The sequence below is a fragment of the Mesorhizobium sp. WSM4976 genome, from assembly GCF_029625685.1.
Lineage (GTDB): Bacteria > Pseudomonadota > Alphaproteobacteria > Rhizobiales > Rhizobiaceae > Mesorhizobium.
Map to the genome: position 1 here is coordinate 1 of NZ_JARTVT010000032.1, position 56467 is coordinate 56467.

At 63.4% G+C, this 56467-nt stretch carries 54 protein-coding genes and 1 pseudogene (1 of these 55 cut by a window edge); 38 read left to right on the forward strand and 17 right to left on the reverse strand.

What is annotated here, in order from left to right:
- Positions 1-307: 307 nt before the first annotated feature.
- The 3 genes from P9272_RS29965 to P9272_RS29975 all read left to right on the forward strand — a co-directional run bounded on the left by P9272_RS29965 (position 308) and on the right by P9272_RS29975 (position 2770).
- Positions 308-1219: a DUF535 family protein gene (locus tag P9272_RS29965; RefSeq protein WP_278163440.1), complete on the forward strand. Its 912-nt coding sequence runs from the start codon at positions 308-310 to the stop codon at positions 1217-1219.
- A 30-nt stretch (positions 1220-1249) separates the two neighbouring features.
- Positions 1250-1534, forward strand: coding sequence for a hypothetical protein (locus P9272_RS29970; RefSeq protein ID WP_278163442.1), 285 nt, complete (start codon positions 1250-1252; stop codon positions 1532-1534).
- Between the two features lie 93 nt (positions 1535-1627).
- Positions 1628-2770: a hypothetical protein gene (locus P9272_RS29975; RefSeq protein ID WP_278163444.1), complete on the forward strand. Its 1143-nt coding sequence runs from the start codon at positions 1628-1630 to the stop codon at positions 2768-2770.
- A gap of 31 nt (positions 2771-2801) precedes the next feature.
- Here P9272_RS29975 and dprA read toward each other — a convergent pair whose 3' ends face one another.
- From dprA to P9272_RS29995, 4 genes are all read right to left on the reverse strand, one after another.
- Positions 2802-3929 (reverse strand): DNA-processing protein DprA, encoded by a 1128-nt coding sequence (dprA, locus tag P9272_RS29980; RefSeq protein ID WP_278163446.1) that lies wholly within the window; start codon positions 3927-3929, stop codon positions 2802-2804.
- Entirely contained in the window at positions 3926-4507 is a 582-nt protein-coding gene (gene plsY, locus P9272_RS29985) for a glycerol-3-phosphate 1-O-acyltransferase PlsY (RefSeq protein WP_278163449.1), read from the reverse strand. The genes dprA and plsY overlap by 4 nt, the downstream gene beginning before the upstream one ends.
- Before the next feature lie 183 nt (positions 4508-4690).
- A complete protein-coding gene (locus P9272_RS29990) occupies positions 4691-5977 on the reverse strand; it encodes a dihydroorotase (RefSeq protein ID WP_278163451.1) in 1287 nt (428 codons plus the stop codon).
- The gene (locus P9272_RS29995) at positions 5974-6939 is read right to left on the reverse strand and encodes an aspartate carbamoyltransferase catalytic subunit (protein ID WP_278163453.1); all 966 of its coding nucleotides are present in this window, start codon (positions 6937-6939) and stop codon (positions 5974-5976) included. The genes P9272_RS29990 and P9272_RS29995 overlap by 4 nt, the downstream gene beginning before the upstream one ends.
- 162 nt (positions 6940-7101) lie before the next feature.
- Between P9272_RS29995 and P9272_RS30000 the strand changes: the two genes are divergently transcribed.
- The 3 genes from P9272_RS30000 to P9272_RS30010 all read left to right on the forward strand — a co-directional run bounded on the left by P9272_RS30000 (position 7102) and on the right by P9272_RS30010 (position 9791).
- Positions 7102-8730: a DNA alkylation response protein gene (locus tag P9272_RS30000; RefSeq protein ID WP_278163455.1), complete on the forward strand. Its 1629-nt coding sequence runs from the start codon at positions 7102-7104 to the stop codon at positions 8728-8730.
- Between the two features lie 159 nt (positions 8731-8889).
- Positions 8890-9441, forward strand: a complete 552-nt coding sequence (locus P9272_RS30005; RefSeq protein WP_347404081.1) for a hypothetical protein — start codon at positions 8890-8892, stop codon at positions 9439-9441.
- On the forward strand, positions 9441-9791 hold the full coding sequence (locus tag P9272_RS30010) for a DUF6105 family protein (protein ID WP_128259133.1): 351 nt from the start codon (positions 9441-9443) through the stop codon (positions 9789-9791). The genes P9272_RS30005 and P9272_RS30010 overlap by 1 nt, the downstream gene beginning before the upstream one ends.
- On the opposite strand, the gene ruvX is transcribed toward P9272_RS30010, so the two are convergent.
- The gene (ruvX, locus tag P9272_RS30015; protein ID WP_278163457.1) at positions 9733-10215 is read right to left on the reverse strand and encodes a Holliday junction resolvase RuvX; all 483 of its coding nucleotides are present in this window, start codon (positions 10213-10215) and stop codon (positions 9733-9735) included. The genes P9272_RS30010 and ruvX overlap by 59 nt on opposite strands.
- Before the next feature lie 116 nt (positions 10216-10331).
- Between ruvX and P9272_RS30020 the strand changes: the two genes are divergently transcribed.
- From P9272_RS30020 to P9272_RS30040, 5 genes are all read left to right on the forward strand, one after another.
- Positions 10332-11039, forward strand: coding sequence for a metal-dependent hydrolase (locus P9272_RS30020; RefSeq protein ID WP_128259131.1), 708 nt, complete (start codon positions 10332-10334; stop codon positions 11037-11039).
- 121 nt (positions 11040-11160) lie between these two features.
- Positions 11161-11448, forward strand: coding sequence for an Asp-tRNA(Asn)/Glu-tRNA(Gln) amidotransferase subunit GatC (gene gatC / locus P9272_RS30025; RefSeq protein ID WP_040987223.1), 288 nt, complete (start codon positions 11161-11163; stop codon positions 11446-11448).
- A gap of 4 nt (positions 11449-11452) precedes the next feature.
- On the forward strand, positions 11453-11911 hold the full coding sequence (locus P9272_RS30030; RefSeq protein WP_278163460.1) for a GNAT family N-acetyltransferase: 459 nt from the start codon (positions 11453-11455) through the stop codon (positions 11909-11911).
- Positions 11911-13476 carry an amidase family protein gene (locus P9272_RS30035; protein WP_278163462.1) on the forward strand — a complete coding sequence of 522 codons (1566 nt, stop codon included), beginning with the start codon at positions 11911-11913 and terminating at the stop codon, positions 13474-13476. The genes P9272_RS30030 and P9272_RS30035 overlap by 1 nt, the downstream gene beginning before the upstream one ends.
- A 28-nt stretch (positions 13477-13504) precedes the next feature.
- Entirely contained in the window at positions 13505-14302 is a 798-nt protein-coding gene (locus tag P9272_RS30040; RefSeq protein WP_278163464.1) for a YdcF family protein, read from the forward strand.
- Here the strand turns inward: P9272_RS30040 and P9272_RS30045 are convergent.
- Positions 14275-14994: a DUF599 domain-containing protein gene (locus P9272_RS30045; RefSeq protein WP_278163466.1), complete on the reverse strand. Its 720-nt coding sequence runs from the start codon at positions 14992-14994 to the stop codon at positions 14275-14277. The genes P9272_RS30040 and P9272_RS30045 overlap by 28 nt on opposite strands.
- A gap of 179 nt (positions 14995-15173) precedes the next feature.
- On the opposite strand from P9272_RS30045, the gene P9272_RS30050 reads away from it, so the two are divergent.
- From P9272_RS30050 to P9272_RS30060, 3 genes are all read left to right on the forward strand, one after another.
- A complete protein-coding gene (locus P9272_RS30050) occupies positions 15174-16577 on the forward strand; it encodes an L-serine ammonia-lyase (RefSeq protein ID WP_278163468.1) in 1404 nt (467 codons plus the stop codon).
- Between the two features lie 84 nt (positions 16578-16661).
- On the forward strand, positions 16662-17099 hold the full coding sequence (locus P9272_RS30055) for a DUF1489 family protein (RefSeq protein ID WP_278163470.1): 438 nt from the start codon (positions 16662-16664) through the stop codon (positions 17097-17099).
- A gap of 123 nt (positions 17100-17222) precedes the next feature.
- Complete coding sequence (locus P9272_RS30060) at positions 17223-17921, forward strand: molecular chaperone DnaJ (protein ID WP_128259124.1); 699 nt, start codon at positions 17223-17225, stop codon at positions 17919-17921.
- Positions 17922-17966: 45 nt separating this feature from the next.
- Here P9272_RS30060 and P9272_RS30065 read toward each other — a convergent pair whose 3' ends face one another.
- A complete protein-coding gene (locus P9272_RS30065) occupies positions 17967-19391 on the reverse strand; it encodes a D-alanyl-D-alanine carboxypeptidase family protein (protein ID WP_278163472.1) in 1425 nt (474 codons plus the stop codon).
- A gap of 288 nt (positions 19392-19679) precedes the next feature.
- On the opposite strand from P9272_RS30065, the gene P9272_RS30070 reads away from it, so the two are divergent.
- The 3 genes from P9272_RS30070 to clpA all read left to right on the forward strand — a co-directional run bounded on the left by P9272_RS30070 (position 19680) and on the right by clpA (position 23085).
- Complete coding sequence (locus tag P9272_RS30070; protein WP_126100429.1) at positions 19680-20009, forward strand: phasin family protein; 330 nt, start codon at positions 19680-19682, stop codon at positions 20007-20009.
- 277 nt (positions 20010-20286) lie between these two features.
- Positions 20287-20613, forward strand: a complete 327-nt coding sequence (gene clpS, locus P9272_RS30075) for an ATP-dependent Clp protease adapter ClpS (RefSeq protein WP_040972327.1) — start codon at positions 20287-20289, stop codon at positions 20611-20613.
- A gap of 6 nt (positions 20614-20619) precedes the next feature.
- The gene (gene clpA, locus P9272_RS30080) at positions 20620-23085 is read left to right on the forward strand and encodes an ATP-dependent Clp protease ATP-binding subunit ClpA (protein ID WP_128259122.1); all 2466 of its coding nucleotides are present in this window, start codon (positions 20620-20622) and stop codon (positions 23083-23085) included.
- A gap of 241 nt (positions 23086-23326) precedes the next feature.
- On the opposite strand, the gene P9272_RS30085 is transcribed toward clpA, so the two are convergent.
- The 4 genes from P9272_RS30085 to P9272_RS30100 all read right to left on the reverse strand — a co-directional run bounded on the left by P9272_RS30085 (position 23327) and on the right by P9272_RS30100 (position 26371).
- The gene (locus P9272_RS30085; protein WP_278163476.1) at positions 23327-23755 is read right to left on the reverse strand and encodes an HIT domain-containing protein; all 429 of its coding nucleotides are present in this window, start codon (positions 23753-23755) and stop codon (positions 23327-23329) included.
- Positions 23756-23900: 145 nt separating this feature from the next.
- Positions 23901-25115 carry a GNAT family N-acetyltransferase gene (locus tag P9272_RS30090; protein ID WP_278163478.1) on the reverse strand — a complete coding sequence of 405 codons (1215 nt, stop codon included), beginning with the start codon at positions 25113-25115 and terminating at the stop codon, positions 23901-23903.
- A 54-nt stretch (positions 25116-25169) separates the two neighbouring features.
- Positions 25170-25898: a glycerophosphodiester phosphodiesterase gene (locus P9272_RS30095; RefSeq protein WP_278163540.1), complete on the reverse strand. Its 729-nt coding sequence runs from the start codon at positions 25896-25898 to the stop codon at positions 25170-25172.
- A gap of 8 nt (positions 25899-25906) precedes the next feature.
- Positions 25907-26371 carry a RidA family protein gene (locus tag P9272_RS30100; RefSeq protein WP_112129300.1) on the reverse strand — a complete coding sequence of 155 codons (465 nt, stop codon included), beginning with the start codon at positions 26369-26371 and terminating at the stop codon, positions 25907-25909.
- Positions 26372-26510: 139 nt separating this feature from the next.
- Between P9272_RS30100 and P9272_RS30105 the strand changes: the two genes are divergently transcribed.
- From P9272_RS30105 to tsf, 5 genes are all read left to right on the forward strand, one after another.
- Positions 26511-27341, forward strand: coding sequence for a cell envelope integrity EipB family protein (locus tag P9272_RS30105; RefSeq protein WP_278163482.1), 831 nt, complete (start codon positions 26511-26513; stop codon positions 27339-27341).
- 269 nt (positions 27342-27610) lie between these two features.
- Entirely contained in the window at positions 27611-28399 is a 789-nt protein-coding gene (locus P9272_RS30110; RefSeq protein ID WP_278163484.1) for an alpha/beta hydrolase, read from the forward strand.
- 158 nt (positions 28400-28557) lie between these two features.
- The gene (locus P9272_RS30115) at positions 28558-28836 is read left to right on the forward strand and encodes a DUF4031 domain-containing protein (protein ID WP_128259115.1); all 279 of its coding nucleotides are present in this window, start codon (positions 28558-28560) and stop codon (positions 28834-28836) included.
- A gap of 201 nt (positions 28837-29037) precedes the next feature.
- Complete coding sequence (gene rpsB, locus P9272_RS30120; RefSeq protein WP_128259114.1) at positions 29038-29817, forward strand: 30S ribosomal protein S2; 780 nt, start codon at positions 29038-29040, stop codon at positions 29815-29817.
- Positions 29818-29938: 121 nt separating this feature from the next.
- Positions 29939-30859, forward strand: a complete 921-nt coding sequence (gene tsf / locus P9272_RS30125; RefSeq protein WP_127880023.1) for a translation elongation factor Ts — start codon at positions 29939-29941, stop codon at positions 30857-30859.
- Positions 30860-30912: 53 nt separating this feature from the next.
- Here the strand turns inward: tsf and P9272_RS30130 are convergent, their stop codons facing one another.
- On the reverse strand, positions 30913-31839 hold the full coding sequence (locus tag P9272_RS30130) for a LysR family transcriptional regulator (RefSeq protein WP_278163488.1): 927 nt from the start codon (positions 31837-31839) through the stop codon (positions 30913-30915).
- Positions 31840-31951: 112 nt separating this feature from the next.
- Between P9272_RS30130 and P9272_RS30135 the strand changes: the two genes are divergently transcribed.
- The 13 genes from P9272_RS30135 (at position 31952) to lpxB (ending at position 45102) form a co-directional block, all read left to right on the forward strand.
- On the forward strand, positions 31952-32479 hold the full coding sequence (locus P9272_RS30135) for a nuclear transport factor 2 family protein (RefSeq protein WP_128259112.1): 528 nt from the start codon (positions 31952-31954) through the stop codon (positions 32477-32479).
- A 35-nt stretch (positions 32480-32514) separates the two neighbouring features.
- A complete protein-coding gene (locus P9272_RS30140) occupies positions 32515-33642 on the forward strand; it encodes an aldo/keto reductase (protein WP_278163491.1) in 1128 nt (375 codons plus the stop codon).
- A 166-nt stretch (positions 33643-33808) separates the two neighbouring features.
- On the forward strand, positions 33809-34531 hold the full coding sequence (gene pyrH, locus P9272_RS30145; protein WP_042642552.1) for a UMP kinase: 723 nt from the start codon (positions 33809-33811) through the stop codon (positions 34529-34531).
- Between the two features lie 90 nt (positions 34532-34621).
- Positions 34622-35176, forward strand: coding sequence for a ribosome recycling factor (gene frr, locus P9272_RS30150; RefSeq protein WP_082037291.1), 555 nt, complete (start codon positions 34622-34624; stop codon positions 35174-35176).
- A gap of 30 nt (positions 35177-35206) precedes the next feature.
- A complete protein-coding gene (locus P9272_RS30155) occupies positions 35207-35926 on the forward strand; it encodes an isoprenyl transferase (RefSeq protein ID WP_128259110.1) in 720 nt (239 codons plus the stop codon).
- Between the two features lie 12 nt (positions 35927-35938).
- Positions 35939-36754, forward strand: a complete 816-nt coding sequence (locus tag P9272_RS30160) for a phosphatidate cytidylyltransferase (protein ID WP_278163494.1) — start codon at positions 35939-35941, stop codon at positions 36752-36754.
- A gap of 105 nt (positions 36755-36859) precedes the next feature.
- Entirely contained in the window at positions 36860-38002 is a 1143-nt protein-coding gene (gene rseP / locus P9272_RS30165; RefSeq protein WP_128259108.1) for an RIP metalloprotease RseP, read from the forward strand.
- Positions 38003-38220: 218 nt separating this feature from the next.
- Positions 38221-40584, forward strand: a complete 2364-nt coding sequence (gene bamA / locus P9272_RS30170) for an outer membrane protein assembly factor BamA (RefSeq protein ID WP_278163496.1) — start codon at positions 38221-38223, stop codon at positions 40582-40584.
- A gap of 77 nt (positions 40585-40661) precedes the next feature.
- Entirely contained in the window at positions 40662-41717 is a 1056-nt protein-coding gene (gene lpxD, locus P9272_RS30175) for a UDP-3-O-(3-hydroxymyristoyl)glucosamine N-acyltransferase (protein WP_278163498.1), read from the forward strand.
- Positions 41710-42171, forward strand: coding sequence for a 3-hydroxyacyl-ACP dehydratase FabZ (fabZ, locus tag P9272_RS30180; RefSeq protein WP_278163500.1), 462 nt, complete (start codon positions 41710-41712; stop codon positions 42169-42171). Before lpxD ends, fabZ begins: the two co-directional genes overlap by 8 nt.
- Positions 42172-42186: 15 nt before the next feature.
- Positions 42187-43026, forward strand: a complete 840-nt coding sequence (gene lpxA / locus P9272_RS30185; RefSeq protein ID WP_128259104.1) for an acyl-ACP--UDP-N-acetylglucosamine O-acyltransferase — start codon at positions 42187-42189, stop codon at positions 43024-43026.
- Positions 43013-43921, forward strand: a complete 909-nt coding sequence (gene lpxI, locus P9272_RS30190; protein WP_278163503.1) for a UDP-2,3-diacylglucosamine diphosphatase LpxI — start codon at positions 43013-43015, stop codon at positions 43919-43921. The genes lpxA and lpxI overlap by 14 nt, the downstream gene beginning before the upstream one ends.
- Entirely contained in the window at positions 43921-45102 is a 1182-nt protein-coding gene (gene lpxB / locus P9272_RS30195; protein WP_278163505.1) for a lipid-A-disaccharide synthase, read from the forward strand. Before lpxI ends, lpxB begins: the two co-directional genes overlap by 1 nt.
- Positions 45103-45167: 65 nt before the next feature.
- Here the strand turns inward: lpxB and gltA are convergent, their stop codons facing one another.
- The gene (gene gltA / locus P9272_RS30200; protein ID WP_128259101.1) at positions 45168-46496 is read right to left on the reverse strand and encodes a citrate synthase; all 1329 of its coding nucleotides are present in this window, start codon (positions 46494-46496) and stop codon (positions 45168-45170) included.
- A 181-nt stretch (positions 46497-46677) separates the two neighbouring features.
- Positions 46678-48102, reverse strand: a complete 1425-nt coding sequence (gene gltX, locus P9272_RS30205; RefSeq protein WP_278163508.1) for a glutamate--tRNA ligase — start codon at positions 48100-48102, stop codon at positions 46678-46680.
- A gap of 102 nt (positions 48103-48204) precedes the next feature.
- On the opposite strand from gltX, the pseudogene P9272_RS30210 reads away from it, so the two are divergent.
- Positions 48205-50672, forward strand: a pseudogene (locus P9272_RS30210) (ComEC/Rec2 family competence protein).
- On the opposite strand, the gene lexA reads toward P9272_RS30210, so the two are convergent.
- Positions 50666-51400, reverse strand: coding sequence for a transcriptional repressor LexA (lexA, locus tag P9272_RS30215; protein ID WP_128259098.1), 735 nt, complete (start codon positions 51398-51400; stop codon positions 50666-50668). The pseudogene P9272_RS30210 and the gene lexA overlap by 7 nt on opposite strands.
- Positions 51401-51854: 454 nt before the next feature.
- Here lexA and kynU point away from each other — a divergent pair, with 454 nt between their 5' ends.
- Positions 51855-53102 (forward strand): kynureninase, encoded by a 1248-nt coding sequence (kynU, locus tag P9272_RS30220; RefSeq protein WP_278163510.1) that lies wholly within the window; start codon positions 51855-51857, stop codon positions 53100-53102.
- 9 nt (positions 53103-53111) lie between these two features.
- On the opposite strand, the gene P9272_RS30225 is transcribed toward kynU, so the two are convergent.
- On the reverse strand, positions 53112-54737 hold the full coding sequence (locus tag P9272_RS30225) for an AMP-binding protein (RefSeq protein WP_278163513.1): 1626 nt from the start codon (positions 54735-54737) through the stop codon (positions 53112-53114).
- Positions 54738-54984: 247 nt separating this feature from the next.
- Between P9272_RS30225 and P9272_RS30230 the strand changes: the two genes are divergently transcribed.
- Entirely contained in the window at positions 54985-55815 is an 831-nt protein-coding gene (locus tag P9272_RS30230; RefSeq protein WP_278163515.1) for an alpha/beta hydrolase, read from the forward strand.
- A 68-nt stretch (positions 55816-55883) separates the two neighbouring features.
- Here P9272_RS30230 and glp read toward each other — a convergent pair whose 3' ends face one another.
- Positions 55884-56467, reverse strand: the 3' portion of a protein-coding gene (glp, locus tag P9272_RS30235) for a gephyrin-like molybdotransferase Glp (protein WP_278163517.1). Its footprint extends 622 nt past the window's final position; the window shows 584 of its 1206 coding nt (coding positions 623-1206); the start codon falls outside the window, past its right edge; it ends in the stop codon at positions 55884-55886.

The following is a 56467-nucleotide window of genomic DNA, read 5'->3' on the forward strand; positions in this document are numbered from 1 at the left end:
TTGCTCTCCTTGCAAAGGGCCAAAAGTGTAACCCATCTATCCGGAATGAACTGTCACCCATCTCTCGGGAAGGGCAAAGTGTCCGACTCACATTTGTCGCTACGCTTTCCGCCTGTTCTTTACATTTTTGTAAATTGCCTGGGGATGCGGTTCGCGATAGGGCGGGCTCGCGGCTTGGTTCGAGCATGCGATTGAGCAGCAGAACTGGTTCCGATGAACGGATCTAGCCGTCCTTGAAGTCTTGCCATCGGCGATCACCACAGAAGTATTATCTTGGTGTCGCGCCGAATAGAATTATGGGGCAGTGGTGTCGTCACGTCGGGGCAGGCGAGCGCCTTCCGCTTTCCGCCGCAGGCTTAACGAGCGGGTTCATGCGGTCAAATGGGCCGCCCTCCGGTGGCTCTATCGTGGAGATATCGCCGACGTCGGGTTGAGGCTTGGTGCCGAGCCCTTCGCCCCAATCCTCCACCGTTATCCAGATATCCCACTCAAGGTTGTCCGTCCCTATCTGACAGTGGGATTGAAGCGCGGCGATCGCGCAACGGCCTTGCTGGGCCACTACAACGCAGCGGTTCGCCTGCTCGGCGACGCCGCATTGGTCGAGAGCCACACTGACGGCCTGAAACTAGCTGCCGTCGCGACACCCGCGGGGAGAGTCGCAGTCGATCTGACCGGCCAGGCGGGCCTCCACAGGGAAGCGGAGTGGCGCCTTATCCTTTGTCTGGATCACCGGCCGATCATTGAGATGGGATTGGCAATCGTGGACCGGTCGCTGTTGCGCATCGAAGGAGCGGGGGAGGTCCTTTTGATAGGCGCCCTCAAGAGCGTTTCGGCCGGCGCGCAGAGCCTGGAAGACGCCCGTGTCTTGACGAACGCCATGGAGGGCATGCGGCCGAAAACGGTGCTCCTTTTCGTGGCGCAGGTTCTTAGCCGGTCCTTGGGGTTGTCCGGCCTCTTTGCCGTTTCGAATGCGGGACATGTTTTTGCAACCGATTACAGTTTGCGCCGCCGCATCTCCGCCGACTATGACGGTTTCTGGATGGAGTCCGGGGGACTCCGGACGGAACCCTCGATGTTCGCCATGCCCATCGCCAAGGCGCAGCGCGAGATTACCGAGTACAAGCCCAACAAACGGGCCCGGGTTCGCAGGCGATGGCGCCTTGAGGATGACCTCACAGAGCAGGTGAGGGATTCAGTTCGGCCTCTGCTTAGGAAATAGCCGCGCTTTGCGTCATTACTGGCCAGCTTGATGCCCTTGGCGCTCGGAACAATAATTATTCGCGCCCGTTCAATCCCGGAAGGGACCGCAATTTGGGATGCGGATACAGTGGATGTACTGAACTTGGAACTGGCCAGGGCCAGACAGCGCGTCAAGCGCGCAGAGATTTCGCTCAATCATGCAAAGAAACTGCTGGACGAGGAATGCGGCGTCGGGATCAATCTTGCGCTGTGCGACCGCATAAGGTCGGAACAGCAGCGGGTCGCGGAGGCCAGAAAGCGGCTGATGAAGATCGCTTCGACCGCCTCACCCTGACGGGGAACTTCCCCAGACAAAATGATCCTGCCGCGTCGCCTTGTTCCTGGACAGGGTCCTGGTTAAGCTCGGGCCTCCGAGGGAGGCTCCACGATGGCACTTGACCTTTCGGTAGAGACGACGGCCAGCAAACCGGCAACGTCGCGCGGCAAATATCTCTTCGGGCCGGTCGCCGATTTCCTCATGCTCGGCGGCAGCGCTTTTCTGATCCTGCCGCTGCTGTTTTTCGTGCCGCGCGACTATGAAGGTCCGCTAGCCGCGACGATGGTCGTCGTTGCCTATCTGGTGAACTATCCGCATTTCGCCCATTCCTACCAGATCTTCTATCGCAATTTCGGCCGCAAGGTGCGCGGCGAAGGATACGACAGAAGCCTGCAGCTTCGCTACATTTTCGCCGGCGTCATCGTTCCGGTGATGATGACCCTGTTCTTCGCTTATGGCGCGGCAATGTCGAACGTGCGCCTGCTTGGCTTCGCGGCCAACGCAATGTTCTTCTTCGTCGGCTGGCACTACGTCAAGCAAGGCTACGGCATGCTGATGGTAGACGCTGTGCTGAAGCGCAAATTCTTCGATGACCGTGACAAGAAGGTGCTGCTCGTCAACAGCTACGCGGTGTGGATCCTGGCCTGGCTGCAGACCAACACGGCGGTGACCGCGGGACAGTATTATGGGCTCCAGTATTACACTTTCGCCGCGCCTTCATGGATCACCGACATTGCGGTGCTGGCGGCCGTCGGATCGACGGCGGCTACGCTCCTGATGCTGGCCAGGCATTGGCGAAAAAATGGTGGCCTACCGTATAACGGCATCGTTGCCTATGTCGCCTCGCTCTATCTATGGATCCTGATTGCGAGGATAAACCCGCTCTGGCTGCTGGTGGTGCCGGCGCTCCACTCGCTGCAATATCTGGCCGTTGTCTGGCGCTACCAAACCAATGTCGAGCGCGACGTCTCGGATGCCGTGAGCGATCCGGAACCCAAAATACTATCCGTTCTCGGACCCCGCTACAGGTGGCGGGTGCTGGGATTCATCATCGGGGGCGGCGCGCTCGGCTATCTCGGCTTCTGGCTGATCCCGTTCGTGCTGACCGCGCTGGTCCCTTACGACAAACAGGTGCTCGGTTCCTCCCTGTTCTTCTTCATCGTGCTGATCTTCATCAACGTGCACCACTATTTCCTCGACAATGTGATGTGGCGCCGCGGCAATCCCGAAGTGTCGAAATATTTGTTCCGGTAGGGAAATCAGCCTTGCGGGCGCACGTGCCAGATCACGTGACCAGCGACACATTCCCGCCGGCGTGACGCTCGATCCGGCCGGCGAGGTCGAGTTCAAGCAGCACCATCGCAATCTGCGCGGCGCTCAATCCGGTGTGGCGGATGATCTCATCTATGCCTGTCGGCGTGGGCCCCAGCGCTTCCAGCACATGGGCGCGGTCGTTTTCGCCGGGCGGCGGCATGGCTAACATGTCGGGGGCTTCGGCGAGTGGGGCGATTCTCGAAGGCAGGGTGCCGGCAAGCGGCGCCAGCGCGCCGAGCACGTCGGCAGCTTCGGTCACCAGCGTGACTCCATCCTTGAGCAGGGCGTTGCAGCCGGCCGCGCGCGGATCGAGCGGCGAGCCCGGCACGGCAAAGACCAGCCGGCCCATTTCATTGGCGAGGCGGGCGCTGATCAGCGAGCCGGAACGTTGCGCGGCCTCGACCACCACCAGGCCGAGCGCCATGCCGGCGACAAGGCGGTTGCGGCGCGGGAAATCCTGGGCGCGCGGCTGCCAGGCGAAAGGCATTTCCGAAACGATGGCGCCGCCGCGATCGGCAATGTCGTCGCACAGGCCGGCATTCTCGGGCGGGTAGGGGACATCGAGCCCGCCGGCCAGCACGCCGATGGTTCCGGTCGAAACGCTGCCCTTGTGCGCGGCCGTATCGATGCCGCGCGCCAGGCCCGAAACGATGGCGTAGCCTTCGCGGCCGAGGTCGGCCGCCAGCATACGCGCCATCTTGATCCCGGCCAGCGAGGCGTTGCGGGCGCCGACAATCGCCACCGCCGGCATGCGGAAGACCGCGCCTTCGCCTTTCACCGCCAGCAGCGGCGGCGGATTGTCCAAGGTCTTCAGCAAGGGCGGATAATCGGCCTCGCCAATGCCGACGAAGCGGGCGCCGGCGCGCCGGGCGGCGTCTAGCTCGGCTTCTGCCTCGGCGATGGAGGGAATGCGGACGATGCGATTGGCGCCGCCGGAGATCATCAATTCGGGCAGCATTTCGAGCGCTGCTTCGGCGGAGCCGAAGCGGTTGATCAGTCCGCGAAACGAAGCCGGACCGACATTGGGCGTGCGGATCAGCCGAAGCCAGGCGAGCCGCTGCCGGTCGCTGAGGCGCGGGCCGGCGGCTGGAGCACTCATCCCTTCGCCCCGATCCTACCTTCGGTGCCGGCCAGCAGCCGCGAGATGTTGGCATGGTGCCTGATGATGACGATCAGGCTCATCACAGCGAACAGGCTGGCGATCTGCGGCGTGGTAATTAAATAGAGCACGATCGGCACGATGACTGCCGCCGCCAATGCGGCCAGTGAGGAGTATCGAAACAGGAAGGCCATCGCGAGCCAGACGACGGCGAAGACGAGCATGCCTTGCCATGCAAGGCCGAGCAGCACGCCGAGATAGGTTGCGACGCCCTTGCCGCCTTTGAAGCCGAGCCAGACCGGAAACAGATGTCCGAGGAAGGCGCCGAAGCCGGCGAGGAGCCCGAAGTCCGGCAAAAAATGCCCAGCAATCAGTACCGCGGCAGTGCCTTTCAGCGCATCGAGCAGCAGCGTTGCGGCGGCGAGACCTTTATTGCCCGTCCTCAGCACATTGGTCGCGCCGATATTGCCGGAGCCGATGTTGCGGACATCGCCGAGCCCGGCCGCGCGGGTGATCAGGAGCCCGAACGGGATCGAGCCAAGCAGGTAGCCGAAGACGAGCGCGATCGCGTAACCCATTATTTCCCCCATACTCCTGTCGCCCCAGATACTCGCCCTAAGATTGATTCAATGTGTGTTGCGCAACCAGGATTTGCAAGAGCTGGCACCGCTCAAGCACAGTTGGGCATAATGGTAGAGTCGTGAGGGTTCGCCAAGCAACTCTGTGCCTGGCAGATTTGATAGCGCAGTGCGTCGGACGGTCTATGTGGAAAACACCGTGCGGCCCGCGACCACGGTCTGCAGGACCTTGCCCTGAAGACGCGCACCTTCGAAACAGGTGTTCTTCGAGCGCGAGTGCAGACCGCTTTCGCTGACGATCCACGGCTCGTCGAGATCGACGACAGCGAGATCGGCCGGCGCGCCGGGCTGGAGTGTGCCGCCTGGCAGGCCGAACAGTCTTGCCGGCGCCGTGGACAATGTCTCGATCAGCCTGAGCAGCGGCACGTCGCCATTGTGGTAGAGCCGAAGCGCCGCGCCAAGCAGCGTCTCCAGCCCGATGGCGCCGGCAGCGGCATCGGCGAAGGGCAGGCGCTTGGTGTCGACGTCCTGGGGGTCGTGCGAGGAGACGATGATGTCGATCGTGCCGTCCTTGATCGCCTCGATCATCGCCAGCCGGTCATCCTCGGCCCGCAGGGGCGGGGTCAGCCGGAAGAAGGTGCGGTATTCTCCGACATCGTTCTCGTTGAGCGAAAGATTGTGGATGGCGACCCCAGCCGTGACATTGGCGCCGTCCGTCTTTGCCCGGTTTACCGCGCCCGCCGCCATCGCCGACGAGATCTTTGCCGCGTGATAGACGCCGCCGGTCAGCCGCGCCAATGCCAGGTCGCGCTCGAGCGGGATGAGTTCGGCCTCGCGCGGAATGCCCGGCAGGCCGAGCCAGCTCGCATAGAGGCCTTCGTTCATCACGCCGGACGCCGCGAGATTGGCGTCCTGCGTTTCATGCGCGATCACGCCGCCGAAATCGCGGGCGTAAGTCAGCGCCCGGCGCATCACCAGCGCGTTGGCGATCGTGTGGCGGCCGTCGGTGTAGGCGACGGCGCCGGCCTCGCGCAGCAGGCCGAATTCGGTCATCTCGCGGCCGTCGAGGCCCTTGGTGATCGCGGCCGCCGGGAAGATGTTGACGCTTGCGGTGTCGCGTGCCGTGCGCAGCACGAATTCGACCAGCGCCACATTGTCGATCACAGGATCGGTGTCGGGCATCATGACGATGGAGGTGACGCCCCCGGCCGCCGCAGCCACGCTTGCCGAGGCGATGGTTTCGCGATGCTCGCCGCCGGGTTCGCCGATGAAAACGCGCGCGTCGACAAGGCCTGGAATGATCGTCTTGCCGGCGCAGTCGACGACGGTGGCGCCTTCGGGCGACCCCTGGTTCAATGCGGCCTTTCCGGCCGCGACGATCTTGCGGCCGTCGACGATGACGCTGCCGATCTCATCCACGCCGCGCGACGGGTCGACGATATGCGCCTTGCTGAAGACGGTCACGCTCATGCGCCGCGCCCCTCATGGTTGCGGCGCGGATCAAGCAGCGCCTCCATGACCGCCATGCGTACGGCGACCCCCATCTCCACCTGTTCCTGGATGACGCTTTGCGGTCCGTCGGCGATCTCGGAGGCGATCTCGACGCCACGGTTCATCGGCCCGGGATGCATGACGAGCGCGTCGTCCTTGGCAGCCTTCAGCTTTTCGGCATCCAGGCCGAAATAGCGGAAATATTCGCGGATCGACGGCACGAAGGCGCCTTCCATGCGCTCGCGCTGCAGGCGTAGCATCATCACGACGTCGGCGTCCTTCAGGCCCTCGGCCATCGAGCGCGCGACGATCACGCCCATCCTGTCGATGCCGGAGGGCAGCAGCGTCGAGGGCGCCACGACGCGCACCTGCGCGCCGAGCGCATTCAACAGCACGATGTTGGAGCGGGCGACGCGCGAATGCAGGATGTCGCCGCAGATCGCCACGATCAGCTTCGACAGCGGCCCCTTGGCGCGGCGGATGGTCAGCGCGTCGAGCAGCGCCTGCGTCGGGTGCTCATGCGCGCCGTCGCCGGCATTGACCACCGAGCACCCCACCTTCTGGGCGAGCAGGGCGGCGGCACCCGCCGACTGATGGCGGATGATAAGAATGTCGGGCCGCATGGCGTTCAGCGTCATTGCCGTGTCGATAAGCGTCTCGCCCTTCTTCACCGAGGAGCTCGCCACCGACATGTTCATGACATCGGCGCCAAGACGCTTGCCGGCGAGCTCGAAGGAAGACTGCGTGCGGGTCGATGCCTCGTAGAACAGGTTGATCTGCGTACGGCCGCGCAGCGTCGAGGTCTTCTTTTCAGGCTGGCGCGAGATCGACACGGCCCGGTCGGCGCGATCGAGCAACATCTCGATATCGGTGGGGGAAAGATCGCGGATGCCCAGAAGATGGCGGTGGGGAAAGAGCGGGAGGGACGAAGCGTCGGTCATCTCAAGGCGCTGCTATAGGGTGCGGTCCGGCCTGCCGCAAGCGCCAGCTTTGGATTGCGGGCGTTCTCCCCGGTATTTTCGTCGCGCGTGCCGTAACGCTTGGGCTATAAGGCCGGATGGCCTCGGATTCGTGATCGCGGCCTGGGAATGTAAGGAAGACGCGTGACCGACGAGGTGATCAACCAGTCGCCGCCGCTGACGGGCGGCAACGCATGGCGGGGCGATCCGTTGCTCATCCAGCTTGCCGAGCGTTTTTCCGACCCCGTGCGCAAGGATCTCGACGGGCTAGGCCGGTTCGTGATGACGCAGGAGGCGCAGGAGCTTGCCCGCCTCGCCAACACCGACACGCCGAAATTGCGGACGCATGACCGCCAGGGCCGGCGCCTCGACCTGGTCGAATATCATCCGGCCTATCACGCCTTGATGCGCCGCTCGATAGCCGGTGGCCTGCATTCTTCCGTCTGGGAAAACGGCGATGCTGAGATCGGCCGCCGCCATCAGGTGAGGGCGGCGCGCTTCTATCTGACCGCCGAGCTCGAGACCGGGCACCTGTGCCCGATCACCATGACCAGCGCGTCGCTGGCGGCGTTGATGGCGAGCCCGAAACTCTTCCGCGAATGGGCGCCCCGCGTGACGACACGCAAATACGACCAGACGCAGAAGCCGCCGGTGCAGAAGGCCGGGCTGACACTCGGCATGGGCATGACCGAGAAGCAGGGCGGCACCGACGTGCGCGCCAATACCACCAGAGCGGAGCGCACGGGAAGCGGGTTCTACCGGTTGACCGGCCACAAATGGTTCATGTCGGCGCCGATGTCGGATGCCTTCCTGGTGCTCGGTCAGGCGCCGGAGGGGCTGTCCTGCTTCCTTGTCCCGCGCATCCTGGGCGACGGCTCCGGCAACGGTTTCCGCTTCCAGCGGCTGAAGGACAAGCTCGGCAACCGCTCGAACGCCTCGTCGGAGGTGGAGTTCGTCAACGCGATCGGCGAGATGGTCGGTGATCCCGGCGCGGGCGTGAAGACCATAATGGACATGGTGACGCTGACCAGGCTCGACTGCGCGGTCGCTTCTTCGGCGCTGATGCGGGCAGGGCTCGCCGAGGCCGTTCACCACACGCGCCACCGCCAGGTGTTCGGCTCGAACCTGATTGACCAGCCGCTGATGCAGCGGGTTCTGGCCGATATGGCGCTCGACGTCGCCGCGGCCACGGCGCTGTCGTTCCGGCTGGCGCGCTCCTTCGACGAGGCGGCAAGCGATCGCGGCGAGGCGGCCTTTGCCCGCGCCATGACGCCGGTCGTCAAATACTGGGTCTGCAAGATCGCGCCGGGGCTGCTTTATGAGGCAATGGAATGCCTCGGCGGCAATGGGTATGTCGAGGACGCGCCGCTTGCCCGCTATTACCGGGAGGCGCCAGTCAACGCGATCTGGGAGGGCTCGGGCAATGTCATGGCGCTCGACGTGCTGCGCGTGCTTGGCCGCGCGCCAGGTCTGTTCGAGGAAGTGCTGGCCGGCATCGACCGCGACCTCGGCGCGGGCGGCCGCGGGACCATCGGCGTGCTGAAGGCCGCCATGCAGGTCGCCGCGACCGACCAAGGGTCGGCGCGCCTTTTGACGGAACAGCTCGCGCTTTCGGCCGCCGCGGCCGAGCTTCGCAGGCTGGGAGCAGGGCGGATTGCCGACGCTTTCGTCGAAACGCGGCTCGGCGGGCAGTGGCGCACTACTTACGGCATGCTCGATTCGCGCCACGACGCGCGCATGATCATAGACACGCTCTATCCGCCGGTGACCTGATCCGGCTTCCAAAGCTAATTGCCGTCCTGTGGATAGTCGTTAACCTTAACAAATGGTTTCCATTGCGGCGGACCTTCGCAAAGCCCAATCTCCGCTTGCTGGAGTAGGGAACGGTTAACCATAACCCGGGCTCCGCGAAGCAGGATGCGTATGCGGCACGTGTTGAGCTCAGTTCTGGCCTTGCATTGGGCAGTGGTTTTCGCCCTGCTTGCCTATGTGTGCATGGATGGCAGCCGGGGCATAGCAGCGGCGCTTGGCGTGCTCGGCCTCTCGATCCAGGGCGGCAGGTTTCCGCAGCTTGAAAATGTCGCCTTGGTCGCGCCGCTTTCGGTCGCGCTCCTGACCGTCGCGGTGTTGTTCTGCTGGACCTTTGTCGAGACCCTGCTCAACGGCGCGGCAAGGCTGGATGCGGGTGAGAGCGTCGCGCGGGTCGCCTTCATCTTCGCATCATCCCTGCTTTCGCTGATCCTCATCGGCGGCGTGGTGCAAGGCATCGACGGCCTGTTCGTGATCGTCGGAATTCAGATGACGGCACTGCTTGCCTCCTATGTCGCGGTGACAGCCGAACGCCGCTCCGCCTTTGCCGCTGCAATGAAAATGCCTGAGGGCGATGTTGGTGCCGCCTCGCGCATGGCGATGGGGGCCGCGCACAGCTCGCTGCTTTCCCGCATATCCGGCCGCCCGGAGAACAAGCCTGGAGGCAGGCGCTGATGCGCACGATATTCACACTCTGGGCCGCTCCGATGGCCATCTTCTGGGGATGGTTCTTCCTGTCGGCCAACGACATGAATTTCGGCTACGCGATGCTGAGCCGGCAAGTTCACGATTTCGCCTTCCAGCTTTATGGCCAGATGCTAGGCGTCGATCCGGCCATCATACCGGGCATGGTGGCGCGGACCTGCGTTTTCGACTTTGTCCTGCTCATGGGCCTTTGGGCGTTCCGGCGCCGGCGCAACATCGCCGAATGGATCAGGCAGCGCCGGCAGGGCAATATCGGCAACATCAACGAGGATGGCCTTGCCGGAGCGACTGAAGCCGGTCCAACGCTCCCTGCAGAATAAAGGCGGCGGCCGCCGAATCGATCTTGCCGGCGCGCTTCTTGCGCGAGAAATCCATCTCGATCAGCGTCCGCTCAGCCGCCACCGTTGACAGCCGTTCGTCCCACAGCACGAAGGGCAGGTCCGAAAGCGGCGCCATGTTGCGGACAAAGGCGCGCGATTTTTGCGCGCGGGGCCCTTCGGAGCCGTCCATGTTGACTGGCAACCCAAGCACGATGGCGCCGACATTGTCCTTTTCAAGTTGAGCGAGCAGTCGGGCGGCATCGAGCGAAAATTTCTTGCGCAGGATCACCGGGCGCGGATGGGCGAAGGACAACCCGCGGTCGGAGACCGCGACACCGATCGTCTTGTCGCCGAGATCGAGCCCGGCGAGCGTCTTGCCGTCGGCAAGCTGCTCCGGCAGTTCCTCGATTGAAATAATCCCCAACAGCTTCCCCTGACATCCAGGCGTCACATCCCGTTGACGTTTAGGGGTGGGGCGCCACTTTAAATTTGCCGCCAGCGTTCTATCCTTTGGCAACGGGAAAATCGAGGAAAGCATTCATGAAACTGACCTGGTACGGGCATTCGGCATTCCGCATCGAGACCACGGACGCCACCATTCTCATCGATCCCTATCTGGTCGGCAATCCGTCCTGGACCGGCGGCTGGGAAGGGCCGGCGGAAGGTGTGACTCACGTTCTCCTGACCCACGGCCACAGCGATCATGTCAGCGGCGCGGCCGAGGTGCTGAAGAAAAGCGGCGCCATGCTGGTCGCCAATTTCGAGATCTGCATGTACCTAGTCGGCCAGGGCGTCAGCGGCGACAAGATCAATCCGGGCAATATCGGCGGCACCGTCGATTGCGGACCGTTCACCACGACGTTTGTCCAGGCGCTGCATTCGTCTTCCTTCGGCGGCGAAGGCGGCACGAACACCTATCTCGGCAATCCGGGTGGGCTCGTCCTGCATTTTCCCGAGGATAAGACGCTATACCACATGGGCGACACCGACATCTTCTCTGACATGGGCCTGATAAACGAACTGCACGAGCCGAAGATCGGCATCGTGCCGATCGGCGACCGCTTCACCATGGGCGGCGCGGTGGCGGCTCTTGCCTGCCGCCGCTTCTTCGGCTTCGACACCGTCGTTCCCTGCCATTTCGGCACCTTTCCGATGATCGACCAGACCGCCGACAAGTTCGTCGCCGGCATGGAAGGCTCGGGCGTCACGGTGGCGCTGCCGGAGATTGGGAAAGCAATCACGATCTAGGCAGTTCGTCGTTTCGCGGGACGTGCCGGCGGCACGGTTTGACCAGGCCACCATCATCCGTGTTGCGCGCTGAGCGTAGCGCCGCTATAGCCCGCACTGATTTTCCCGAGGCGAAAAGAACATGTCCGTTGATCTTCAGACCGTGAAGCGCGTCGCGCGCCTTGCCCGTATCGCGGTGAGCGAGGAGGACGCCGAGCGCATGACCGGCGAATTGAACGCCATCCTCGGCTTCGTCGAACAGTTGAACGAGGTCGATGTTTCGGGCGTCGAGCCGATGACCTCGGTCACGCCGATGGAGATGAAGAAGCGCCAGGATGTCGTCACCGACGGCAACAAGCCTGCCGACATCGTCGCCAATGCGCCGGCGACCGAAGAGAACTTCTTCCTCGTTCCGAAGGTGGTGGAGTAGGACCGTGGCTGTCGAGATTGCCGTCGAGACGCCTCTGCAGGACGACGTGCGCGCGCTGGTCGCCGAACTCAATGCCGCGCTGCTCGAACTGACGCCCCCCGAGCACTGCTATCACCTCACCGTCGAGCAGATGGCGGACAAGGATACGACGGTGTTCATCGCGCGCGACAACGGCTTTGCCGTCGGTTGCGGCGCGCTCAAGCGCCACGACGAGGCGACCGGCGAGGTCAAGCGCATGTATACGCGGCCTTCGCACCGCGGACGCAAGATCGGCGCCGAGATCGTCGGACGGGTCGAGGCGCTGGCCAGGCATGAAGGTCTGAAGCGGCTGGTTCTCGAAACCGGCGATCGGCATCCCGCCGCCTGGACCGTCTATGAGCGCGCCGGATTCACGCGATGCGGACCGGTGCTGGATTATCCCGACTCCGAATGGTCGGTGTTTTACGAAAAGAGCCTTGCCTGATGAGCGATCTCACACATCTCACCATTTCCGAGGCCCGCGCCAAGCTGCGCGGCAAGGAGATCACCGCGGCCGAAATCACCGAAGCCTATCTCGCGGCGATCGAGCGCGCCAATCCGGTGCTGAACGCCTATGTGACTGTCACCGCCGACAAGGCGCGCGACATGGCCAAGAACTCGGATGCCAGGCTCGCCAAGGGCGAGGGCGGCGCGCTGGAAGGCATTCCGCTCGGCATCAAGGACCTTTTCGCCACCGAAGGCATCCACACCCAGGCCTGCAGCCATGTGCTGGACGGTTTTAGGCCGCGCTATGAGTCCACCGTAACGTCCAATCTGTGGGCCGACGGAGCGGTGATGCTCGGCAAGCTCAACATGGACGAGTTCGCCATGGGTTCGTCCAACGAAACCTCCTATTACGGTCCGGTGATCAATCCGTGGCGGCGTTCGCGGCTTGACACGGTGGTCATGCCGACGACGCATCAGGGCGATGGCGGCTTCGTCTCCGCCGGCGGCACCAAGACCCAGCGCACGCTGGACAACGCCCAGCTGGTGCCGGGCGGCTCGTCCGGCGGCTCGGCGTCGTCCGTAGCCGCCTTTCTCTGCGCCGGCGCCACAGCCACCGACACCGGCGGCTCGATCCGCCAGCCAGCCGCCTTCACCGGTACGGTCGGCATCAAGCCGACCTACGGGCGCTGCTCGCGCTGGGGCATCGTTGCTTTCGCCTCGTCACTCGACCAGGCCGGGCCGATCGCGCGCGACGTGCGCGACGCCGCGATCCTGTTGAAGTCGATGGCCTCGGTCGACCCGAAGGACACGACCTCGGTCGACCGCCCGGTGCCGGACTATGAGGCGGCGATCGGCAAGCCGATCAAGGGGATGAAGGTCGGCATTCCGAAGGAGTATCGCGTCGACGGCATGCCGGAAGACATCGAGGCTCTCTGGCAAAAAGGCATTGCCTGGCTGAAGGATGCAGGCGCCGAGATCGTCGACATCTCGCTGCCGCACACCAAATATGCCTTGCCGGCATATTATATCGTGGCGCCGGCCGAGGCTTCGTCGAACCTCGCGCGTTACGACGGCGTGCGCTACGGCCTGCGCGTGCCCGGCAAGGACATCATCGACATGTATGAGAAAACGCGCGCCGCGGGTTTCGGCCGCGAGGTCAAGCGCCGCATCATGATCGGCACCTATGTGCTGTCGGCCGGCTATTACGACGCCTACTATCTGCAGGCGCAGAAGGTGCGCACGCTGATCAAGCGCGACTTCGAGAACGTCTTTGCCGCCGGCGTCGACGTCATCCTGACTCCCGCGACCCCGTCGGCCGCCTTCGGCATCGCCGACGAGGACATGACCTCCGATCCGGTTAAGATGTATCTCAACGACATCTTCACGGTGACTGTGAACATGGCGGGCCTTCCCGGCATTTCCGTCCCGGCCGGCCTCGACGGGAAGGGCCTACCGCTCGGCCTGCAGCTCATCGGCCGTCCATTCGACGAGGAAACGCTGTTCCAGACGGCCAACGTCATCGAGCAGGCGGCGGGCAAATTTCAGCCGGAAAAGTGGTGGTAGCGTCATCCCCTCCAACAAGAGGGTAGGGATGTTCTACTTACTATCGAAAATCTTCTGGTTCTTCGGCCAGCCAATCAACCTGGCGATCTTCCTGCTGCTTGCCGGCCTGTTGGCAGCGCTGTTCAGGCGCCGCCGGCTGGCGGCCACAGTCAGCGTGCTGGGCATCGCGATTCTGGTTCTTTCGGCCTGGACGTCGGTCGGTGCGATGATGCTCAACCCGCTGGAAGAACGCTTTCCGAAGCCGCCATTGCCTGAGAAGGTCGACGGCATCGTCGTGCTTGGCGGCGGCTTCGAGGGCGCCATAAATCTGGTGCGCGGCGGTTATGAGTTGAACAGCAGCGGCGATCGTATGGTCGAAACGGCGATCCTCGCCAGGCGCTTTCCCCAGGCGAAGATCGTCGTGTCCGGCGGCAATGGCTCGCTTTTCCTCGACGGCGAGGGCGACGCCGACACGGCGCCGCGCTTGCTCGGGGCGCTCGGCGTTTCGGCCGATCGCCTGATCCTCGAGGACCAATCGCGCAACACCTACGAGAATGCTGTCTTCTCGCGAAAGCTTGTCGAGCCGAAGCCGGACGAGACCTGGCTTCTGGTTACCTCGGCGTTCCACATGCCGCGCGCCAAGGCGCTGTTCGACAAGGCGGGCTTTGCGACCATTCCATGGCCGGTCGATTATCGCACCTCGGGCAAGGAAGGCGTCGGCTTCTATCGAGACAATCCGGTGGACTCGGTGCAGGCGACCACCACGGCGGTGCGCGAATGGATCGGGCTTTTCGCCTACCGGCTTTCCGGCAAGATCGATCAGTTCTTTCCCGGACCGGGCGGCTGACCAAGCACCGCTTGCCGCGCCGCCGAGAAGAACTGGCGGCGCACCAGCACCGCCAGAAGCACCAGGGTAGATATCACAAAGACGACCGGGTCGACGAACCAGCCGAGATAGCCGATCGAGAAGAAGACGGCGCGCAGCCCGGCGTTGAAATGCTTGCCGGCAAGCACGTTCATGCGCGTCGCCCGCCACACCGCGGTCTCGCTGACCGGATTGCGCGAAGCCGGGCCATGCGGGGTCGGCACCGCGCCGATCAGGATCGAGCAATAGTTGAATAGCCGGTAGGCCCAGCCAAATTTGAAGAAGGCGAAGGCGAGAATGAGCAACAGGCCGAACACCTTGGTCTGGAAGCTTTCGCGCGACGCCGTCGCGCCGAAGGGCAGGTCGGCCAGCACCTGCAGCACGCGGTCTGAGGCGCCGAGCAGGGCGAAGCAGCCGCCGAGCGCGATCAGTGAGCTTGAGGCAAAGAAGGCCGTGCCTTGCTGCAGGCCGCCCATGATGGCGGTGTCGACGATGCGGATCTCGCGCTCGGCCATGTTGCGCATCCAGGCCTCGCGCTGAGCGTTCATCGCGGTCGTCAGCGAGACGCGGCTGACCAGCTTGCCGTCGGAGGCGAGCGTGTGCAGGACCCAGACGATCAGGAAGAAGGTCAAAGACGCCAGATCTGCCGGTGAAAGGTGGAGTGAGTCGCCCATACGCTCTTTTAACACAGGCGAAGCCGGCGCTTCGACCGGGCAGGAGGCATAGGCAGGGTGATGTCGCTGGCGGAGCAAACAAGGTCGGCAGCCGCCGAGCCGCGACATGCAAAACAGCGGAAACATTGCGGGAATTCCTATATGTAAGCCTTGATCGGCCTCGAGGAGACAACGGCCCCGTGTTCCTTTCGGTTTTCGACCTGTTCAAGATCGGCATCGGGCCGTCGAGTTCGCACACGATGGGCCCGATGACTGCCGCGCGCCGTTTCCTCGACGAAATCCTGGCCGGCGACTGGCCACGCCCGGCGGGTGTGAAAGTCGATCGCATCGGCGCCAGCCTGCATGGCTCGCTGGCCTATACCGGCATCGGCCACGGCTCGGACCGAGCCGTCATCCTTGGCCTGGCCGGCCAGACGCCGCAGACGGTCGATCCGGACGAGGCTGATGGCATCGTCGCCCGCATCGGCGCGGAGAAGCGAATTTCACCGCCTGGGCATCCCGGATACCGTTTCGATCCCGCCAAGGACCTCGTGCTTGACCGCAAGACGCCGCTGACCGGTCATGCCAACGGCATGGCCTTCTATGCCTATGACGCATCCGACCGGCTGCTGCTCAAGCGCATCTATTATTCGATCGGTGGCGGCTTCGTCGTTTCGGAGGAAGAACTGCAGCGCATGAAGGCCAAGGGCTCGGTGACGACCGAGGGCAAGAAGGTGCCGTATCCCTTCAAGAATGCCGTCGAGATGCTGGCGATGGCTGCAAAGAGCGGGCTTTCGATCGCCGAGATGAAGCGCGCCAACGAGGAAAAGCATATGTCGCGCGAGGAGCTCGATGCGGGCCTCGACGCGATCTGGGGCGCCATGAAAGGCTGCATCGACCGCGGCCTTTCGCAGGACGGCATCATGCCGGGCGGGCTGAAGGTGCGTCGCCGCGCGCGGCAACTGCACGACAAGCTGCAGGAACAGTGGCAGCAGAACCGGCCCAACCCCTTGCTCGCCAATGACTGGCTGTCGATCTACGCCATGGCGGTCAACGAGGAGAACGCCGCCGGCGGCCGCGTCGTCACGGCGCCGACCAATGGCGCCGCCGGCACGCTGCCGGCGGTGCTGCGCTATTGGCTGCATTTCCATCCCGAAGCCGATCAGCCGAGCATCCGCGACTTCCTGCTGACAGCCGCCGCCGTCGGCGGCATCATCAAGTCCAACGCCTCGATCTCAGGGGCCGAAGTCGGTTGCCAGGGCGAGGTGGGCTCGGCTTCGGCCATGGCCGCCGCCGGCCTGTGCGCCGTGATGGGTGGCAGCCCTGAGCAGGTGGAGAATGCCGCCGAGATCGCGCTCGAGCATCATCTCGGCATGACCTGCGATCCGGTCGGCGGCCTGGTGCAGGTGCCCTGCATCGAGCGCAACGCGCTGGGCGCGGTCAAAGCCGTAACCGCTGCCTCCTTGGCCGTCAAGGGCGACGGTACGCATTTCGTGCCGCTCGACGCCGCGATCGAGACCATGCGCCAGACCGGCCTCGACATGAACGAGAAGTACAAGGAAACCAGCCTCGGTGGGCTCGCGGTGAACGTGGTGGAGTGCTGAGGAATTGTCGAGACCCCGGGCAGGCCTTGTGGAGAAGTCTCTCCAGGCGTTGACGCGCCAACCCTTGCGGCTAAATCTTCGGACATGTCACTCAATCTTCTAAAACTGTGTGTCGGCTGCGACAGCGTCGAGGACCTCGAAGAGTGGATCGCCTTCCGCCTAGATGAACGGCGCCGCGCCGGCGAGCCGGCCGAGCATTGGCACACGACCCGCATGGTGCCGACGCGGGGCAGGGAGATCACGGATGGCGGCTCGCTCTATTGGGTGATCAAGGGCAGCGTGCAGTGCCGGCAGCTGATCACCGAGATCAGGCCCTTCACCGACGCTGAAGGTATCGGCCGCTGTCATCTGGTGCTCGATTCCGAGGTCGTGCGCACCGACTGGCAGCCGCGCCGCGCTTTCCAGGGATGGCGTTACCTCAAGCCCGCCGATGCGCCGGCCGATCTCGGCAAGGGCAGGGCGGCGCTGGCCGAAATACCGCCGAAGCTGAGGCTGGAACTCGCCGAACTCGGTTTGCTCTGACGCAGCTCGCGTATCGTCGTCCCAGCGCTGGCCCTTCGGCTCGCCTAGCGTGGGGCTTGCAAGCGCCGGACCTAGGTCCCATCCTATTTCCATGCTCAGTCATCCGTATGGCGGCGCAAACCGATGGGCGTGATCCTCGCATTGGCGGCAATCCTCGTGGTGCTTTTCGGCGCCGCGTTGCTCTTTGTGCGCGCGGATGCGGCAAGGATGGCTGATAGCCTCAGGTCGCTTGGGCCGGCTTTCCTGGGGCTGGTCGGCGCGCCTATGCTGATCTTCGGCCGCAGTCTTATCGGCGGGCTGCTTCTGCTTGCGGCCCTCGCCTGGGTCGGCTGGATACGCACAAGGCGTCCGCCGGCTCGGGCCGCCGCTTCCAAACACTCGACGGTGCGTACGGCCGCGCTTGAGATGGACCTCGACCATGACAGCGGCAGGCTCGAGGGGCTTGTTCTGGCCGGGCGCTATGAAGGCAAGATGCTTGGCGCGATGGGGCTGACGGATCTGCGCCATCTTCATGGCGAACTCAGCCCGGATCCGGAGAGCCGTCAGCTCCTAGAGACGTATCTTGACGGCCGTTTTCCCGTCTGGCGCAAGGACGCGCAGCCGCACAGTGGCGAAGGGCTGGGTGTTGCGCCAGGTGCGGGCGCCATGACTAAGGAGGAGGCCTACAAGGTCCTTGGTCTTGAAGCGGGGGCCGCCGCGGCGGATATCCGCAAGGCGCACCGCCGCCTGATGCAGCGCCTGAACGCCGATGTCGGCGGCACGTCTGTCCTGGCGGCGCGAATCAATGAAGCCAAGGACGTCCTGCTCTCCAATCACGATTAGTCTCTCCTTCGACGCCGGTACCTTCCGGGAGATTTGAACAGCCGCCTATTGCTCGACGGCGTAGCACGAGATTTTCTTGCGCTTCAGCGCATCGCAGGCCTTCCAGGCGGCATTCTTCGAGCCGAAGCCGCCGAAGCGGGCGCGGTAGTAGGTGGTGCCATCCTTGTCGAAGGCGACCGTGAAGCCGGAAGCATCGGCCAGGACCTTCGGTGCCTGCTTGGCGGTCTGATCGAGAAGGCTCTCCGCTCCGGATTTCGTGGGCGAGGAAGCAATCTGAACCACCCAGCCGGACGGCACCGACGACGTCTTCACCGGATCGATCGCCGTCGCGGCGGGCGCCGGCTCGGCATAGGCCGTGACCGCCTGCGATGTGGTCTCCTGCGGCTTGGCAGCCGGCGTCATGGCAGCCACGGCAACCGTCTTCACCTTCTTGACCTGGATCACTGGCTTCGTCTCTTCGGCGACCTGCTGGGTGTCGTCCCGGACGTCATCGGCCGAGGCAACTACAGTATCGTCCGTCGCCGGCTTTTCATCCGGAGTCGGTGCGTCATGCTTGGGCAAAAAGACCTTCGCCAGCGTCTTGATCGGGGTGTCGTTGCCCTTGGCGATGAGGTCGCCGCCGCCGCGCGTCGAGGCGCGCGGCAGATAGGTGGTGATCAGCGCAGCCATCTGGTTGTCGCGGCTGCGGCCGGAAGCGCCGCCCATCACCACCGCGACGAGGCGGCGGTCGCCGTCGGCGACGGAGGAGACGAGATTGTAGCCCGAGGCGCGGGTGTAGCCGGTCTTGATGCCGTCGACGCCTTTGATGCGGCCAAGCAGGCGGTTGTGGCCGTTGATGCGCTGGCGACCATACAGGAACGAGCGCTGCGAGAAATAGCTGTAATATTGCGGGAAGTGCTCGCGCAGTGCGATGCCCAGCATCGCCATGTCATGCGCCGTGGTGAACTGACCCGGGTCAGGCAGACCGTTGGCGTTGCGGAAGACGGTGCCGTTCATGCCGAGCTGGCGCGCCTTGGCGGTCATCATGCGGGCGAAATTCTCTTCGCTGCCGCCGAGCATCTCGCCGAGCGCGGTTGCCGAGTCGTTGGCCGATTTCGTCACGATCGAGAGAATAGCGGTCTCGACCGGCACCGAACCGCCTGGGCGCACGCCAAGCTTGGTCGGCGCCTCGGCGGAGGCATGCGCGGAAAACGGAACCGGCGTGTTCTTGCTGATCCGGCCCTTCGCCAATGCCTCGAAGGTGAGGTAGAGCGTCATCATCTTGGTGAGCGAAGCGGGGTAGCGCCGGCCATTGGCGTCAGCCGAATAAAGCACCTTGCCGGTCTTGGCATCCACGACAATAGCTGCGGACTTTGCGGCAAGGGCCGACGCGACATCGGCGGCGATGATCGTCATCGCCAGCGCGGCGACCATGACTGCCTTGAAGGAGAATGAGGATTTGGAGACCAGCCCCGACAACGCCTGACGCACCGTTACTTACCCTGAAATTTTCGTTGCCCCGGAGGCGGCTACGGGAGTGCCTGCCTCGCTTCCAGCCAAGTTAGCGCGGTCAGCGTTACCAATCCGTTTATGGTAACCGCCGCGTTCACCATTTTTCGGCAAATCGAGCTTCTCTTTAATCGAATTTTACTGGCCGGCGGCGCTGGAGCGCCTGCGCAACAAGGGATTCTTGACTTTTGTGCATCGCACAATATACTAAGGTGCATTGCACAAGGGCGCCCGGGGCAAAAAGGGCGTTTCAACCAAGGGAAGCATGAAATGACCCAGACCTATGAGGACTTCACGAAATACGGCAAGGAGTTTGCCGACACCGGGCTGAAGAGCTTTGCCTCGCTCACCAAGGGCGCGCAGGCGATCGCCACCGAAGCCGGCGAATACACCAAGAAGAGCTTCGAGGCCGGCAGCGCCGCCGTCGAGAAGCTGTTCGCGGCCAAGTCGATCGAGAAGGCCATCGAGATTCAGACTGATTACGCCAAGCAGAGCTATGAGAGCTTCGTGGCCGAGGCCAGCAAGATCGGCAATCTCTATGCCGAACTCGCCAAGGAAGCTTACAAGCCGTTCGAATCGGTGGTCGCCAAGGCGAAGTAATTTCGCCGGATCATACCCGACACGGGCAGCCGGCCTGTGAAAAGGACCCGGTCGCGGAAGCGCGGCCGGGTTTTTTCGTGGCCGATCGCAACCGGATGCACATTGCCGCATTCACGATTGAGAAAATCGCTGAGGTTTGCCCACCTAGCCATATTGTCAGCTAAACAGAAGGGCTTAAAATCGGCCATCGAGAACCTACATGTTGAACTCGCATGAGGATTCAAAAAGGCTGGACTACGTGACGATCGGTTTGACTGCCACGGCAGGCGTGGTGCGAATGCAAAGTGACGGGGACCGCAACGATCCCGGTCGCGGTACCGCTGTCATCACGCGCACCAAGACCAAAACCAAGAAGCCCAGTCTCTACCGGGTCCTCATTCTGAACGACGACTACACTCCAATGGAGTTCGTCGTTCACGTCCTGGAGCGTTTTTTCCAAAAGGACCGCGAGGCCGCCACGCGCATCATGCTTCATGTTCACAATCATGGAGTGGGCGAGTGCGGTGTCTACACATTCGAGGTGGCCGAGACCAAAGTGTCCCAGGTCATGGATTTCGCCCGACAGAATCAGCATCCGCTGCAATGCGTGATGGAGAAGAAGTGAGGTAACATGCCGGCTTTCTCCCAAGGCCTGGAAAAGGCGCTACATCAGGCGCTGACATTCGCCAACGAGCGGCATCACGAGTATGCGACGCTCGAACATCTGCTGCTCGCCCTGATCGACGACACAGAGGCGGCCGCCGTCATGCGTGCCTGCAATGTCGATCTCGATGAGCTCAAGCACACCGTTCTCACCTATATCGACACCGAGCTCGACAATCTCGTCACCGGTTACGATGAGGATTCGAAGCCGACCGCCGGCTTCCAGCGCGTCATCCAGCGCGCCGTGATCCATGTGCAGTCGTCCGGCCGCGAGGAGGTGTCGGGCGCCAACGTGCTGGTCGCCATCTTCGCCGAGCGCGAGAGCCACGCCGCCTATTTCCTGCAGGAACAGCAGATGACCCGCTACGACGCGGTCAACTACATCTCGCACGGCATCGCCAAGCGCCCGGGCGCTTCGGAATCGCGCACGCCGCGCGGCGCTGAGGACGAGCAGGGCGGCCAGAACGGCGCCGAGCCGCAGGAGGAAAACGGCAAGAAGAAGCAGCAGGACGCGCTGACGGCCTACTGCGTCAACCTCAACAACAAGGCGCGCGCCGGCAAGATCGACCCGCTGATCGGTCGCGACAGCGAGATCAATCGCACCATCCAGGTGCTGTGCCGCCGCTCAAAGAACAACCCGCTCTATGTCGGCGATCCCGGCGTCGGCAAGACCGCGATCGCCGAGGGCCTTGCCAAGCGCATCGTCGAGGGCGATGTGCCGGAAGTGCTGCAGGATGCCACTATCTTCGCGCTCGACATGGGCACGCTGTTGGCCGGCACCCGCTATCGCGGCGACTTCGAGGAGCGGCTGAAGCAGGTCGTGAAGGAACTCGAGGACTATCCGGGCGCGGTGTTGTTCATCGATGAGATCCACACCGTGATCGGGGCGGGGGCAACCTCTGGCGGCGCCATGGACGCGTCGAACCTCCTGAAGCCGGCGCTATCGTCTGGCGCTATCCGCTGCATTGGCTCGACCACCTACAAGGAGTTCCGCCAGTTCTTCGAAAAGGACCGCGCTTTGGTGCGGCGCTTCCAGAAGATCGACGTCAACGAGCCGACGATCGAGGACGCCATCGAGATCATGAAGGGCCTGAAGCCCTATTTCGAGGAGTTCCATAAGGTCCGCTACACGACGGAGGCGATCAAGGCCTCGGTCGAGCTATCGGCCCGCTACATCAACGACCGCAAGCTGCCGGACAAGGCGATCGACGTGATTGACGAGACCGGCGCCTCGCAGATGCTGGTGCCTGAGGCCAAGCGCAAGAAGACGATCGGCATCAAGGAGATCGAGGCGACGATCGCCACCATGGCGCGCATCCCGCCGAAGACGGTCTCGGCGGATGACGAGAAGGTGCTGCAGGGGCTCGATGTCGAGCTGAAGCGCGTCGTCTATGGCCAGGATACCGCCATCACCGCGCTGACCTCGGCGATCAAGCTGGCGCGTGCCGGCCTGCGCGAACCGGAGAAGCCGATCGGTTCCTACCTGTTCTCGGGTCCGACCGGCGTCGGCAAGACGGAAGTCGCCAAGCAGCTTGCCGCCTCGCTCGGCGTCGAGCTGATCCGCTTCGACATGTCGGAATATATGGAACGCCACACCGTCTCGCGGCTGATTGGCGCGCCTCCCGGCTATGTTGGTTTCGACCAGGGCGGTCTTCTGACCGATGGCGTGGACCAGCATCCGCACTGCGTGCTGCTGCTCGACGAGGTCGAGAAGGCGCATCCGGACCTGTTCAACATCCTGTTGCAGGTCATGGACCACGGCAAGCTGACCGACCATAACGGCAAGCAGATCGACTTCCGCAACGTGATCCTGATCATGACCACCAATGCGGGCGCGTCCGATGCGCAACGCGCGGCGATCGGCTTCGGCTCGACCAAGCGCGAGGGCGATGATGTCGAGGCGATAAACCGGCTGTTCACGCCGGAGTTCCGCAATCGTCTCGACGCGATCATCCCGTTCGGCTCGCTGCCAGTGCCTGTGATCCATCAGGTGGTGCAGAAGTTCGTCATGCAACTCGAGGCCCAGCTTTCCGAGCGTGGCGTCACCTTCGACCTGTCGCCGGACGCGATCGCCTGGCTGGCCGACAAGGGCTACGACGAGCGCATGGGCGCGCGTCCGCTCGGCCGCGTCATCCAGGAGCACATCAAGAAGCCGTTGGCCGATGAAGTGCTGTTCGGCAAGCTCAAGAAGGGCGGCACGGTGCGCGTCACCGTCGAGAAGAAGGAAACCGGCGAGTCCGGCCTGAAGCTCGAATCGCTCGCCGACGAGTCGCCGGTGCAGCCGAAGAAAGAAGAGCCGGAAGACGCGCCGAAGCCGAAGAAGGCGGTGGCCAAGAAGCCTGCGACCAAGAAGGCCGTGGCGCAGAAGCCGGAGCCGAAGGGCAAGGACGGGAACAAGCGCAGCCTTGTGCCGCAACTGCCGCGCAAGGGCTGATCGGCCCTTCATACGAATACAAAGAGCCCCGGTGACGGGGCTCAGATTTTACAAATCCCTCGATTTTTGGCAGCAGTCAAAATCGAGGGGTTTTGATTCCGATCTGTTCACGGTCTGAATCTGTGACGTTCCGTGAATCTGAGGCTATTTTGCCCGCTGGAGGTTTGGCAGCGGCCTGGGCCCGTGACGGAGCTCTCTTCTTTTGAACGGGTCGGGCGCAGGAACCGGGCCGAAGGCTGGCTCAGCTTCCCAGCGCCGTCCGGATCTTGCCGGCGTTCTCGGCCAGCACCTCCGGCTTCTCCATCTGGCCGGAATGCGGCTTCAAGGGGACGCCCTCGAAGCGCGGGATGACGTGGACATGCAGATGGTAGACGGTTTGGCCGGAAGCCGGCTCGTTGAACTGCATGATGGTGACGCCATCGGCGTTGAAGGCCTTTTTCACCGCGACCGCAACCTTCTGCACGACGCCAAACAATGGTCCGAACGTTGCCGGATCGGCGTCGAGCATGTTGCGCGACGGCGCCTTGGGCACCACCAGCGTGTGCCCCGAGCCTTGCGGCATCACATCCATGAACGCGACGACCGCGTCGTCCTCATAGACGCGGTGCGAGGGAATCTCGCCGCGCAGGATTTTCGCGAAAATGTTGCCGGGATCATAGGCTTCGGCCATGGGGCACTCCCAATTGCATTCGCCGTCCGGTGTAGCGAAGCCGCGGGTGGGCGGCAAGGCGCTCGGGCGATATCCATGATCCGGTAACGCACGCCCTCTACTGCATGAGCGCCGGCATTTGCCGGAAGCCACTGACCGTGAGAGCTTATTCCCCCAGATCCTTGCGGAAGGGCGTGTGCTCTCCGAGATATTCGCCCATGCGCTCGACCTCGCGGCGCTCGCGCCTGAGATAGTCGGCGACGGCGTTGCGCAAGCCGGGATGCGAAATGTAGTGCGCCGAATGCATGGTCACCGGCCGGTAGCCGCGCGCCAGCTTGTGCTCGCCCTGCGCGCCTGCCTCCACCACCTTCAGCTTGCGCTCGATGGCAAAGTCGATGGCCTGGTGATAGCAGACCTCGAAATGCAGGAAGGGGTGATCCTCGATGCAGCCCCAGTTGCGGCCGTAGAGCGCGTCGGAACCGATGAAGTTGATTGCGCCGGCAATGTAGCGGCCATTGCGCTTGGCCATCACCAGAAGAATATCGTCGGCCATGCGCTCGCCGATCAGCGAGAAGAACTGCCGATTGAGATAGGGCCGGCCCCATTTGCGGCCGCCGGTATCCATGTAGAAGGCGAAGAAGTCGTCCCAGGCGGTTTCGGTGATCTCCTTGCCGGTCAGCCAATCGATAGAGATGCCGTCGGCAAGCGCCTCGCGGCGCTCCTTCTTCATCGCCTTGCGCTTGCGTGAGGCAAGCGTGGCGAGGAAGTCGTCATAGGTCGAAAAGCCTTCGTTGAAGAAATGGAACTGCTGGTCGGTGCGATGCAGGAACCCCGCCGCCTCCAGCGTCGCGACATCGGGCTCGTTTGCGAAGGTGACATGCGCAGAAGAGACGCCGAGCTTGTCGGTCACGAGTTTCAACCCCTCCGCCAGGCCGGCCTTCACGGCGCCTGCGTCCTCGCCTTTGCTGACCAGCAGGCGAGGGCCGGTGACCGGCGTGAACGGCACCGAGCATTGCAGCTTTGGGTAATAGCGGCCTCCGGCGCGCTCGAAGGCGTCCGACCAGCCATGGTCGAAGACATATTCGCCCTGACTGTGCGATTTGAGATAGCAAGGAACAGCGCCGAGAAGCCTGCCTTGCGCCGTTTCCAGCCGCAGGTGATGGCCCTGCCAGCCGGTGCGCCGGACGGCGCAGCCGGAATCTTCCAGGGCGCTCAGAAAGGCGAATGAAACCAGCGGGTTGTAGCCGCTTTCTTTATCACTGCGCGTGGTCCCGGCAAAGGCGTCCCATTCCTCGCAGGTGAACGCGCCGATGCCTGCCGCGACGCGGATCGCATATTCCGCGTTCGCTGCCCGTCCATCGTCGTCGTCGCCTTGATCCATGGGGCTTATTTAAGCGTCCTCAAGGTCGCTGCAAGTCACGTTTCGGGGCATTCCTCAGGCGACCTTCACCAGGTCTGGCTCGAAACCCTCGAAGGTCATCTGGTCGGCATATTTGAAGGTGAGGTCGACCGCCGGCTGGTCATGCACGGTCCAGGTGATGACAGGCATCTTCAGCTTTTCGCGCACGAAGCTGACAAAGGGGTTCGGCAGATCGCCGGCGGCGTAGGAGGTAAAGGCGAGGTCGTGCGCCAGCATGGCGAAATGCGCCTCGATCAGCTGGTTCTCCGTGCCGTAAGCGGTCAGCCCGCCAGGGATGCCCGGCGCGTCCTTGGCGAAGTCGCGGATCAGCCAGTGATCGAACGACATGATCGCCACCTTGCCCTTGTAGCGCTTGAGCAGACGGCCGACGCTTGCCACCAGGCCCGCGTCGTGACCGGGAACGCCCTTCAGCTCGACCACCAGCGGCACCCGGCCGTCGATCAGGTCGAGCGCTTCCTGCAGTGTGGGCACATGGTCCTTGGTGCTCCCGATCTTGAGCGTCGCCAGCTCGGCCGCTGTGCGCTGCCAGACAAAGCCGTCCTGGCCGGTCAAGCGTTTCAGATCGCTGTCATGGATGATCACCGGGATGCCGTCGGACGAGATATGCACGTCGCATTCGATGGCATAGCCGCGCTCGGCCGCCGCGCCGAAGGCCGACAACGTGTTTTCCCAACGGGCCTTGTTCATGTCGTGGAAGCCGCGATGCGCGACAGGGCGGGCAATCAGCCAGGAGAGATCGGTCATGTTGGGCATCACTCGACTTCGAAGATCGCTTCGATCTCGACCGCGGCGTTGAGCGGCAGCGAGGCGGTGCCGACGGCGGAGCGGGCGTGCTTGCCGCGCTCGCCCAGCGCCGCGACCAGGAAGTCGGAGGCGCCGTTGGCGACAAGATGCTGCTCGACGAAATCAGGTGCCGAAGCGACGAAGACAGTGATCTTGACCAGACGCCGGATCTTCTCGAGATCGCCGAGGGCTGCCTTGGCCTGCGCCAGGATGTTGATGGCGCAGAATTTGGCGCCTTCCTTGCCTCCCGCCGTGTCGATGTCGCGGCCGAGCAGCCCGCTTGCCTGCAGCTTGCCGTCCTTCAGCGGCAGCTGGCCGGCGGTGAAGAGCGTGTTGCCGGTGCGGCAATAGGGCACGTAGTTGGCGGCGGGCGCGGCGGCTGCCGGGATGGTGACGCCCAGATCGCTTAGCCGCTTTTCGATTGTTTCGCTCATTGGTTTTCCCTATTGCTGGAAGACGCCGCGTTGGCCGGGCCGAAATTGCTATTTTTGCCTCGCTTCCGCCACGACTTTTTTTAAGCTGGACCATCTTTCCCTGCGGCCTGTCTCGCGGCCGCGACGATCGGAGCAACGTATGCGCGCAACGCGCCTTTTTCTTGCCGCTGCCTGTCTTTCTGCGGTGTTCCCAATGGCGCCGGCCTTTGCGGTGCCCGCGCTGCAGGCGCATCGCGCCGTCTACGATCTGACGCTCAACAAGGCCTCCGACCGTTCGGGCATCACGGGCATCACCGGCCGCATGGTCTATGAGTTCAACGGCTCTGCTTGCGAGGGCTACACGGTCAAGTTTCGCTTCGTCACCCAGATCGTCACCAACGACAACACCAGGCTTACCGACCAGCAGACGACGACTTTCGAGGATGCCGAAGGCAAGACCTTTTCCTTCGTGACGAAATCCTTCGTCGACCAGAACCTCGACAAAGAAGTGAAGGGGGTGGCCACGAGGGAACCGAAGGGCCTCAAGGTCGATATCGACAAGCCCGAGAAAAGTAGCCTCGAGCTTGCGGCCACGCAATTCCCGACCCAGCATCTGGTCGAGTTGATCGGCAAGGCCGAAAAGGGCGAGAATTTCTACCAGACAAATCTGTTCGATGGCTCCGAGGACGCCAACAAGGTGATGAGCACCACCGTCATCGTCGGCAAGAAGACCGAATCCGACAAGACGGATCCGGAAGCGCCGGCGCTGGCCAAGCTGGCCTCGGACAAATACTGGCCGGTCGACATCGCCTATTTCGACGATACCGACAAAAGCGGCGAAGAGGTGCCGGAATACCGGATTAGCTTCAAGCTGCACGAGAACGGCATCACCCGCGACCTCGTCATGGACTATGGCGACTTCTCGATGACCGGCAAGCTGGTGAACCTGTCGCTATTCGACCAGACCAAGCCTTGCCCGGCGTCGAAATAGCATCGGACTCACGCAGGCAATACTGGCTCACGTCGTAGCGGGACACACACAAAATAGGCGTCGCGTGCAGGCGGTGCACCTCTTCATCTCAGCTGCGCCGAGCTGCGTCGGCTGGAATGATCTCAAGCCCGCGGGAAACATCCAGTATTGCGGCTGCTTGTGCCCCCGCTCATCACTTGCGCGTGAGCGCTGGTAACGCCCAGCGCGGCCCTTGCGAAAGAACCGGTGTGCCGGCCATTCGCGCCCCCTCTTTCCCTCGGAGTTTCATCATGTTCGCAATCTCACGGGCGAAATTCGCCAAATTCGCTGTCGCGGCCGCCCTCGCATGGGCCGCGTCTTCAATCGCCAGCGCGCAGGGCAACCAAACCGTTAGAGCTCACAATGTCGTTCTGGTGCACGGCGCCTGGGCCGATGGTTCGAGCTGGAGCGAGGTCATCGCAAGGCTGCAGGCTGCGGGCCTGCACGTGACGGCGGTGCAGAATCCGTTGACCACGCTGAGTGACTCTGTCGCTGAAACCCGCCGTGTCGTGGCGCAGCAGGATGGGCCAACGCTGCTCGTCGCCCATTCCTGGGGCGGCACGGTCATCAGCCAGGTCGGCACCGATCCCAAGGTGACCGGCCTCGTCTATATCGCGGCCCGCGCACCTGACGCGAACGAGGACTTCGTCGCGCTGTCGGCAAAGTTTCCCACCGGCCCAGTGCGCGCGGGTGTGCAAACCCGCGACGGTTTCACGACGTTGTCGGAAGATGCCTTCCTCAAGCACTTCGCCAACGGCGTGCCGCATGCGCAGGCCGAGGTGCTCTATGCCGAGCAGCAACCGACCGCAGCCACCTTGTTTGCCGGCCGCACCACCGAGGCCGCATGGCGTGCAAAGCCGTCCTGGTACGCGGTGTCGAAGCATGATGAGACCATCAATCCTGATCTCGAGCGTTTCCTCGCCGCGCGCATGAGGGCGATCACCGTGGAACTTGACGCTGGCCATCTTTCATTGGTGTCACACGCGAAGGAGGTCGCCGATCTCATCATCGCCGCCGCACGTGGCGACGGGCAGGGGTGAGGCGATAATCAGCTTGCATGCGATTGCGTTGCCTCCCCCTCCCAACAAAAGCAACAAAAGGGGGGAGAGGTGCAGCGTACTGAGGCCCGCGGGCGGCTGGGCTTGCGCGCTCGGCGTCGGCACGCCATGTATCGGCATCAGCAAGTGCGGCGAGCCTGATGGCGGTCTATGTCGATGCGGCGATCTGGAAGTGGGCCGGCCATCGCTGGTGCCATCTGCTCGCCGACAATACGGACGAATTGCACCGCTTCGCCACCGAGCTCGGGCTCAAGCTTTCCTCCTATCAAGGACCGCCAAAGACCTCGGCACCACATTACGACATCACCGGCTTCGAGCGCGACCGCGCGGTTCGGCTCGGCGCCGTCGAATGCAGCCGCGAGGAAATCGTCGCGATCTTTCGCCGCGTCAGGGTGCCGAACGGCAAGCTAAAACGCTGAGATTTGGGCCGATCGCCGCAGGTCTGGGCGTTTTCTGGCCTTCGCCTTGCGTTTATCGGACTTCCCCTCTATATGCGCGCTCATTCCACACACGGACTTTGGTGTCTGCCGGGAGAAATCCGGCTGAAACCTCCGGTGGCATCAGGACATCCTGTCCGAAATGCCTGTGTCCGTGGAGGCCAACCGGAAAGGAACTAAAGAATGGCTCTGCCAGATTTCAGCATGCGCCAGCTTTTGGAAGCTGGTGCTCACTTCGGCCACCAGACTCATCGCTGGAACCCGAAGATGGCGCCCTACATCTATGGCGCCCGCAACAACATCCACATCATCGACCTGTCGCAGACGGTCCCGCTGCTGCACCAGGCGTTGAAGCAGGTGTCCGACACCGTCGCCAAGGGCGGCCGCGTGCTGTTCGTCGGCACCAAGCGCCAGGCCTCCGACATCGTTGCCGACGCCGCGCAGCGCTCGGCCCAGTATTATGTCAACTCGCGCTGGCTGGGCGGCATGCTCACCAACTGGAAGACGATCTCGAACTCGATCCAGCGCCTGCGCAAGCTCGACGAGACGCTGGCCGGCGAGGCCCAGGGCCTCACCAAGAAGGAGCGCCTGAACCTCGACCGCGAGCGCGAGAAGCTCAACAAGGCTCTCGGCGGCATCAAGGACATGGGCTCGACGCCGGACCTGATGTTCGTCATCGACACCAACAAGGAAGCGATCGCCATCCTCGAGGCCAAGCGTCTCGGCATCCCGGTGGTGGCCATCATCGATTCGAACTGCGACCCGGACAAGATCGACTTCCCGATCCCCGGCAATGACGACGCGGCCCGCGCCATCCAGCTCTATTGCGACCTGATCGCCAAGGCTGCCATCGACGGCATCGCCCGCCAGCAGGGCGCGCTCGGCGTCGATATCGGTGCTTCGGCCGAGGCTCCGGTCGAGCCGGCGCTCGACGCTCCGGCCAGCGAAGCTCCGGAAGCTTGATATTGAAGGCGGGGACCCGGGCTTCATCTTTCCAATAAGTTGGCGCGCTAAAGCGCTTTTGCCGAGCGCATCACCCGAGTCCCGGTTGGTGCGTCGGCGCATTTGAGACAAAGAGGCGACAATGACGATTTCGGCTGCACAGGTCAAAGAACTCCGCGACTTGACGGGCGCGGGCATGATGGACTGCAAGGCGGCGTTGAACGAGACCAACGGCGACATGGAAGCGGCCGTCGACTGGCTGCGCAAGAAGGGTATCTCGAAGGCCGACAAGAAGGCCGGACGCACCGCCGCCGAGGGCCTGATCGGCGTCGATTCCGGCGTGCGTGAAGCCGCTGTCGTCGAAGTCAATTCCGAGACCGACTTCGTCGCCCGCAACGCGGCCTTCCAGGAGATCGTCGCCAACGTCGCCAAGGTCGCGCTGGCCTATGGCACGACGGAGGCCGTGGCTGCTGCCAAGTATCCGGGCTCCGACAAGTCGGTCACCGACACCATCAAGGACGCGGTCGGCACCATCGGCGAGAATATGGGTTTCCGCCGCTCGGCGAAGCTCACCGTGCCGCATGGCGCGGTGGCGACCTATGTCCACAATGCGGTTGCGGACGGCCTCGGCAAGCTCGGTGTCCTGGTCGCGATCGAGACGACCGGCAACGAGCATGCGGCCAACGCCTTTGCCCGCCAGGTCGCGATGCATGTCGCTGCCAGCAACCCGGTCGCGCTTTCCGCGGAGGAAGTCGACCCGGCGCTGGTCGAGCGCGAGAAGGCGATCTTCTCCGACCAGGCGCGCCAGTCGGGCAAGCCGGAAGCCATCATCGAGAAGATGGTCGAGGGCCGCCTGCGCAAGTTCTACGAAGAGGTCGTGCTCTTGAAGCAGGCCTTCGTGCTCAATCCTGACATCACCGTCGAGAAGGCGCTGAAGGATGCCGAGAAGGAGATCGGCGCTCCGGCGAAGATCACGGCCTATCTGCGTTACGCGCTGGGCGAAGGCATCGAGAAGGAAACGACCGATTTCGCGGCGGAAGTCGCGGCCGCGGTCAAGAAATAGCTCTGATCTGAGGGAGCGCATCGCGTTTCCCTGAAGGTGAAGAGCTCACGAGCTCAGGCAACTCGGCCGGGTGTCCGCATGGATGTCCGGCCGATTTCTTGCGCGGTGTCGATAAAGGCCCTGAGCTTCGGCGCCATGGACGCGCGGCGCGGGAAATAAAGGAAGAGGCCGGGCTCGTCGATCGCCGTCTGCGGCAGCATCTGGGCGAGGCGGCCGGCGGCAAGGTCGGCGCGCACCAGCGGCTCGAACACATAGGCGAGCCCGACGCCGGCCAGCGCCAGGTCGATGGCGCCGAGCGAATCCGTGACCACGGCCGTGCCGTGCGTTTCGACGACGACGTCCTTACCTTTGTCGTTCAGATCCCAGCGGTAAAGCGCGCCGGATCGAACCAGCCGGTAGCCGATGCAGTTGTGATTGGCGAGATCGGCCACGTCGCGCGGACGGCCGTGCTTGCCGACATAGGCGGGCGAGGCCACGATCACGGCTTTGAACGGCGGCGTCATCCTGACAGTGACCATGTCCTGCGCGATCATCTCGCCCAGCCGGATGCCGGCGTCAAAACCTTCGCCGACGATATCAATGAGTCCCTGGTCGGCGACGATCTCGACCGTCACATCGGGATAGCGTTCGGCCATCGCCGCGGCCACCGGCGTCATCGCCAGGGGAATCGCGATGTTGGAGGCGTTGATCCTGAGCAGGCCGGCCGGCCTGCCCTTCACGCCGCGGATGCGGTCCATTCGCTCGGCAATGTCCTGCAGGGCAGGGGCCGCCGTCTCCACCAGCGCCTTGCCGGCCTCGGTCAGGGAGACGCTGCGTGTCGTGCGGGCGAAGAGCGGCTGGCCGATGCGCTCTTCCACAAGCCGCACCGCATGGCTGACGGCAGATGGGCTCATGCCGAGTTCAGCTGCGGCAAGCGCGAAGCCGCCGCGTCGCGCGACGGCGACGATGACCGGCAAATGTGTGAGCAGATCGCGATCCATTCATGAATGATATCGCACAGTCTTTGCGAAAAATGCAATCTTATCGATCCCGGCAGGCTGGTCCACATTCTCCTCGAAACATCGGCGGCGGGCTGATGCAAGGAGAGACGAAATGAATGCGTTGAGACATGTAACCTTTGCCGCAGGCATGGCGCTGGCGCCGGTCGATGCGGGCGGCGCCGAACCGGCCGGCTGGCAGGCCTTTGCCGATGAGCGCGCGGTGATCCGCATCGCCGACGCCATCGACCGCGCTGTGGATGCGCAGGACTGGAAGCTGGCGCGCAGCTATTTTGCCGACCGTGTCACCGCCGATTTCAGCAGCCTGTCCGGACAGCCCGCGGCCAACATCTCAACCGACGACCTGATCGGCGCCTGGGCGGGCAACCTCAAGGGCAGCAAGACCAGCCTGCATCTGCGCACCAACCATCAGGTCGGGCTCGAACAGGATACAGCGACCGTCCGCTCCAACGGCTATGCCTGGAACCGGATGGAAGGCAATGGCGACCCGCTCTGGGAGGTCTGGGGGACCTATGAGCACCATTTGACGCGCTCGGCTGCCGGCTGGAAGGTCGATGGCTTCACCTTCCGCATGACGCATGAGCGCGGCAACCCCTGGGTCAAGGCGACGCCTGGCCAGTGACCCGCAGCACATCAGTTCAGAATCGGAAGACCACCATGACCATGACCTATTACACGCTTGGCAACAGCGGGCTGCGCGTCAGCCGGCTGGCGCTCGGCACCATGACCTTCGGCACCGAATGGGGCTGGGGCGCGGAAAGGGACACCGCCCGCGCGATGTTCGACGCCTATGTCGATGCGGGCGGCAACTTCTTCGACACGGCCGATCTCTATACCGGCGGCACAGCCGAGACCTGGCTCGGCGAATTCGTCGCCGAGCGTGGCTTGCGCGACAAGGCAGTGATCGCCACCAAATTCACCTTCAACTCGGAACCGGGTAACCCCAATGCCGGCGGCAATGGCCGCAAGAACATCATGCGCGCTGTCGACGCCTCGCTGAAGCGGCTCGGTACCGACTATATCGACCTTTACCTTCTGCATGTCTGGGATCGCATCACTCCGGCCGAGGAGGTGCTGCGCACGCTTGACGATCTTGTACGCGCCGGCAAGGTGCGCCATATCGGCCTCTCCGACGTGCCGGCCTGGTATGCCGGCCGCGCCCAGGCGATCGCCGAATTGCGCGGCTACGAGCCGGTCTCGGCGCTGCAGCTCGAATACTCGCTGGCCGAGCGCGCCATCGAATATGAATATGTGCCTTTCGCCGCCTGTCATGGCGCGGGCATCATGGTGTGGAGCCCTTTGGCCAGCGGGCTGCTCAGCGGCAAATACAGGCCGACGCAAGCCGGGAATGCCGGGCGGCTCGATGGTTTCCGCAACACAACGCATCCCGGTTTCCAGAAGTTCAGCGACCGCAACTGGGCGATCGTGGCGGAGCTCGAGAAGGTGGCGGCAGAGCTTGGCCGCAGCATGGCGCAGGTCGCGCTCAACTGGGTGGCAACGCAGCCCGGCATCGCCTCCGTCATCCTCGGAGCGACCAAGCTCAACCAGCTCGAGGACAATCTTGGCGCGCTTGATTTCTCTATCCCCGCCGAGCTCCGCGCGCGGCTGGAAAAGGTCAGCGCCACGCCGGCGCCGTTCCCGCATTCCTATTTCGGCTCCGAGATCCAGGTCCGGGTGACCGGCGGCGCGGTCACCGGCGACAAGCCGGCCGGCTATTCGCCTCCGGTCATCATCGAAGGCGAGGCGGTCAGCATTTCAAGCGACTCATTGAAAAAGGGCAGCTGATCAAAAGGCGGCAACAGACCGAAAAAGCCTGGGATTTTGCACGAGGGCGCGGCGTGACATCGCCGCGCCCTTCGTGTATCCGGTCAGCCAGTCACGACAGCATCGCCAGGTGAAGCGGGGGCGGTTTTGCCTCCAAAATTGCCGCGCCGAGATTTCGAGGATTGAGATGACGGATAAGCCCCTCTATCGACGTGTCGTGCTGAAGGCTTCCGGCGAAGCGTTGATGGGCGAGCAGCATTTCGGCATCGACGTCTCGGTGGTCGACCGCATAGCCGCCGACATCGCCGAGGCCCGTGCGCTGGGCGTCGAAGTAGGTGTCGTCATCGGCGGCGGCAACATCTTCCGCGGCGTCGCCGTGGCCTCGAAGGGCGGCGACCGCGTCACCGGCGATCACATGGGCATGCTCGCCACCGTCATCAACTCGCTGGCGCTGCGCACCTCGCTGAACAAGATCGGCGTCGACGCCGTCGTGCTGTCGGCGATCGCAATGCCGGAGCTTTGCGAGAGTTTTTCGCAGCGCCAGGCGACCGCCTATATGAACCAGGGCAAGGTGGTCATCTTCGCCGGCGGCACCGGCAATCCGTTCTTCACCACCGATTCGGCCGCGGCCCTTCGCGCCGCCGAGATCGGCGCCGACGCGCTGTTCAAGGGCACGCAGGTCGACGGGGTCTATTCGGCCGACCCCAAGAAGGACCCGAATGCGGTCCGCTTCGACCGCATCAGCCACGCCGAAGTCATCAAACGCGGGCTCGCGATCATGGATACGGCAGCGATTGCACTTGCGCGCGAAAACAACATTCCGATAATCGTCTATTCGATCCACGAAAAAGGTGGTTTCGGCGATATTCTGAGGGGCGGCGGCCATTGCACGGTCGTCACCGACAAGTAACAGGCGCCGGGATCCGCTAAGCGAAAGCGGAACCGGGAGCCGAATAACGATAGAAACAGTGAACCCGGCGAACGGGTCGAGGAGATGATCATGAGTGGCGAGTATGAAGACCTGAAGCGACGCATGGACGGGGCGATCGCCGCCTTCAAGCATGATCTGGCCTCGCTGCGCACCGGGCGCGCCTCCAGCAACCTGCTCGACGCCGTCCAGGTGCAGGCCTACGGCACGGCGATGCCGATCAACCAGGTCGCCAACGTGTCCGTGCCGGAGCCGCGCATGATTTCGGTGTCGGTCTGGGACAAGTCGATGGTCAGCGCGGTCGACCGCGCCATCCGCGAAGCCAATCTCGGCTTCAACCCGATCGTCGACGGCACCACATTGAGGATCCCGCTGCCAGAACTCAACGAGCAGCGCCGCAAGGAGCTGGTCAAGATCTCGCATGGTTACGCCGAGAATGCGCGCGTCGCGGTTCGCCATGTCCGCCGCGACGGCATGGACTTCCTCAAGAAGGCCGAGAAGGACGGCACCATAAGCGAGGACGATCAGCGCAAGCGCTCCGACCAGGTGCAAAAGCTGACCGACGAAATGATCAGCACCATCGATCACCTGCTTTCCGATAAGGAAGCTGAAATCATGCAGGTTTAGGGTCGGGTTTTCCGGCTCGAAAGCGAGACTATGGCAACGCCCGCGCATGTCGCGATCATCATGGATGGAAACGGACGCTGGGCCAAGGCGCGCGGTCTGCCGCGCCTTGCCGGCCACCGGGCGGGCGTCGAAGCCCTGCGCAAGACCGTTCGCGCGGCGCCCGAGCTCGGCATCTCCTACCTAACTGTCTACGCCTTTTCCTCGGAGAACTGGTCGCGGCCGAAATCCGAGGTCAGCGACCTCATGGGTCTGTTGAAGCTGTTCATCCGGCGCGATCTTGCCGAACTGCATCAGAATGGTGTGCGGGTAAGGATAATTGGCGACAGGCAAGGGCTGCAGCCCGACATCAGAGGCCTGCTGCAGGAGGCGGAATCGCTGACCGCGGGCAACGAGTCGCTGACGCTCATCATAGCCTTCAACTATGGCGGCCGCGACGAGATCGTGCGCACGGCCCGCAAGCTCGCGGATGCCGTCGCACGCGGCGACATGGCGAGCGATGCGATCACAGCGGAGAGCTTTGCCGCTTCGCTCGATACCCAGGGCATTCCTGACCCTGAGCTGGTGATCCGGACGAGCGGCGAGCTCAGGCTGTCGAATTTCCTTTTGTGGCAGGCGGCCTATAGCGAGCTTGTCTTCCTGCCTTGCTACTGGCCGGACTTCAGCCGCGAGCATCTGGCCGACTCCTTGCGCGACTTTGCCGGCCGCGAACGTCGCTTCGGCGGGCTTGCCGCCCGCGACGTCGCGCTTTAGGCGCCGCCGCCAATGAGCAACCTCCAGCAGCGCGTTATCTCGGCAATCGTGATGGCGGCGCTGACGCTTGTGCTCACCTGGCTGGGCGGATTGCCGTTCCGGCTGTTCTGCGCGGGAATCACGGCGCTGATTTTCTATGAATGGACGCACATGGCGCGTCCCGGGAATGGCGCGGCGCTCGGCCTTCTGCCGGAAGCGCTGATTCTGGTTTTCATCGGCGCGCTGATTGCCGGAGTGCCGGCCTTGTGGCTGTTGCTGCTGGTCGCGATGCTGGTAGCGGTCGCAGCCGTCGCTGCCCGCATCAGGGAGGCGGCGCATTGGGAAGCCTCCGGGGTGGCTTATGCGGCTCTTTCCAGCTTTTCGCTCGCCTATCTCCGTGACGATAACCATTCCGGCCTGATGGCGATTCTCTTCCTGTTCGCCGTGGTTTGGGCGACCGACATTGCGGCCTATTTCGTTGGCCGCGCGGTCGGCGGCCCGAAACTTGCGCCGTCGATATCGCCCGGCAAGACGCAGAGCGGCGCGGTGGGAGGCGCGGTCGGTGGCCTTGTCGCCGGACTGCTGCTGGCAATTGCAGCGGGCGCCGGCAACCTCGTCCAACTCGGCCTGGCGGCGCTGGCGCTGTCGATCGTTTCCCAGGTGGGCGACCTTTTCGAATCCTGGGTCAAGCGCCGGCACGGTGCCAAGGATTCCAGCAATCTCATTCCCGGCCATGGCGGCGTTATGGACAGGGTCGACGGGCTTGTCGCGGCCGCGTTCGCGCTGTACGTCATTGGTTGGGTCTCGGCGGGCGCCGAGCATCCGGCACTGGGGCTGTTTCCGAACTGAACCACGCTACGGTCAAGGCGAAAAACTGCGCGCGCCACGGTTTCGCCCGGATTGATGCCACAGTCGCGGCGGAGTGTCGCGTGCGGGCGAATTTGAGGGCATGAGTTGAACGACATTTTTCACGCGGTCTTCAGCACGCAAGGCTTCGTCCTTGGCACGCTCGTGCCGTTTCTGTTCGTGCTGACCGTGGTCGTGTTCGTTCACGAGATGGGCCACTATCTCGTCGGCCGCTGGTGCGGCATCGGCGTGAAGGCCTTTTCCATCGGTTTCGGCCCCGAGCTCGTCGGCTTTAATGATCGCCACGGGACGCGCTGGAAGCTTTGCGCCATCCCGCTTGGCGGCTACGTCAAATTCGTCGGCGACATGAATGCGACCTCGAGCCAGCCGAGCGCTGAGGAGATCGAATCGCTGACCGATGCCGAGCGTGAGGTCGCCTTCCATACGCAGCCCATCTGGAAGCGGGCCGCGACCGTCGTTGCGGGACCGCTGTTCAATTTCCTGCTGACGATCGCTGTGTTTACGGTGCTGTTTTCCCTCTATGGCCGGCCGGTTCTGGAACCTACGGTGGCCCAGGTCACTGCCGGCAGTCCGGCGGAGAAAGCCGGAATCCTGCCTGGCGACCGATTCGCCAAAGTCGACGGCAGCAAGGTGGAGACCTTCGCCGATGTGCAGCGCCTCGTTTCAGGCAGGGCAGGCGATGCCATCACCTTCACCATGCTGCGCGACGGCAAGGAAATCACATTGACGGCGACGCCGGAGCCCATGGAGCAGCAGGATGCGCTGGGCAACAAGGTCAAGGTCGCCGTTATCGGCGTCGTCAATAATGCCGAGTTCGGCCAGCCACGCCTGATCTCCTATACGCCTGCCGGCGCCGTGGTGGCGGCAGTCGAGGAAACGGGACATGTGATCGAGCGCACCGGGCAGTTCCTGCAGCGCTTTGCGCTTGGACGGGAGGACAAATGCCAGTTGGGCGGCCCGATCAAGATCGCGAAGATGTCGGGCCAGGCAGCAAAGCTCGGCTTCGAGTGGCTAGTGCAGCTTGTTGCATTTCTGTCAGTCGGGATAGGATTTCTCAATCTCCTGCCGATTCCCCCTCTCGACGGCGGCCACCTGTTGTTCTACGGCGTGGAGGCCGTCATAAGGCGGCCCGTTTCGGAGCGAATGATGGAGATGGCCTATCGGACCGGGCTGTTCCTGGTGCTCGGTTTCATGGGCTTCGTTTTTTGGAACGATCTGTTTGGGTGCTGAAATCATGAAGAAATTTGGCTTCAGCGCCGGCCATATTGAGATGCCGTTTACCATGCGTGGGGATATGCGTGACGCGAATGCCACGCGGTACGGTTAAGTAAATACAAATTAACCGGGAGCCTTGCGTGTAGGGAAAATCCGGTTAATACGGTAAGGGAAAATACCGCACGTCCGGTTTTCTCGCCGTGGGGACTACGAGAAAAAGGTACAAAAGCCCGATGAAGGCAGCATCCAAGTTTCTGAGCGCCGCTTCCGCGGCGGCTTTGTCCGCCGCTCTGGTCGTGCCAGGCGCGCTCGCAGTGCAGTTCGCTGCCACCTCGGTGGCCGAGGCCGCGGTCATTTCGCGTGTCGAGGTCAGCGGGAATCAACGGGTCGATGCGGAGACCATCCGCAATTACATCTCGATCAAGCCGGGCAAGCCCTTTTCCAGCTCCGATATCGACGAGGCCGTCAAGGCGCTGTTCGGCACCGGGCTGTTCTCGGACGTCCGGATCAACCAGGTCGGCTCGAGCCTGGTGGTCAAGGTTTCCGAATATAAGGTCGTCAACCAGGTCCTGTTCCAGGGCAACAAGAAGCTGAAGGACAACGCGCTTCAGGCCGCTATCCAGCTGAAGCCGCGCGCGACCTTCTCGCAGCAGGCGCTCGACGCCGATGTGGAGGCGGTGAAGGCCGCCTACAAGCGCATCGGCCGCGACGACGCCGCGGTGACGACGCAGATCATGGATCTCGGCGACAACCGCGTGAACGTGGTCTTCAACATCAACGAAGGCGGCCGCACGCAGATCGCAGCGATCAACTTCGTCGGCAACCACGCTTATTCCAGCCGCCGCTTGTCTGACGTCATCAACACGAAGCGCTCGTCCTGGCTGTCCTTCGTGCTGCGCGACGACGTCTATGACGAGGACAAGCTGCGCGCCGACCAGGAGCTGCTGCGCCGCTTCTACTACAACCACGGCTATGCCGACTTCCAGGTCGTCTCGGCCGTCGGCGAGCTTGACGACGCCACCAACAAATACACGGTGACCATCACCGTGCAGGAAGGCGACCGCTACACGTTCGGCGACGTCAGCGTGGAAAGCACCATTCCCGAAGTCGATTCGAAGGCGCTGCAATCGGTCGTCGAAACCCACAAGGGCGACGTCTACAACGCCAAGAAGGTCGAGGACTCGATCGTCGCCTTGACCGAGAAGGTCGCGGGCTCGGGCTATGCCTTCGCCCAGGTGACGCCGCGCGGCGACCGCAATTTCGAAAACCACACCATTTCGGTCGTCTACACCATCGACCAGGGCACCAAGGCCTATGTCGAGCGCATCGAAATCCGCGGCAACGACCGCACGCGCGACTATGTCATCCGTCGCGAATTCGATGTCAGCGAAGGCGACGCCTTCAACCAGGTGCTCATCCAGCGCGCGAAGAAGCGGCTGGAAAACCTTGATTACTTTCAGTCCGTCGACATTTCGACCGTTCCGGGCTCGGCCCCTGACCAGGTCGTGCTGGTGGTCACTGTGGTCGAGAAGTCGACCGGCGAATTCTCCGTTGGCGCCGGCTATTCGACCGGTGGCGACACGCCCGGACCGTCGATCGAAGGCTCGATCACCGAGCGCAACTTCCTCGGACGTGGTCAGTACATCAAGCTATCGGCCGGCGGCGGCAAGCATTCGCGCGACTTCGCTGTTTCCTTCACCGAGCCGTACTTCCTTGGCCGGCGCATCGCGGCGGGCTTCGATATCTACAAGTCGACCCGCAATTACAATCACTACGACACGGACACCACCGGCGCGACCGTTCGGTTCGGCCTGCCGATTACCGACAGCATTTCGACGCAGCTGGCGTACAATATCTCGCAAGAGAAGTACTCGCTTGCGGACAATTGCACGACCAACGGGATCTACGATCCAACCAAGTGCACCATCTCCCAGGCGATTCGCGATGGTGTGGCAGAAAGCCCTTGGCTCAAGTCGTCGGTCAGCCTTGGTCTGGTTTACAACACCATCGACGACATGAAGAATCCGCATGAAGGCCTTTATGTCACCGGTACGACGGAGTTCGCCGGTTTGGGCGGCGATGCCAAGTGGGTCAAGGTGACCGGGCGCGCAAGCGTCTACCAGACGTTGTCCGAGCAGCTTGACCTCGTAGGTCTGGTTTCGGGCGGCGCGGGCTACATTGCTGGTTACGGCAATGGCGATCTGCGTATCTTCGATCTCTTCCAGAGCAATGACCGCATGATCCGTGGCTTTGAGTATGGCGGCATTGGTCCGGTCGCTGGTGATGGCAGCGGTGACCATCTCGGCGGCACGACTTATTTCAATGCCTCCGCGGAAGCTCAGTTCCCGCTCCCGGTCATTCCGGAAAGCTTCGGACTGCGCGGTGCCGTCTTTGCGGATGCGGCGACGCTTTATGGCAACAAGCTTGAGGGCGTCAATCCGGACTCGGTCGGCATGAAGCTCCGCGCCTCGGTCGGTGTCGGCTTGATGTGGGCCTCCCCGTTCGGGCCGATCCGCATCGACTATGCGATCCCGGTCAAGAAAGAGTCGACCGACAAAACGCAGGAATTCAACTTCGGTATTGCGACCCGCTTCTAATTCGAGGTCGCGATGTTTCCGGGTCGTCTGACGGCCCGGACTGGACTGATCCGACCCAGCTGGATATTGCTTCTGGAATGACCGATCCGGTGTTCTTCGCGCCTTCACGCCGGTATACGGCTGCCGAGGTCGCGAATCTGACCGGCGCCAGCCTGTTTGATACCGCTCAGGCTGAAATTGCCATCGAGGGGCTGGCTCCCGCCAATGAGGGCGGGGACGGCGCGCTCGTCTTTGTCGACGGCAAACGCAATTTCGTGCTGATGCAGTCGCTGAGGGCCGCTGCGGTCCTGTGTCCCGCCGATTTTGCCAGCAAGGCGCCGCCAGGGATCGCGGTGCTTATGCATCCGCGTCCGCAACAGGCCTTCGCGATGGTCGGGCGCCTTTTGTTTCCGCAGGCCGCAACTCCGGCCCCAATGACGGGAGAAACCGGCATCTCGGCGCATGCCTTTGTCGATCCGTCCGCCCATATCGAGGAAGGGGCGATCGTCGAGGCGGGCGCCGTGATCGGTCCGGGCGTGTCGATCGGCAGAGGCACGGTCATTGCACCTCACGCCGTTGTTGGCCGCTCCTGCCAGATCGGCCGCGACGGGTTCATCGGTCCAGGCGCCAGCATCCAATATGCGCTTGTCGGCAATCGTGTCATCATCCACGGCGGCGCAAGGATCGGCCAGGACGGATTCGGCTTCGTGGGCGGCCCCAAGGGACCTGAACGCGTGCCGCAGATCGGCCGCGTCATCATCCAGGACGACGTCGAGATCGGCTCCAATTCGACCGTCGATCGCGGCGCGATGTCCGATACTATCATCGGCCAAGGCACCAAGATCGACAATCTGGTGCAGATCGCCCACAATGTTCGCATCGGCCGCAATTGCATTATAGCGGGGCTTTCGGGTATTTCCGGTTCCGTCGTCGTCGGCGACAACGTCACCATGGGTGGCGGTGTCGGCCTCGCCGATCATTTGACCATCGGGCCGGGGGCCAAGCTTGCTGCGAGAAGTGGATTCATGAACAACGTGCCGGCAGGCGAGATCTGGGGAGGCTATCCGGCACAGCCGATGGCGGAAGCCATGCGCGAGATAGCGATGCTGCGCAAGATGGCGAGGACGCGCAAGCAAGGCGACGGAAATGGCTGATATGGTGGCAACGACACTCGAGGCGGTCGACATCATGGGGCTGATGAAGCTCCTGCCGCATCGTTATCCGTTCCTGCTTATCGACCGCATCGTCGATATCGACGGCGACGTATCTGCGGTCGGCATCAAGAACGTGACCATCAACGAGCCGCATTTCCAGGGTCACTTTCCGCAGCAGCCGGTCATGCCCGGCGTGCTGATCATCGAGGCCATGGCCCAGACCGCCGGCGCGATCTGCATTCGCAGCCTCAACACCGAGAAGCCCTCGCTGGTTTATTTCTTAACCATCGACAATGCGAAGTTCCGCAAACCGGTGGTTCCGGGCGATCAGCTCAGGATCCACGTCAAGAAGATCAAGAAGCGCGGCAACCTGCTGAAATTCGCCTGCGAGGCGATGGTTGACGGGGCAAAAGCCGCCGAAGCCGAGGTTTCGGCCATGATGGTCACCGGCTGACGGTTCGAAATGCTCATGAAAGTCGAGACATCCATCCATCCTTCCTCGGTCGTCGAAGAAGGAGCCCGGCTCGGCAAAGGTGTCCGCATCGGACCCTTCTGCCATATCAGCGCCCACGCAATCATCGGCGACCGCGTCGAGCTGGTCAGCCATGTGTCGGTGATGGGCGCAACAACCATCGGAGCCGAAACAAAGGTCTATCCGATGGCGACGCTCGGCGCGCCGCCGCAGAACACCAAGCACAAGGGCGGACGCACCACCCTGGTCGTCGGTGAGAACTGCACCATCCGCGAAGGCGTCACGATGCATGTCGGCACCGATTCCAGCCGCGGCGAGACGAGCGTCGGCGACAACGGCAATTTCCTTGCCTATGCCCACATCGCCCATGACTGCGTCGTCGGTAAGAACGCGACCTTCGCCAATGGCGCGACGCTCGGCGGCCATTGCGAGATAGGCGACAACGTCTACATCGGCGGTCTGACCGCCGTTCACCAGTTCGTGCGCATTGGCGACAACGCCTTTATCGGCGGCTGCTCTGCGGTTGTCGGCGATATCATTCCCTATGCGATCGCCGCCGGCAATCGCGCCAAGCTGCGCGGCCTGAACATCATCGGGCTCAAGCGCTCCGGCCTGCCGCGCTCGGAAATCTACCTGCTGCGCAAGGTTTATCGGTCGATTTTCGACCGCTCCCGCAGCGTCGCGGAGAATATCGGTCTCGCCAGGGCGGAATTCGGCTCCTCGTCTCCTGCCGCCACGAAGATGATCGACTTCATCGCCAGCGGCGGCAAGCGGCACTATGCGGTCCCGCCGCTGAAAGGTGGCGGCGACGATGACAGCGGCGATGACGAGGTCTGAGCGCGCCGGATCAGGGTTCCAACTCGCGCCGGGCTCGAAGGTCGGCATCATTGCCGGCGGTGGCAGCCTGCCTGTCGAAGTCGCCGACGGCTTGGTGAAGCACGGTTTTGCGCCTTTCATCGTCATCGCCGCCGGTGAGGTCGACCGAGAGGCCGACTTTTCGGCCTACGATCAGGAAAAACTTGCGCTGGAGGACATCGGGCTGCTGTTTCCGTTGCTGAGGCGCCAGGGCATCACCCACCTCGTCCTTGCCGGCGAGATCAAACGCAGGCCGCGGTTGAGCAAGATAAGGCCGACACTTGGTCTGCTGGCGATAATACCCTCTGTGGTCAGAGCTTTGCGACGCGGTGACGATGGCTTGCTGAAGATATTGACCCGAGCCCTTGAAACGCGGGGCGTCAAGGTCGTCGGTGCGCACGAGGTCGTTCCGGAACTGACGGCTGGCGAAGGCACATTGACGGCGACCGGACCAAACCAGTCCGACTGGCGCGACATCGAGGCCGCCCGCAAGGCGGCCAAGGCCATCGGCGCGCTCGATATCGGCCAGGCAGCGATTGCGATTGGAGGTCGAGCCGTCGCCCTCGAAGGCATTGAAGGCACTGCCGGCCTGCTCGACAGAATGCGCGAATTGCGCGGTCATGGCAGGCTGGCCGGCAAGGCGCGCGGCGTGCTGGTCAAATGCGCCAAGCCGGGTCAGGAATTGCGGGCCGACTTGCCCACCATTGGCCCACAGACGGTCGAGGCCGCTCATGCCGCGGGCCTCGCCGGCATTGCCGTCGAGGCTGGCCGTTCGCTTATCCTTGAAGGCCCGACCACGCTTGCTCGCGCGAACGCCTTTGGCCTTTTCATCGTCGGCCTGCCCGCGACGGAGCCGGCCAAACGGGGAGCCGGCTGATGGCCGCTGACAAGCCGATCAAGCTCGCGATCGTCGCCGGCGAGGAGTCCGGCGACCTGCTCGGCGCAGATATCGTGCGGGCGCTCGAGCGTACGACCGGCCGCAAGGTTCAGCTTGTCGGCATCGGCGGCCGGCATCTGCAGCAGCTGGGACTGACGCCGTTGTTCGATGGCGGAGAGATCGCGCTGATGGGTTTCAGCGCGGTGCTGCGCGACCTGCCGCGGCTGATGCGCCGCATCAGCCAGACTGCCGCGATGATCGCGGCCGAGCGGCCTGATTGCCTCGTCACTATCGATAGTCCCGACTTTTCGCTGCGCGTGGCGAAGAAGGTCCGCGCTACGGCGCCGGCCATCCCGATCGTCCACTATGTCTGCCCGAGCGTGTGGGCCTGGCGGCCGGGCAGGGCGGCGGCGATGAAACCCTATGTCGACCATATCCTCTGCATCCTGCCGTTCGAGGTGAAGGCGCTTGCCCGTCTTGGCGGGCCACCGGGTACTTATGTCGGTCACCGGCTAACCCGGGATCCGGGTGTGCTTGGCGCCGCCAAGGCGCAGAGCCTGCCGCGCGACCTCTCCGACGACCGCGTCAAGACGCTGTTGGTGCTGCCGGGCTCGCGCCGCGGCGAAGTCCGCCGGCTGATGGAACCCTTCGGCAAGGCGATGTCGGCGCTGCGCCACCGCGGCCATCGCCTGCGCCTGCTGTTGCCGACAGTGCCGCATGTCACTGAGCTGGTGAAGGCTTCGGTCGCCAGTTGGGACGACAAGCCGGAAATCATCACCGAGCCGGAGCGCAAATGGCAGGCCTTCGGCAAGGCCGATGCGGCATTGATCGCGTCTGGAACGGTGTCGCTCGAACTGTCGCTTGCCGGCGTTCCGATGGTTTCCTGCTATAAGCTTGACCCGATTGCGCGCCAGCTGCTGCAGCATATGGTGACGACATGGTCGGCGCTGCTGCCCAACCTGATTGCAGACCGCACGCTGGTTCCGGAATTCTACGATCAGTATGTCCGGCCGGAGAACCTTGCCCGGCAACTTGAGGCCCTGTTTGCCGACACCGGCATGCGCGCCTGGCAAAAGGCGGGCTTTGCAGAAGTCGCCCGGCGCATGGCGACCGAGCGGCCCTCCGGCGAGATCGCCGCGGAAGTGGTGATGGGATGCATAAAGAGAGCGAATAGGGAGTAGCGAATAGCGAGTGGGGCTGTGTCGGTTCGCCCTTCTTCCTATTCGCTAATCGCTATTTCTCTCAGTTACCTTTTCGCAATCGGCACGTAATCGCGTTCCGTGGCGCCCGTGTAGAGTTGGCGCGGGCGGCCGATCTTCTGGTGCGGATCCTCGATCATTTCCTTCCACTGCGCGATCCAGCCGACGGTGCGCGCGACCGCGAACAGCACGGTGAACATCGTGGTGGGGAAGCCGAGCGCCTTCAGCGTGATGCCGGAATAGAAATCGACGTTCGGATAGAGCTTCTTGGCGATGAAGTATTCATCGGTCAGCGCGATCTTCTCCAGCTCCATCGCGATGTCGAGCAACGGATCGTCCTTGATGCCGAGCTCGCCCAATACCTCATGCGCGGTCTTCTGCATTATCTTGGCGCGCGGATCGTAGTTCTTGTAGACGCGATGGCCGAAGCCCATCAGCCGGAACGGATCGTTCTTGTCCTTGGCGCGGGCAATGAACTCCGGAATGTGATCGACATGACCGATCTCGCCCAGCATGTTCAGCGCCGCCTCGTTGGCGCCGCCATGCGCCGGACCCCACAGGCAGGCGATGCCGGCGGCAATACAGGCAAACGGATTGGCGCCGGATGAGCCGGCGAGGCGAACCGTCGAGGTCGAGGCGTTCTGCTCGTGGTCGGCGTGGAGGATGAAGATGCGCTCCATGGCGCGCGCCAGAACCGGATTGATCTTGTACTCCTCGCACGGCACCGCAAAGCACATGTGTAGGAAATTCGCCGCGAAGCCGAGGTCGTTCTTCGGATAAATGAAGGGCTGGCCGATATAGTATTTGTAGGCCATCGCGGCGATGGTCGGCATCTTGGCGATCAGGCGCATCGAGGCGACCATGCGCTGATACGGGTCCGAGATGTCGGTCGAGTCGTGATAGAAGGCCGACAGCGCGCCGACCACGCCGCACATGACGGCCATCGGGTGTGCGTCGCGGCGGAAGCCGGTGAAGAAGCGCGACATCTGCTCGTGCACCATGGTGTGGCGCGTCACGCGATAGTCGAAATCCTCCTTCTGCGCCTTGGTCGGGAGCTCACCGTAGAGCAGGAGGTAGCAGACTTCGAGAAAGTCGCCATGCTCGGCAAGCTGGTCGATCGGATAGCCGCGATGCAGCAGGATGCCGGCATCGCCGTCGATGAAGGTGATCGCCGACTCGCAGCTTGCGGTGGAGGTGAAGCCGGGGTCGTAAGTGAAGGCGCCGGTGGTGCTGTAGAGCGCGCCGATGTCGATGACATCAGGCCCGGTCGACCCGCTTCGCACCTTGAATTCATGGGTCTTGCCGGCGAGTTCGAGCCTGGCGGTCGACTCGTGCGCCTTGCTGCCCGGTTCCAGTTTTGTCGCAGCTTCGCTCATTCTCAAGCTCCCTTTGTATCCTCATGCCGGCAAGGCAATTCCTGCAAACGACACGTCGAAGTCACCGGAATGCGCGAACTCGCCACCGCATTTTAGGAGGTGCGTGCCAGATTGGGCCAAGGCCTAATGTTGCACTGCGAAACACACCTTTCAATGCCAATCTTCTTGGGCCAGTTCGCGCCTAATCGATTTGATCTCCAATGCGCGCCAGGCTTTCCTGGCGGCCCAGCACGGCCAGCACGTCGAACACGCCGGGCGAGGTGCTACGGCCGGTCAGTGCGGCTCTAAGCGGCTGGGCCACCGCGCCAAGCTTGTATCCGCCAGCCAGCGCGAACTCGCGGATCGAAGCCTCCGCCGAGGCGGCGCTCCAGTCACCCGACATGGAAGACAAGGCGCCATGCGCGCCGCGCAAAATCGCGCGCGCATCCGTGCTGAGCAAGCCTGCCGCCTTCTCGTCCAGCGACAGCGGACGCTCGACAAACAGGAAAGCCGCGCCGTCGACCAGCTCCACCAGGGTCTTCGCCCGCTCCTTGAGGCCGGGCATGGCGGCAAGCAACTGCGCCTTGCGCTTATCATCGAGCTTTGCGGCAAGGGCCGGGCCGCCTTCGAGATAGGGCAAGGTGGCGACGAAGATGTCGAACAGCGCCTGGTCATCCATCCTGCGCATATGGACGCCGTTCAGAGCCTCGAGCTTGGCAAAGTCGAAGCGGGCAGCGCCCTTGTTGACGTCGCCGATGTCGAACCAGGCGATCATGTCCTTGATCGACATCACCTCGTCGTCGCCATGGCTCCAGCCGAGCCGCGCCAGATAGTTGAGCAAAGCCTCCGGCAGATAGCCCATGGCGCGATAGGCCTCGACGCCGAGTGCGCCATGCCGCTTCGACAGCTTGGCGCCGTCGGCGCCGTGGATCAGGGGGATATGCGACATCGACGGCACCGCCCAGCCCATGGCGTTGTAGATCACCGTCTGGCGCGCTGCGTTGGTCAGATGATCGTCGCCGCGGATGATGTGGGTGACGCCCATATCGTGGTCGTCGACTACGACGGCATGCATGTAGGTGGGGTTACCGTCCGAGCGCAGGATTATGAAGTCGTCGAGATCCTTGTTGGGAAAGCGCACCTCGCCCTGCACGCGGTCATGCACGATCGTCTCTCCCTCGGTCGGCGCCTTGATGCGGATCGCGCCTTTGACACCTGCCGGTGCCTCGGATGGATCGCGGTCGCGCCACTGGCCGTTGTAACGCGGCGGCAGGCCCTTGGCTCTAGCTGCCTCGCGCATCGCCTCCAGCTCCGCGGGTGTCTCATAGCTGTAATAGGCCTTGCCCAGGCGCACCAGCTCCTCGGCCACCTCGCGATGGCGCGGGGCGCGCTCGAATTGGGAGACGGCGTCGCCATCCCAGGAAAGGCCAAGCCAGGTCAATCCGTCGAGAATGGCGGCCGTGGCGGCTTCGGTGGAGCGCTCGCGATCGGTGTCCTCGATACGCAGCAGCATCGTGCCGCCGGTGTGCTTGGCATAGAGCCAGTTGAACAGCGCCGTGCGCGCCCCGCCAATATGCAGGTAGCCTGTGGGCGAGGGGGCAAAACGGGTGACAACCTTGTCGGACATGGAGCTCTCGAAGAAGCGCTGAAAGGGGCATATCACGCGCGGGCTTTCGCGCAGTCGGCGTTCATGTACCATAGGCGGTCTGGGGCGCAAGGGGCAGACCCGATGGCTGGACGTGGCCGGGGTGCGGAGGAGGGCGAGGGGACGACAGCTGGCGTCAGCGAGCGCCTGATGTTTGCCCATGCCGCGCCCCAAGAGGCGCCGCCCGTCCAGCTTCCTCAGCCGCGCGCACCAGCCGAGGGTCTGCCTGATGGCGACCGCGCAGTACTGCCGGTCTCCCCAACAGCAACGATCGGCCGAATCCGCAGACAGCTCGGCCGCGCCTCGCTCCCCGCATTGCGCCGAGGCATCGCCGTCGCCATGGAGACGGAGCTCGACCGGGGCGTCGGCTTCCTGCTGGTTCCGGTGTTCCTGGCCGCCGGCGTGATCTATTACTTCTCCCTGAACACCGAGCCGGACCTCTACAGGCCGCTGGCGGCGGTGGCCCTGGTGGCTCTCTGCGCAGCGGTGTCGCGCTCCTGGCAGAGAACGCACCTTTTCTTCATGGCATCGCTTTTATGCGCGCTCGGCTTTCTCGCGGCCAAGGTGGAGACCTGGCGGATGGCGACCCCGATGCTGGGGTCCGAGATCCAGACACGGCTGACGGGTCGCCTCGTCGTCGCCGAGGCGATGGCCAACGGCCGTGTGCGGCTGACCATCGATCTCGTGTCCACGGAGCATCCTACGCTGCGCTACGCGCCGAGCCGCGTAAGGGTTTCGGCGCGCAGGATCCCGCCCGGCATGACGGCCGGGTCGATGCTGACCGGCTATGCCAAACTGCTGCCGCCGACCGGTCCGGTTCGGCCGGATAGTTACGATTTTTCCTTCGACAGCTACTTTAGCGGCATTGGCGGCAGCGGCTTTTTCCTGGGCGATCCAAAGCTGATTGCGCCGACTCCATCTGCGCCAACGGCGGTGCCATTCGGCGCGCGCGTTATGTCGGCCATAGAAAACGCGCGCGAAGGGATTGCCGATCACATCCGGAGCAGCATCGGAGGGTTCGAAGGCGAGATTGCCGCGGCGCTGATCGTCGGCGTGCGAGCCGGCATTCCGGAAGAGATCAACGAGTCGATGCGGCGCACCGGCATCTATCACATCATCTCGATCTCCGGCCTGCACATGGCGCTGGTCGCCGGCACGATCATGTTCCTGCTGCGCGGCGCCTTCGCGCTGTTTCCGGATTTCTCGTCACGCCGGCCGGTGAAGAAATATGCCGCGGCGATCGCGCTTTCCTCGATCGCCGCTTACCTCGTCATCTCCGGCATCGTGGTGGCGGCCGAACGGAGCTTCATCATGCTTGCCGTGATGCTGATCGCCGTGCTCTTCGACCGCGCGGCGCTGACGATGCGCAACCTGGCGATCTCGGCGATTGCCGTCATCCTTGTGTCGCCACATGAAGTGGTCGGGCCGAGCTTCCAGATGTCCTTCGCAGCCACCGCGGCCCTGGTCGGCGCCTATGCCGGCTTTGCCGATTATCGGGCCGGCAAAATGACCGTGCCGCCGGCAAAGCGTTCGTTCCTGAGGTTCCTGTCGCGAAAACTGGCGGTTGGCGTGGGCGGCGCCGCCGTGACCTCGCTCATCGCGGGCAGCGCGACCTTGCTGTTTGCGATCTGGCATTTTCAGCGCGTGTCGCCGCTCAGCCTGCTCGCCAATCTGGCGGTCATGCCGATCGTCTCGCTGGTCGTCATGCCGTTCGCCGTGTTGAGCGCGCTCGCCATGCCGTTCGGCTTCGACGGCCCCTTCCTCTATGTGATGGGCAAGGGCCTGACGGCGATGATCGCCATTTCGGCATGGATCTCCGAGCGCTCGCCGGTCGATGCCGTGGGATTGATCTCGATCCAGTCGGTGCTGCTGGCGACGATCGCGCTCGTCATCGCGACCATGGCCACCACCTGGCTGAGGCTTGCCGCTGTTCCCATTGCTCTCGCCGCAATGCTGGCGATCCCACATGTGCGCACGCCGGATGTCCTCATTTCCGAGGACGCGCATCTGGTGGCGATGCCGATCGGCGGCGGCGAGCTTGCCGTCAACCGCGAACGCTCGAACGAGTTCACGACCGACAATTGGAAGCGGGCGCTGAAGGCCGAGGAAATTGTGTCGCCAGAGAATTCGCCAAAGACGCTCTCGATATCGCCGACCCGGTCGACCTGCCGCCCGGCTCACCCTTCTATTGCACCGGCGACCTCTGCATTGGCCGGCATCCGTCCGGTGCGATCGTCGCGCTCGCCGAAAACCGCGACAGCGCACGGCCTGCCTGCGGCTTTGCCGACCTCATCGTCATCAACGATGCCACGGCCTACAATCCCTGCTGGGATCAGCGTGTGCTTGTCGTCACCAAGCGCCAGCTGGCGCGTGACGGCAGCGCCGCCGTCTTCTTCGATCCACAATCGGCAACCGCGCGAGCAGCCATCCAATATGCCGTCGAAAAGCCATATCGGCCCTGGCACGAGCAGCGCAGATACACGCGCGAGGCCCGGGGACTGCCGCCATATGAAAAACCTGAGAGGGCCAAGCCCTCGCAGCCGGATCAGTAGCGCCTGATCAGCCCGACGAGCTTGCCCTGCACCTTGACCCGATCCGGCCCGAAGATGCGGGTCTCGTAGGCCGGGTTGGCAGCCTCCAGCGCGATGGAGGCGCCCTTGCGGCGGAAGCGCTTGAGCGTTGCTTCCTCATCGTCGACCAGCGCCACCACGATCTCGCCCGGACTCGCTGTGTTGGCGTTACGGATGATGACGGTGTCGCCGTCGAAGATGCCGGCCTCGATCATGGAGTCACCCTTGACCTCCAGCGCATAATGCTCGCCACCCATGATCATGTCCGGCGGCACCGAGATCGAATGCGTCTGGTGTTGGATGGCATCGATCGGAACACCGGCGGCGATGCGGCCCATCACCGGAATGGATACGGCCGAAGCGGCGTCGTCGTCGTTGCTGGGTGTCGGCGTACGCGACGGCGCTGCCGGCTTGACCTGGCGACTTAGATTGCCCTGACCGCCTTGAATGACGCTCGGCGAAAACTTCTTCGCGGCATTCAGGCCCGGCGCGATCGAATCGGGCAGCCGCAGGACTTCCAGCGCGCGCGCCCGGTTCGGTAGCCGGCGAATGAAACCGCGTTCTTCCAGCGCCGTGATCAGCCGATGGATGCCGGACTTCGAGGCCAGGTCCAGTGCTTCCTTCATCTCGTCGAAGGATGGAGGGATCCCGCTCTCCTTCAGGCGTTCATGGATGAACATCAGGAGTTCATGTTGCTTGCGCGTCAGCATTGGCGGCCCCCACGGGTTCCGAAACCAGAATCAGAAAAACAAACCCAGAACAAACACTATCTGTTCCAGTTGTGTTCCGCAACCGTTTAAAGTTTAATGAATTTCTTAAGGCTGGCGAAAGAATGTTGCATCCGGCGGTGCCCGGCCGCCTGCAACTGGGGCTGTGTCATTGATTCCGCTCGATTCTGCAATTCTCCTTATGTTGAAATTGAGACGCGACACCATCGCGGAAGCGCTGAGGTGTTCGCGTCGGTTCATCCGTGCATGTGCCGCACCGTGAACGAAACGAACCCAAAATGCCAACGTTGGCGATGATTCCGGTCCTCGGCCTTTGCCGTCTATGGACCAGCTGACATAGGCCAGAAGGTTCTTGCCGTGTCGCGGACGGGGATGAGACAACCGCCCTGGTCGCCGGGGATGCAGCGGCCTGGTTCGAAACGGAGGCGACAGCACAATGAGGAGAATTCCCGATCTTGCCGAGGTCGAGGCAATGGATGCCGCGGACCCGCTGCGTGCCCTGCGCGATCGCTTCGTCCTGCCGGATGGCGTGAAATACCTCGACGGCAATTCACTGGGCGCCGCTTCAATCAATGTCTTCAACGAGATCGAGACGGCCGCGAAGCAGGAATGGGCGCAGGACCTGATCCGCGCCTGGAACACCGCCGGCTGGTTCGACATGCCTGTCAAACTCGGCGACCGGCTCGGACGTCTGATCGGCGCCGCGCCTGGCCAGACGGTCGTATGCGACACCACCTCGATCAACATCTACAAGGTCCTGCATGCGGCGCTCGCAATGCGACCCGGCCGCCCAGTGATCGTTGCCGAAGGCGACAGCTTCCCGACCGACCTCTACATGGCGGAAGGGGTGGCCTCGACGCGGCCCGGCACGGTGCTGCGGCTCGAAGGCGTCGATGCGCCGAAGATCGAGGACCTGATCGACGACCATGTCGCGGTCATCCTGGTCAACCACGTCAATTACAAGTCCGGCCGGTTGCGCGACATGGCGGCCCTGACTCGCAAGGCCCATGACGCCGGTGCGCTGATCGTCTGGGACCTCTGCCACACGGCCGGTGCCCTGCCGGTGGAACTCGACGGCTCGAATGCCGATTTCGCCATCGGCTGCACGTATAAATATCTCAATGGCGGGCCGGGCGCGCCGGCCTTCATCTATGCCGCCACCCGCCATCATCCCGATATCAGCCAGCCGCTCAGCGGCTGGTGGGGCCATGCCCGGCCGTTTGCGTTCGAGCAGGGCTACGCCGCCGGCACGGGCATCCGGCGGTTCCTGTGCGGAACGCAGCCAGTGTTGTCGATGCGAGCGCTGAAAGGCGCGCTCGATCTCTGGGACGAAGTCGACATGACGGCCGTGCGCGAGAAGAGCGTCGCGCTGACGGATCTGTTCATCCGGCTTGTCGAAGCTCGATGCGGCGCGTTCGGTCTCGAGCTGGAAAGCCCGCGCAACGGCGCTGATCGCGGCAGCCAGGTGTCGTTTGCCCATCCGCACGGCTACCAGGTGATGCGCGCCTTGATCGAGCGCGGCGTGATCGGCGATTTCCGCGCGCCATCGACCGTTCGCTTCGGCTTCACGCCGCTCTATGTCGGCTACCGAGACGTTTGGGACGCCGTAGAGGTGTTGGAAGAGATCCTGCGCACGGGCGCCTGGCAGGAGGCCCGCTACGCGGTCAAGGAAGCCGTCACCTGAAGCGGGGCCTCAATGGGTGTTTTCGGCGCGCAGACGGAAGCGCTGGATCTTGCCGGTCTGGGTCTTGGGCAGGGCCGCGACGAATTTCACCGAGCGTGGGTATTTGTAAGGCGCGATCGTCGCCTTGACGTGGTCCTGCAGGCGCTTGGCGGTCATGGCATCCGCCGCCGTGCCTGGCACCAGCACGACATGCGCCTCGACGATCTGGCCGCGTTCGGCGTCCTCGACGCCGATGACCGCGCATTCCGCGACATCGGTATGCGACAGCAGTGCTGCTTCCACCTCCGGTCCGGCAATGTTGTAGCCGGCGCTGACGATCATGTCGTCGGAGCGGGCGGCGAAATGGAAGAAGCCGTCTTCGTCCTGCACGAAGGTGTCCCCAGTCAAGTTCCAGCCGCCGCGGACATAGTCCTTCTGGCGATCGTCGGCCAGGTAGCGGCAGCCGGTCGGCCCGCGCACCGCCAGCCTGCCTGTCGCGCCGCGCGGCAACTCGCGCATCTCGTCGTCGACGATGCGCGCTTCGTAGCCGCCCACCGGCTTGCCGGTCGAAGCCGGCTTGCTGTCGTCGAAGCGGTTGGAGATGAAGATGTGCAACATCTCCGTCGCGCCGATGCCGTCGAGGATCGGCTTGCCGGTCTTTCGCGTCCATTCTTCGAAGACGGGGGCGGGCAAGGTCTCGCCAGCCGAAACGGCAACGCGCAGCGACGAAAGGTCCGCGCCTTCATCCATGGCCTTCAGCATCGCCCTGTAGGCCGTCGGCGCCGTGAAGGAGACGGTTGCCCTGTAGGTCTCGATGATGGCGACCATGTTGGGCGGGGTCGCTTGCTCGAGCAGCGTCGCCGCTGCCCCGAAGCGCAACGGGAAGATCGCGAGCCCCCCGAGGCCGAAGGTGAAGGCCAAGGGCGGCGAGCCGACGAAGATGTCGTCTGGTGTCACCTGAAGGATCTCGCGGGCATAGCCGTCGGCGATGATCATCAGGTCGCGATGGAAATGCATGGTTGCCTTCGGCACACCGGTTGTTCCCGACGTGAAGCCGAGCAGCGCGACATCGTCACGACCGGTCTCGACCGCCTTGAAGGTGACTGGCTTGTCTAGCGCGGCACGATCCAGTTCGGCGTCGTGATTGGCGGTGCCGTCGAAGCCGATCACCTGTTTGAGGAAAGCGCTGTCCTTGGCGCAGGCTGTCATCTCGTCCATCAGCCTGGTGTCGCAAAGCGCCATGCCGATTTCCGCCTTGTCGACGATCTTGGCGAGTTCGCCGGCGCGCAGCATCGGCATGGTGTTGACGACAACGGCGCCGACCTTGGTGGCGGCCAGCCAGCAGGCGACCATGGCGGGATTGTTCGCCGAACGGATCAGCACACGGTTGCCCGGCTTCACGCCATAGTTTTCGACCAGCGCATGGGCCAGCCTGTTCGTCCAGTCCGACAGTTCCTTGTAGGTTCGGCGACGGCCATTGCCGATCAGCGCGGTTCGATCGCCGAAACCTTTCTCGACCAGCCTGTCGGTAAGTTCGACGCCGGCGTTGAGACGCTCGGGATAGTCAAAGCCTTCGAGGAGAAAGTCCGGCCACTGCTCCGGCGGAGGCAGGTTATCGCGGGTGAACGTGTCGCTATGCGCTGAGGGTCCAAGCATGTTCCCGCAATCCTCCCTGCTCCGGGAGGTTTGCCGCCGTCCGGCCATACCCTTTCGCGCGACGCCACCTAGGGACGAGCGGGCCCGGGCTCTGGCTTTTCAGCAGACCTCCCATTGTCGGCTGTTCGTCAGGCAGGATTGCATCAGGTCCAATTTGTTTCAAGCCTAAAATGTTTTTGCCCGGAGCATTGACGACGTCTCCGCAGCCGGCCATTGCTGATCAACCTAAATGTCTTGGGAGGAGCTGTTGGTCGAGCACCGGATCACGGATTGGGACAATGCCTACGCCAACGGCGCGAACATCGCCGGCGGCGACCGTTGGCCGGCGGCCTGGGACGGCCCGGCTCAGGCATTTCGCGAAAAGCTATCGGCGCAGGGCAGGGCGCGGCTCGACATCGTCTATGGCGAAGCGCCGCGCAGCCGGTTCGATCTCTTCGTCCCGCCTAATGCGCCCAAGGGGCTCGTGGTGTTCATCCACGGCGGCTACTGGATGGAGTCACACAAGAACTCCTGGTCGCATCTGGCCGCCGGCGCTGTCGGTCGCGGCTTTGCCGTCGCCATGCCTTCCTATACGCTTTGCCCGCGAACCAGGATCAGCGGCATCGTCAATGAAGTCGCGGCTGCGATCGGCAAGGCGGCCGCCATGGTTGATGGCCCGCTGATGCTGACCGGTCACTCGGCCGGCGGACATCTCGCCAGCCGCATGGTGGCCGAGGCCTCACCGCTGGCCTCGGATGTGGCGCGGCGCACGCGCAAAGTCGTTTCGATTTCAGGCCTGCACGACCTGCGGCCGCTGATGTTCACCGCCCTGAATGAGACCCTGAACATCGACGAGCGGGAAGCGTTGAGCGAAAGCCCGGCTTTGCTGCGGCCCCGGCAGGGAGTTCGCATCACCTGTTGGGTCGGCGGCGGCGAGCGCTCGGAGTTCCTGCGCCAGAGCGCATTGCTCGCCAACATCTGGACCGGACTCGGCGCCGCCACCGATTCGGTGATCGAGCCGGACCGACATCATTTCGACGTTGTGGATGGCCTCGCAGATCCGGACCATCCCCTGACCCGAACGCTGGTGGACGAATAGCAATTGACTTCGTTGGCCCATGAACGATCGACTTCGTCGACGTATGAACGATCGGCGTTGTCGATGTATCAGCGCAGCATTAGCACGCTGCATTCGGCGCCGACCTCCGCGGCCGGCGCGAAGGGCTCGCGCACGATCAGGCCGTTGGCGTCGGCGAGCATCTTGAGCATCGAGGAGTCCTGGATGCCGAACGGGGTCGCGATCAGGGCGCCGGCGTCTTCGCGCACAACGGCGCGCACATAGTCCTGCCTGACATCATTGGCAGGCATCGCGGTGCCCAGCCGGGCCGTTCGCACGTCCTGCCTGAAACCGCGGCCGCCGAGCCGCGCAAGCAGCGGCTTCAGGAAGAGCTGCGAGCAGACGATGCTTGCCACCGGATTGCCGGGCAGGCCGATGCAGCGGACATTGCCAAGCCGGCCGAACATCAACGGTTTGCCGGGGCGCATGGCGATCTTCCAGAAGTCGAGCCGCATGCCTTCGCCGGTGAGCACGTCATGGATCAGGTCGTGATCGCCGACCGAGGCGCCACCGAGCGTGACGATAACGTCGGCGCTTGCCTGGACCGCTTTCCTGACCAGCGCGGCGATCGCCTCCTTGCGGTCGGCGGCGATGCCGAGATCGAGCGCCCGCGCGCCGACCGACTGCGCGGCGG

Excerpts from the sequence above, each read along its gene's own strand:
- P9272_RS29970 (WP_278163442.1), top strand. The coding sequence starts at position 1,250 with ATGCCCTTGGCGCTCGGAACAATAATTATTCGCGCCCGTTCAATCCCG.
- P9272_RS29975 (WP_278163444.1), top strand. The coding sequence starts at position 1,628 with ATGGCACTTGACCTTTCGGTAGAGACGACGGCCAGCAAACCGGCAACG.
- dprA (WP_278163446.1), bottom strand. The coding sequence starts at position 3,929 with ATGAGTGCTCCAGCCGCCGGCCCGCGCCTCAGCGACCGGCAGCGGCTC.
- plsY (WP_278163449.1), bottom strand. The coding sequence starts at position 4,507 with ATGGGTTACGCGATCGCGCTCGTCTTCGGCTACCTGCTTGGCTCGATC.
- P9272_RS29990 (WP_278163451.1), bottom strand. The coding sequence starts at position 5,977 with ATGAGCGTGACCGTCTTCAGCAAGGCGCATATCGTCGACCCGTCGCGC.
- P9272_RS29995 (WP_278163453.1), bottom strand. The coding sequence starts at position 6,939 with ATGACCGACGCTTCGTCCCTCCCGCTCTTTCCCCACCGCCATCTTCTG.
- P9272_RS30010 (WP_128259133.1), top strand. The coding sequence starts at position 9,441 with ATGCGCACGATATTCACACTCTGGGCCGCTCCGATGGCCATCTTCTGG.
- P9272_RS30020 (WP_128259131.1), top strand. The coding sequence starts at position 10,332 with ATGAAACTGACCTGGTACGGGCATTCGGCATTCCGCATCGAGACCACG.
- gatC (WP_040987223.1), top strand. The coding sequence starts at position 11,161 with ATGTCCGTTGATCTTCAGACCGTGAAGCGCGTCGCGCGCCTTGCCCGT.
- P9272_RS30035 (WP_278163462.1), top strand. The coding sequence starts at position 11,911 with ATGAGCGATCTCACACATCTCACCATTTCCGAGGCCCGCGCCAAGCTG.
- P9272_RS30040 (WP_278163464.1), top strand. The coding sequence starts at position 13,505 with ATGTTCTACTTACTATCGAAAATCTTCTGGTTCTTCGGCCAGCCAATC.
- P9272_RS30045 (WP_278163466.1), bottom strand. The coding sequence starts at position 14,994 with ATGGGCGACTCACTCCACCTTTCACCGGCAGATCTGGCGTCTTTGACC.
- P9272_RS30055 (WP_278163470.1), top strand. The coding sequence starts at position 16,662 with ATGTCACTCAATCTTCTAAAACTGTGTGTCGGCTGCGACAGCGTCGAG.
- P9272_RS30060 (WP_128259124.1), top strand. The coding sequence starts at position 17,223 with ATGGGCGTGATCCTCGCATTGGCGGCAATCCTCGTGGTGCTTTTCGGC.
- P9272_RS30070 (WP_126100429.1), top strand. The coding sequence starts at position 19,680 with ATGACCCAGACCTATGAGGACTTCACGAAATACGGCAAGGAGTTTGCC.
- clpS (WP_040972327.1), top strand. The coding sequence starts at position 20,287 with ATGCAAAGTGACGGGGACCGCAACGATCCCGGTCGCGGTACCGCTGTC.
- clpA (WP_128259122.1), top strand. The coding sequence starts at position 20,620 with ATGCCGGCTTTCTCCCAAGGCCTGGAAAAGGCGCTACATCAGGCGCTG.
- P9272_RS30085 (WP_278163476.1), bottom strand. The coding sequence starts at position 23,755 with ATGGCCGAAGCCTATGATCCCGGCAACATTTTCGCGAAAATCCTGCGC.
- P9272_RS30090 (WP_278163478.1), bottom strand. The coding sequence starts at position 25,115 with ATGGATCAAGGCGACGACGACGATGGACGGGCAGCGAACGCGGAATAT.
- P9272_RS30095 (WP_278163540.1), bottom strand. The coding sequence starts at position 25,898 with ATGACCGATCTCTCCTGGCTGATTGCCCGCCCTGTCGCGCATCGCGGC.
- P9272_RS30100 (WP_112129300.1), bottom strand. The coding sequence starts at position 26,371 with ATGAGCGAAACAATCGAAAAGCGGCTAAGCGATCTGGGCGTCACCATC.
- P9272_RS30105 (WP_278163482.1), top strand. The coding sequence starts at position 26,511 with ATGCGCGCAACGCGCCTTTTTCTTGCCGCTGCCTGTCTTTCTGCGGTG.
- P9272_RS30110 (WP_278163484.1), top strand. The coding sequence starts at position 27,611 with ATGTTCGCAATCTCACGGGCGAAATTCGCCAAATTCGCTGTCGCGGCC.
- P9272_RS30115 (WP_128259115.1), top strand. The coding sequence starts at position 28,558 with ATGGCGGTCTATGTCGATGCGGCGATCTGGAAGTGGGCCGGCCATCGC.
- rpsB (WP_128259114.1), top strand. The coding sequence starts at position 29,038 with ATGGCTCTGCCAGATTTCAGCATGCGCCAGCTTTTGGAAGCTGGTGCT.
- tsf (WP_127880023.1), top strand. The coding sequence starts at position 29,939 with ATGACGATTTCGGCTGCACAGGTCAAAGAACTCCGCGACTTGACGGGC.
- P9272_RS30130 (WP_278163488.1), bottom strand. The coding sequence starts at position 31,839 with ATGGATCGCGATCTGCTCACACATTTGCCGGTCATCGTCGCCGTCGCG.
- P9272_RS30135 (WP_128259112.1), top strand. The coding sequence starts at position 31,952 with ATGAATGCGTTGAGACATGTAACCTTTGCCGCAGGCATGGCGCTGGCG.
- P9272_RS30140 (WP_278163491.1), top strand. The coding sequence starts at position 32,515 with ATGACCATGACCTATTACACGCTTGGCAACAGCGGGCTGCGCGTCAGC.
- pyrH (WP_042642552.1), top strand. The coding sequence starts at position 33,809 with ATGACGGATAAGCCCCTCTATCGACGTGTCGTGCTGAAGGCTTCCGGC.
- frr (WP_082037291.1), top strand. The coding sequence starts at position 34,622 with ATGAGTGGCGAGTATGAAGACCTGAAGCGACGCATGGACGGGGCGATC.
- P9272_RS30155 (WP_128259110.1), top strand. The coding sequence starts at position 35,207 with ATGGCAACGCCCGCGCATGTCGCGATCATCATGGATGGAAACGGACGC.
- P9272_RS30160 (WP_278163494.1), top strand. The coding sequence starts at position 35,939 with ATGAGCAACCTCCAGCAGCGCGTTATCTCGGCAATCGTGATGGCGGCG.
- bamA (WP_278163496.1), top strand. The coding sequence starts at position 38,221 with ATGAAGGCAGCATCCAAGTTTCTGAGCGCCGCTTCCGCGGCGGCTTTG.
- lpxD (WP_278163498.1), top strand. The coding sequence starts at position 40,662 with ATGACCGATCCGGTGTTCTTCGCGCCTTCACGCCGGTATACGGCTGCC.
- fabZ (WP_278163500.1), top strand. The coding sequence starts at position 41,710 with ATGGCTGATATGGTGGCAACGACACTCGAGGCGGTCGACATCATGGGG.
- lpxA (WP_128259104.1), top strand. The coding sequence starts at position 42,187 with ATGAAAGTCGAGACATCCATCCATCCTTCCTCGGTCGTCGAAGAAGGA.
- lpxI (WP_278163503.1), top strand. The coding sequence starts at position 43,013 with ATGACGAGGTCTGAGCGCGCCGGATCAGGGTTCCAACTCGCGCCGGGC.
- lpxB (WP_278163505.1), top strand. The coding sequence starts at position 43,921 with ATGGCCGCTGACAAGCCGATCAAGCTCGCGATCGTCGCCGGCGAGGAG.
- gltA (WP_128259101.1), bottom strand. The coding sequence starts at position 46,496 with ATGAGCGAAGCTGCGACAAAACTGGAACCGGGCAGCAAGGCGCACGAG.
- gltX (WP_278163508.1), bottom strand. The coding sequence starts at position 48,102 with ATGTCCGACAAGGTTGTCACCCGTTTTGCCCCCTCGCCCACAGGCTAC.
- lexA (WP_128259098.1), bottom strand. The coding sequence starts at position 51,400 with ATGCTGACGCGCAAGCAACATGAACTCCTGATGTTCATCCATGAACGC.
- kynU (WP_278163510.1), top strand. The coding sequence starts at position 51,855 with ATGAGGAGAATTCCCGATCTTGCCGAGGTCGAGGCAATGGATGCCGCG.
- P9272_RS30225 (WP_278163513.1), bottom strand. The coding sequence starts at position 54,737 with ATGCTTGGACCCTCAGCGCATAGCGACACGTTCACCCGCGATAACCTG.